General features: G+C 66.3%; 52 protein-coding genes and 1 pseudogene (1 of these 53 cut by a window edge). 27 read left to right on the forward strand and 26 right to left on the reverse strand.

The window, feature by feature from the left end; genetic code table 11:
• Together DWV11_RS03700 and DWV11_RS03705 are read left to right on the forward strand one after the other, a co-directional pair.
• A protein-coding gene (locus DWV11_RS03700) for an HNH endonuclease signature motif containing protein (protein ID WP_115787543.1) crosses the window boundary here: on the forward strand, window positions 1–1,179 show its 3' portion. Its footprint begins 258 nt before the window's first position; the window shows 1,179 of its 1,437 coding nt (coding positions 259–1,437); its start codon lies off the left edge, out of view; the stop codon is at window positions 1,177–1,179.
• Window positions 1,180–1,576: 397 nt separating this feature from the next.
• On the forward strand, window positions 1,577–2,134 hold the full coding sequence (locus DWV11_RS03705; protein ID WP_115787544.1) for a hypothetical protein: 558 nt from the start codon (window positions 1,577–1,579) through the stop codon (window positions 2,132–2,134).
• Between the two features lie 102 nt (window positions 2,135–2,236).
• Here the strand turns inward: DWV11_RS03705 and DWV11_RS03710 are convergent.
• A pseudogene (locus DWV11_RS03710) lies at window positions 2,237–2,449 on the reverse strand (enoyl-CoA hydratase/isomerase family protein); the annotation flags it as partial.
• A gap of 68 nt (window positions 2,450–2,517) precedes the next feature.
• Between DWV11_RS03710 and DWV11_RS03715 the strand changes: the two are divergent.
• Window positions 2,518–3,126, forward strand: coding sequence for a hypothetical protein (locus tag DWV11_RS03715; RefSeq protein ID WP_136017875.1), 609 nt, complete (start codon window positions 2,518–2,520; stop codon window positions 3,124–3,126).
• Here DWV11_RS03715 and DWV11_RS03720 read toward each other — a convergent pair.
• Genes DWV11_RS03720 through paaA form a run of 6 tightly spaced genes read right to left on the reverse strand, consistent with a single transcriptional unit; the run spans window position 3,116 to window position 8,007 of the window.
• Window positions 3,116–3,895, reverse strand: a complete 780-nt coding sequence (locus DWV11_RS03720) for an enoyl-CoA hydratase/isomerase family protein (RefSeq protein ID WP_115787546.1) — start codon at window positions 3,893–3,895, stop codon at window positions 3,116–3,118. The genes DWV11_RS03715 and DWV11_RS03720 overlap by 11 nt on opposite strands.
• A gap of 27 nt (window positions 3,896–3,922) precedes the next feature.
• Window positions 3,923–5,140 carry a 1,2-phenylacetyl-CoA epoxidase subunit PaaE gene (gene paaE, locus DWV11_RS03725; RefSeq protein WP_115787547.1) on the reverse strand — a complete coding sequence of 406 codons (1,218 nt, stop codon included), beginning with the start codon at window positions 5,138–5,140 and terminating at the stop codon, window positions 3,923–3,925.
• A gap of 17 nt (window positions 5,141–5,157) precedes the next feature.
• A complete protein-coding gene (gene paaD, locus DWV11_RS03730; RefSeq protein WP_210725658.1) occupies window positions 5,158–5,754 on the reverse strand; it encodes a 1,2-phenylacetyl-CoA epoxidase subunit PaaD in 597 nt (198 codons plus the stop codon).
• Window positions 5,755–5,759: 5 nt separating this feature from the next.
• On the reverse strand, window positions 5,760–6,707 hold the full coding sequence (gene paaC, locus DWV11_RS03735) for a 1,2-phenylacetyl-CoA epoxidase subunit PaaC (RefSeq protein WP_115787549.1): 948 nt from the start codon (window positions 6,705–6,707) through the stop codon (window positions 5,760–5,762).
• Window positions 6,704–7,075, reverse strand: coding sequence for a 1,2-phenylacetyl-CoA epoxidase subunit PaaB (paaB, locus tag DWV11_RS03740; protein ID WP_425452041.1), 372 nt, complete (start codon window positions 7,073–7,075; stop codon window positions 6,704–6,706). The genes paaC and paaB overlap by 4 nt, the downstream gene beginning before the upstream one ends.
• On the reverse strand, window positions 7,012–8,007 hold the full coding sequence (gene paaA / locus DWV11_RS03745; protein ID WP_115787551.1) for a 1,2-phenylacetyl-CoA epoxidase subunit PaaA: 996 nt from the start codon (window positions 8,005–8,007) through the stop codon (window positions 7,012–7,014). The genes paaB and paaA overlap by 64 nt, the downstream gene beginning before the upstream one ends.
• Window positions 8,008–8,177: 170 nt before the next feature.
• Here paaA and DWV11_RS03750 point away from each other — a divergent pair, with 170 nt between their 5' ends.
• From DWV11_RS03750 to DWV11_RS03760, 3 genes are all read left to right on the forward strand, one after another.
• On the forward strand, window positions 8,178–9,866 hold the full coding sequence (locus DWV11_RS03750; RefSeq protein WP_115787552.1) for an alkaline phosphatase D family protein: 1,689 nt from the start codon (window positions 8,178–8,180) through the stop codon (window positions 9,864–9,866).
• A gap of 175 nt (window positions 9,867–10,041) precedes the next feature.
• Window positions 10,042–11,106 carry an LCP family protein gene (locus tag DWV11_RS03755; RefSeq protein WP_115787553.1) on the forward strand — a complete coding sequence of 355 codons (1,065 nt, stop codon included), beginning with the start codon at window positions 10,042–10,044 and terminating at the stop codon, window positions 11,104–11,106.
• Window positions 11,107–11,183: 77 nt separating this feature from the next.
• Window positions 11,184–13,403: a S9 family peptidase gene (locus DWV11_RS03760; protein ID WP_115787554.1), complete on the forward strand. Its 2,220-nt coding sequence runs from the start codon at window positions 11,184–11,186 to the stop codon at window positions 13,401–13,403.
• A 78-nt stretch (window positions 13,404–13,481) separates the two neighbouring features.
• Here the strand turns inward: DWV11_RS03760 and DWV11_RS03765 are convergent, their stop codons facing one another.
• Window positions 13,482–14,033 (reverse strand): GNAT family N-acetyltransferase, encoded by a 552-nt coding sequence (locus DWV11_RS03765; RefSeq protein WP_115787555.1) that lies wholly within the window; start codon window positions 14,031–14,033, stop codon window positions 13,482–13,484.
• A gap of 109 nt (window positions 14,034–14,142) precedes the next feature.
• Here DWV11_RS03765 and DWV11_RS03770 point away from each other — a divergent pair, with 109 nt between their 5' ends.
• The 4 genes from DWV11_RS03770 to DWV11_RS03785 all read left to right on the forward strand — a co-directional run bounded on the left by DWV11_RS03770 (window position 14,143) and on the right by DWV11_RS03785 (window position 18,107).
• Entirely contained in the window at window positions 14,143–14,649 is a 507-nt protein-coding gene (locus DWV11_RS03770) for a hotdog fold thioesterase (RefSeq protein WP_115787556.1), read from the forward strand.
• Between the two features lie 6 nt (window positions 14,650–14,655).
• Window positions 14,656–16,005, forward strand: coding sequence for a phenylacetate--CoA ligase PaaK (paaK, locus tag DWV11_RS03775; protein ID WP_115787557.1), 1,350 nt, complete (start codon window positions 14,656–14,658; stop codon window positions 16,003–16,005).
• A 90-nt stretch (window positions 16,006–16,095) separates the two neighbouring features.
• Complete coding sequence (locus DWV11_RS03780; RefSeq protein WP_115787558.1) at window positions 16,096–16,725, forward strand: TetR/AcrR family transcriptional regulator; 630 nt, start codon at window positions 16,096–16,098, stop codon at window positions 16,723–16,725.
• An 89-nt stretch (window positions 16,726–16,814) separates the two neighbouring features.
• Window positions 16,815–18,107: a haloacid dehalogenase-like hydrolase gene (locus DWV11_RS03785; RefSeq protein WP_210725659.1), complete on the forward strand. Its 1,293-nt coding sequence runs from the start codon at window positions 16,815–16,817 to the stop codon at window positions 18,105–18,107.
• 69 nt (window positions 18,108–18,176) lie between these two features.
• Here the strand turns inward: DWV11_RS03785 and DWV11_RS03790 are convergent, their stop codons facing one another.
• Window positions 18,177–18,605 (reverse strand): VOC family protein, encoded by a 429-nt coding sequence (locus tag DWV11_RS03790; protein ID WP_115787559.1) that lies wholly within the window; start codon window positions 18,603–18,605, stop codon window positions 18,177–18,179.
• A 53-nt stretch (window positions 18,606–18,658) separates the two neighbouring features.
• Here DWV11_RS03790 and DWV11_RS19910 point away from each other — a divergent pair, with 53 nt between their 5' ends.
• Window positions 18,659–18,916, forward strand: a complete 258-nt coding sequence (locus DWV11_RS19910; RefSeq protein WP_136017876.1) for a hypothetical protein — start codon at window positions 18,659–18,661, stop codon at window positions 18,914–18,916.
• A gap of 53 nt (window positions 18,917–18,969) precedes the next feature.
• Here DWV11_RS19910 and paaZ read toward each other — a convergent pair whose 3' ends face one another.
• Window positions 18,970–21,069 (reverse strand): phenylacetic acid degradation bifunctional protein PaaZ, encoded by a 2,100-nt coding sequence (gene paaZ, locus DWV11_RS03795; RefSeq protein WP_115787560.1) that lies wholly within the window; start codon window positions 21,067–21,069, stop codon window positions 18,970–18,972.
• A gap of 121 nt (window positions 21,070–21,190) precedes the next feature.
• Window positions 21,191–21,970, reverse strand: coding sequence for a tyrosine-protein phosphatase (locus DWV11_RS03800; RefSeq protein ID WP_115787561.1), 780 nt, complete (start codon window positions 21,968–21,970; stop codon window positions 21,191–21,193).
• A gap of 183 nt (window positions 21,971–22,153) precedes the next feature.
• Between DWV11_RS03800 and DWV11_RS03805 the strand changes: the two genes are divergently transcribed.
• The 6 genes from DWV11_RS03805 to DWV11_RS03830 all read left to right on the forward strand — a co-directional run bounded on the left by DWV11_RS03805 (window position 22,154) and on the right by DWV11_RS03830 (window position 28,306).
• On the forward strand, window positions 22,154–23,176 hold the full coding sequence (locus DWV11_RS03805; RefSeq protein WP_115787562.1) for a LacI family DNA-binding transcriptional regulator: 1,023 nt from the start codon (window positions 22,154–22,156) through the stop codon (window positions 23,174–23,176).
• A gap of 113 nt (window positions 23,177–23,289) precedes the next feature.
• Window positions 23,290–24,525 (forward strand): sugar ABC transporter substrate-binding protein, encoded by a 1,236-nt coding sequence (locus DWV11_RS03810; RefSeq protein ID WP_115787563.1) that lies wholly within the window; start codon window positions 23,290–23,292, stop codon window positions 24,523–24,525.
• 10 nt (window positions 24,526–24,535) lie between these two features.
• Window positions 24,536–25,534 (forward strand): carbohydrate ABC transporter permease, encoded by a 999-nt coding sequence (locus DWV11_RS03815; RefSeq protein WP_115787564.1) that lies wholly within the window; start codon window positions 24,536–24,538, stop codon window positions 25,532–25,534.
• 7 nt (window positions 25,535–25,541) lie between these two features.
• On the forward strand, window positions 25,542–26,378 hold the full coding sequence (locus DWV11_RS03820; protein WP_115787565.1) for a carbohydrate ABC transporter permease: 837 nt from the start codon (window positions 25,542–25,544) through the stop codon (window positions 26,376–26,378).
• Window positions 26,379–26,408: 30 nt separating this feature from the next.
• Window positions 26,409–27,182: a ThuA domain-containing protein gene (locus DWV11_RS03825; protein WP_115787566.1), complete on the forward strand. Its 774-nt coding sequence runs from the start codon at window positions 26,409–26,411 to the stop codon at window positions 27,180–27,182.
• Complete coding sequence (locus DWV11_RS03830) at window positions 27,179–28,306, forward strand: Gfo/Idh/MocA family protein (RefSeq protein ID WP_115787567.1); 1,128 nt, start codon at window positions 27,179–27,181, stop codon at window positions 28,304–28,306. The genes DWV11_RS03825 and DWV11_RS03830 overlap by 4 nt, the downstream gene beginning before the upstream one ends.
• Window positions 28,307–28,455: 149 nt before the next feature.
• Here the strand turns inward: DWV11_RS03830 and DWV11_RS03835 are convergent, their stop codons facing one another.
• From DWV11_RS03835 to DWV11_RS03860, 6 genes are all read right to left on the reverse strand, one after another.
• Entirely contained in the window at window positions 28,456–29,319 is an 864-nt protein-coding gene (locus DWV11_RS03835; RefSeq protein ID WP_115787568.1) for a 3-hydroxyacyl-CoA dehydrogenase family protein, read from the reverse strand.
• Entirely contained in the window at window positions 29,316–30,161 is an 846-nt protein-coding gene (locus DWV11_RS03840; RefSeq protein ID WP_115787569.1) for an enoyl-CoA hydratase/isomerase family protein, read from the reverse strand. Before DWV11_RS03840 ends, DWV11_RS03835 begins: the two co-directional genes overlap by 4 nt.
• Window positions 30,161–31,384: a thiolase family protein gene (locus DWV11_RS03845; protein WP_115787570.1), complete on the reverse strand. Its 1,224-nt coding sequence runs from the start codon at window positions 31,382–31,384 to the stop codon at window positions 30,161–30,163. Before DWV11_RS03845 ends, DWV11_RS03840 begins: the two co-directional genes overlap by 1 nt.
• A gap of 96 nt (window positions 31,385–31,480) precedes the next feature.
• On the reverse strand, window positions 31,481–32,137 hold the full coding sequence (locus tag DWV11_RS03850; RefSeq protein WP_115787571.1) for a pentapeptide repeat-containing protein: 657 nt from the start codon (window positions 32,135–32,137) through the stop codon (window positions 31,481–31,483).
• Complete coding sequence (locus DWV11_RS03855; protein WP_115787572.1) at window positions 32,137–32,595, reverse strand: SRPBCC family protein; 459 nt, start codon at window positions 32,593–32,595, stop codon at window positions 32,137–32,139. The genes DWV11_RS03850 and DWV11_RS03855 overlap by 1 nt, the downstream gene beginning before the upstream one ends.
• Window positions 32,596–32,712: 117 nt before the next feature.
• Entirely contained in the window at window positions 32,713–34,176 is a 1,464-nt protein-coding gene (locus tag DWV11_RS03860; protein ID WP_115787573.1) for an amino acid permease, read from the reverse strand.
• Window positions 34,177–34,581: 405 nt separating this feature from the next.
• Between DWV11_RS03860 and DWV11_RS03865 the strand changes: the two genes are divergently transcribed.
• Both DWV11_RS03865 and DWV11_RS03870 read left to right on the forward strand, forming a co-directional pair.
• A complete protein-coding gene (locus DWV11_RS03865) occupies window positions 34,582–34,968 on the forward strand; it encodes a hypothetical protein (protein ID WP_115787574.1) in 387 nt (128 codons plus the stop codon).
• A 32-nt stretch (window positions 34,969–35,000) separates the two neighbouring features.
• Window positions 35,001–36,746 carry a hypothetical protein gene (locus DWV11_RS03870; protein ID WP_136017877.1) on the forward strand — a complete coding sequence of 582 codons (1,746 nt, stop codon included), beginning with the start codon at window positions 35,001–35,003 and terminating at the stop codon, window positions 36,744–36,746.
• Between the two features lie 30 nt (window positions 36,747–36,776).
• On the opposite strand, the gene DWV11_RS03875 is transcribed toward DWV11_RS03870, so the two are convergent.
• Genes DWV11_RS03875 through DWV11_RS03885 form a run of 3 tightly spaced genes read right to left on the reverse strand, consistent with a single transcriptional unit; the run spans window position 36,777 to window position 39,331 of the window.
• Entirely contained in the window at window positions 36,777–37,652 is an 876-nt protein-coding gene (locus DWV11_RS03875) for a metal ABC transporter permease (protein ID WP_115787576.1), read from the reverse strand.
• A 3-nt stretch (window positions 37,653–37,655) separates the two neighbouring features.
• Window positions 37,656–38,390 carry a metal ABC transporter ATP-binding protein gene (locus DWV11_RS03880; protein ID WP_115787577.1) on the reverse strand — a complete coding sequence of 245 codons (735 nt, stop codon included), beginning with the start codon at window positions 38,388–38,390 and terminating at the stop codon, window positions 37,656–37,658.
• Window positions 38,387–39,331 carry a metal ABC transporter substrate-binding protein gene (locus DWV11_RS03885; RefSeq protein ID WP_115787578.1) on the reverse strand — a complete coding sequence of 315 codons (945 nt, stop codon included), beginning with the start codon at window positions 39,329–39,331 and terminating at the stop codon, window positions 38,387–38,389. The genes DWV11_RS03880 and DWV11_RS03885 overlap by 4 nt, the downstream gene beginning before the upstream one ends.
• A gap of 174 nt (window positions 39,332–39,505) precedes the next feature.
• Between DWV11_RS03885 and DWV11_RS03890 the strand changes: the two genes are divergently transcribed.
• From DWV11_RS03890 to DWV11_RS03910, 5 genes are all read left to right on the forward strand, one after another.
• Window positions 39,506–40,234: a CPBP family intramembrane glutamic endopeptidase gene (locus DWV11_RS03890; RefSeq protein WP_115787579.1), complete on the forward strand. Its 729-nt coding sequence runs from the start codon at window positions 39,506–39,508 to the stop codon at window positions 40,232–40,234.
• A gap of 67 nt (window positions 40,235–40,301) precedes the next feature.
• Window positions 40,302–40,739 carry a VOC family protein gene (locus DWV11_RS03895; RefSeq protein ID WP_115787580.1) on the forward strand — a complete coding sequence of 146 codons (438 nt, stop codon included), beginning with the start codon at window positions 40,302–40,304 and terminating at the stop codon, window positions 40,737–40,739.
• 22 nt (window positions 40,740–40,761) lie between these two features.
• Window positions 40,762–41,715, forward strand: coding sequence for a 1,4-dihydroxy-2-naphthoyl-CoA synthase (locus DWV11_RS03900; RefSeq protein ID WP_115787581.1), 954 nt, complete (start codon window positions 40,762–40,764; stop codon window positions 41,713–41,715).
• A gap of 10 nt (window positions 41,716–41,725) precedes the next feature.
• The gene (locus tag DWV11_RS03905; protein ID WP_115787582.1) at window positions 41,726–42,847 is read left to right on the forward strand and encodes an AMP-binding protein; all 1,122 of its coding nucleotides are present in this window, start codon (window positions 41,726–41,728) and stop codon (window positions 42,845–42,847) included.
• A 66-nt stretch (window positions 42,848–42,913) separates the two neighbouring features.
• Window positions 42,914–43,792: a 1,4-dihydroxy-2-naphthoate polyprenyltransferase gene (locus DWV11_RS03910; RefSeq protein WP_115787583.1), complete on the forward strand. Its 879-nt coding sequence runs from the start codon at window positions 42,914–42,916 to the stop codon at window positions 43,790–43,792.
• An 85-nt stretch (window positions 43,793–43,877) separates the two neighbouring features.
• Here the strand turns inward: DWV11_RS03910 and DWV11_RS03915 are convergent, their stop codons facing one another.
• Window positions 43,878–44,186 carry a DUF4229 domain-containing protein gene (locus DWV11_RS03915; protein WP_115787584.1) on the reverse strand — a complete coding sequence of 103 codons (309 nt, stop codon included), beginning with the start codon at window positions 44,184–44,186 and terminating at the stop codon, window positions 43,878–43,880.
• Window positions 44,187–44,266: 80 nt separating this feature from the next.
• On the opposite strand from DWV11_RS03915, the gene DWV11_RS03920 reads away from it, so the two are divergent.
• A complete protein-coding gene (locus tag DWV11_RS03920) occupies window positions 44,267–44,647 on the forward strand; it encodes a PLD nuclease N-terminal domain-containing protein (protein ID WP_115787585.1) in 381 nt (126 codons plus the stop codon).
• A 185-nt stretch (window positions 44,648–44,832) separates the two neighbouring features.
• Here DWV11_RS03920 and ccsB read toward each other — a convergent pair whose 3' ends face one another.
• Genes ccsB through DWV11_RS03945 form a run of 5 tightly spaced genes read right to left on the reverse strand, consistent with a single transcriptional unit; the run spans window position 44,833 to window position 49,613 of the window.
• On the reverse strand, window positions 44,833–45,885 hold the full coding sequence (ccsB, locus tag DWV11_RS03925) for a c-type cytochrome biogenesis protein CcsB (RefSeq protein ID WP_210725660.1): 1,053 nt from the start codon (window positions 45,883–45,885) through the stop codon (window positions 44,833–44,835).
• Entirely contained in the window at window positions 45,885–47,561 is a 1,677-nt protein-coding gene (gene resB, locus DWV11_RS03930; RefSeq protein WP_115787586.1) for a cytochrome c biogenesis protein ResB, read from the reverse strand. Before resB ends, ccsB begins: the two co-directional genes overlap by 1 nt.
• On the reverse strand, window positions 47,561–48,316 hold the full coding sequence (locus DWV11_RS03935; protein ID WP_115787587.1) for a cytochrome c biogenesis CcdA family protein: 756 nt from the start codon (window positions 48,314–48,316) through the stop codon (window positions 47,561–47,563). The genes resB and DWV11_RS03935 overlap by 1 nt, the downstream gene beginning before the upstream one ends.
• A gap of 14 nt (window positions 48,317–48,330) precedes the next feature.
• Entirely contained in the window at window positions 48,331–48,951 is a 621-nt protein-coding gene (locus DWV11_RS03940; RefSeq protein ID WP_115787588.1) for a TlpA family protein disulfide reductase, read from the reverse strand.
• Window positions 48,948–49,613 carry a histidine phosphatase family protein gene (locus tag DWV11_RS03945; RefSeq protein ID WP_115787597.1) on the reverse strand — a complete coding sequence of 222 codons (666 nt, stop codon included), beginning with the start codon at window positions 49,611–49,613 and terminating at the stop codon, window positions 48,948–48,950. Before DWV11_RS03945 ends, DWV11_RS03940 begins: the two co-directional genes overlap by 4 nt.
• 199 nt (window positions 49,614–49,812) lie before the next feature.
• Here DWV11_RS03945 and DWV11_RS03950 point away from each other — a divergent pair, with 199 nt between their 5' ends.
• Window positions 49,813–50,361, forward strand: coding sequence for a YceI family protein (locus DWV11_RS03950; protein ID WP_115787589.1), 549 nt, complete (start codon window positions 49,813–49,815; stop codon window positions 50,359–50,361).
• A 203-nt stretch (window positions 50,362–50,564) separates the two neighbouring features.
• Window positions 50,565–51,233, forward strand: a complete 669-nt coding sequence (locus DWV11_RS03955) for a hypothetical protein (protein WP_136017878.1) — start codon at window positions 50,565–50,567, stop codon at window positions 51,231–51,233.
• Window positions 51,234–51,292 lie beyond the last annotated feature (59 nt).

Here is a 51,292-nt window from a genome sequence, read left to right on the forward strand (position 1 = left end):
GCCCAACGGGCGGTGGCGGCCGAGGTTGCCACCGCCACCCGGGCCAACGACCGCAGCATCCAGCGGCAGATGGGCCAGGCCGTTGAGCTGTTGGATCGCTTCCCGGCCGCATTCAATGCTCTTGCGCAAGGACGGATCAGCCTGGCCCATGCCCGGGTGATCCAGGATGCCGGGGCGCCGCTGGATGATCCAGCCGCCTTGGCGCGGTACGAGTCCGTGGTGGTGCCCTGTGCCGAGAAGCAGGCGCCCGGCCGCGTGCGCCGCCTGGCTGTCCGGGAAGCAGAGCAGGCCCAACCCGATCCCCTCGCCGACCGCCATGAACGGGCCGTTGCGGAGCGGCATGTTCGGGTGACATCCCAGCCCGACGGCATGGCAGAACTCACCGCCGTCCTGCCCGCAGCTGTTGCGTACGGCATTCACGACCGGCTCACCCAGATGGCCCGGGCACACGCTGAAGCATGCGCCCAGACCGGGCCGCCGGTCGGCTCGGCGGCGCCGGGTCGGAGCCACGACGAGAACCGGAACACCGATCAGCTGCGCGCCGACCTTTTGGCGGAGCTTCTGCTGCGCGGCGCCCCCACCGCGCACGACACCCCGGACGGGCTCCTCGCAGCCATCACCGCACGCGTGGACGTCACCGTCCCGGTGCTGACCCTGATTGATGGCGGACCTGCCAGCGCCGCAGGCAGCGCGGCCACGAGCAACCCCGCTGCCCGCCGCCCGGAACAGGTCCCGGCCGAGCTGGACGGCCGCCACCCCATCGACCCCGTCACCGCCAGAGTCCTTGCCGGTCAGGCCACCGCGTGGAACAGGGTCCTGACTGACCCGTTCACGGGTGCTGTACTGGCCGTGGAGCGTTACCGGCCCGGCGAAGACCTCAAACGGCTGCTTGCTGCACGGGACACCAGATGCCGTTTCCCCGGATGCGGAATCAGGGCCAGCGACCTGGATCTGGACCACACGCAGGACGCAGCCCTTGGCGGGGCAACGGAAGCCTCAAACCTCGCCGGCCTCTGCCGGCGCCACCACATGCTCAAACATCACTCCCTCTGGAAGGTCCGGCAAACCGGAGCCGGGGTCCTCGAATGGACCAGCCCCACCGGCCGACGCACCACGGACCACCCGCCCAGACCCGCGACAACCACAGTCGGTACCGGCAACAAGCCGCCGCCATTTTAGGACTGAACCGCCGTCAGCCGTTCGGGTACGCCGCAGTGATCGCCTTCTGCTGCAGGACCGCAAACCCAAACAAAGCCACTACTTCCGCTGCTGAGACACGTCCCCGGATCTCAGGCCCGAACGGGTTTGGAACGGCGGCGCAACGGCGATTTTTCGCACGCTGAGGCGTCTTCCGGGACCTCCATCTCGGCGTAGCCTTGAACCGGCACCGGACGCTCCTGTCGCGTCGGAGCCGACGATGCCGCCCCGTGGAGGGCGCGGAGTTTTCGAATTCCGCCCCCGTTTTGCCCATGTTTCTGGGGGGCAGTGGACTGAGGTCGGACAACGGCGCCGCAGTCGCTGTCTGACATGGAGTGCCACGTTCGCGTGGCGGAACAATGACTCCAAAGGTCAAATCATGAACAAGATCCTCAAGCAATTCCTCATGCTGTGCGCAGCGTTCCTGCTCGCGTTCACAGCTGGTGTGTCTGCGGCCCAGGCGAGCAGCCCGCACTTCAAAAAGGGCGGCGACCCCGTCTGTACCGTGAGCATCAGCGGATCAACAGCCACCACCACCTGTCGGGCGGTCCTAACCGGACTCGGAAACGACGACCTTCTCGCCACCGTGAGCGTTTCCGGCTTCGCCGTCTATCAATGCAAGAACCAGGGCGGAAACGTCGCACCCGGGCAGAACAAAGTCCTGATCGGCCCCGCCGTCGCGCCCACGCTGATTGACAGCTCGGCAATCAAGAACGGCAACCTCACCCTCAACACCAATCCAGCTGTACTGTCGGCCCCGGGCACGGTGACAGCCGCGCAGGCCGGATGCCCGAACAGCAACTGGACGGGCGTGAACCCGGTCCTGACGGTGACGTCGATTTCCCTGGCGATTGAACAACCCGTTGGAACGGTCATCTTCAGCTGCTCGAAGTCCGACCCGAACGGTCTGACAAGCCCCGTGGCGCTCAGCTGCTGAGTCAATGCTGCGGGAAGTATTTCCCTCCGCACACAGCAAAGGCTCCGGGCAATTCCGCACAGGAATCCCGGAGCCTTCTCCATCGCTGGCCCTTCGCCAGGCCTAACCCTTGAAGACCGGTGCCCGCTTCTCCTGGAACGCGCGGAAGCCCTCGGCATAGTCGTCACTCTTGCACAACCGGGCCTGCTCGGTGTTTTCCTCAGCCATCGAGGCCCCAAGTCCCAGGCGCTGGTCGCGGATGTGCGCCACGAGTTCCTTGCTGGCGTTGAACGCAACGGTTGCTCCGACCGCCACCCGCTCCACGATGGCCACAGTTTCGGACGGCGTGGCGCAGTGAGAGTGGCCTACACTGACCTCAACTGACAGTCCCTGGGGAGAGACACATGTCAAGACGACGTTCTTGCGGGGCATTGGTGTTGTTCTTCGGAATAGCCTTGGCGGGATGCTCCGGATTCGTGCAGCCACGGGGAACCAGCACGAACCCACAAACGTTCAGCCCGGCCCGCGTAACCGTCGAACCTGACATCTTCGACAAGCAGGGAGAGAAGTGGGATGAATCCTTGGGCGAAGGGTGGGAGATGTCCCCCGCATTCCTTGTCGTGTCAGACGATCAGGACAAGGCGGCTGCGGCGCTCTTTGCAGCGGCAAGACGCATTTTCACGGTGGATCAGAACGGAAACGAACTGACCCCCGCCGAAATGACGGGCGAATACCCTCAGTACACGCCAAACTACGTATCCGACGTCTACCTCACCGATCTGGGACCAATGATTTGGACTGACACCAAGGGGGATGTCACGAAAGCCATGGCCGAAGAAATGCTGCACATCCTTGTCGCCGAACTCCGTTCCCAAGAGATCGCAGCCCGCATCATCGCGCCACCGGCCGACCTCGTTCTCGACGACGAGCGCGTCTGGAAACCTTCGGGCCAGAACCTAGCCTCGAAAACGGTCAGCGAGAAGCCGGCCCCGCGCATCGGCTTCAGCCCTTGAAGACCGGGGCCCGTTTCTCCTGGAAGGCGCGGAAGCCCTCGGCGTAGTCCTCGCTCTTGCACAACCGGGCCTGCTCGGTGTTTTCCTCGGCCATCGAGGCCCAGAGTCCCAGGCGCTGGTCGCGGATGTGCGCCACGAGTTCCTTGCTGGCGGTGAACGCACCGGTTGCCCCGGCCGCCACGCGTTCCACGATGGCGCGGGTCACGGATAGCAGCGAGTCGTCCGGCATCGCCCGGCTGAACAGGCCCTCCGCCACGGCCTCGCTGCCGCTGATGAGGTCAGCGGTGTAGATCAGGTCCAGGGTGCGGTGCATGCCCAGGCGCTCGGTGAAATACCAATGCCCACCCGAGTCCAGCGTGGCGCCCAGCTTGGCGAACGGCGAGCCGAATTTGGCGTTCTCCGCCACGTACACCACGTCCGTAGCCAGCAGCAGCCCAAGCCCGACGCCGAGGCAGGCCCCGTGCGCCGCCGCGAAGGTGGGTGCCGGGAAGGCCGCCATCTTCTTGAGCAGCGGTTCCACCAGGCCGCCAAGATAGGCTTCGGCGTCGTCGTCCTCCGGGGTCACCCCGGCGATGTCCCGTCCGGCACAGAAGGCGCGGCCCTCTCCCCGAAGGAGCAGCGCCCGCACCTCCCCCCGGCCGGCGGCGGCAGCGGCGTCGTCGTACGCCTTGTCCAGTTCTGCGAGCGCCTCCTCGTTGAGGGAGTTCAGCTTCTGGGGTGCATTCAGGACGATTTCGGCGATCCCGCCGGCGATGGACAACTCGATCATGCGTGCTCCTTGGGAAGACGGGCGGTCTTAGACGTCGAAGTCGACGGTGACGTTTTCGCTGGTCGGGTGGGCCTGGCAGGTGAGCACGTAGCCCTTGTCCAGTTCATCCTGCTCCAGCGCGTAGTTTTCGTCCATGGTGACCGTGCCGCTGACCAGTTTGGCGCGGCAGGTGCCGCAGACCCCGCCGGCGCAGGCAAAGGGCACGTCCGGGCGTACCCGCAGCGCGGCGTTGAGGATGGATTCGCGGGCGTGGGTGGGGCTGGAGACATCGCCGGTAAGGCCGTCCAGCTTGAAGGTGATCTTGTAGGTGTCCTCGGACTCGTCTGCGATAACGGGCCGGCCGGCGTTGCCCTCGGGACGGTCCGGGCGGCCGGTGGTGAACAGTTCGAAGCGCACATTCTCCGGCTTCACGCCGCGGGCGGCGAGGGTGTCGCGGCACAGCTGGACCAGCTCGAAGGGCCCGCACAGGAACCATTCGTCAATGTCCTCGGCGTGGATGGCCGAGGACAGCAGGGCCTCCAGCTTCTCGGAGTCGATCCGGCCGGTCATGAGCGGCGCGATCCGCTGCTCGCGGGAGAGCACATGATGCAGAGCCAGCCGGGACGGGTACTTGTCCTTCAGGTCCGCCAGTTCCTCCAGGAACATGACATCCATGGCGGCCTTGTTGGCGTAGATCAGGTCGAAGCGGGTGTCCGGGTTGGCGGCCAGGAGGGTACGCGCGATCGCGATGACCGGAGTGATGCCGGATCCGGCGGCGATGGCCACGAAGGAGCCTGCGTCTCCGGCGAGCTCGCCTGCCATCTCCTGCGGATTGTTCATGGAGTTCATGACGTTGTGCTGCACGGTGGAGCCGTCCCTGCCGTGCTTGGAGATGAACGCGCCCTGCGGGCTCATCACGTCCAGGGTGTCCCCGGCAGCGAGCTCGGCATTGGCCCAGGTGGAGAAGATGCCGCCAAGGTCCTTCTTGATGGCCACCCGGATCTCGCTGCTGCCGTCCGCGAAGCTGCGCGGCTCTGCGCAGATCGAGTAGCTGCGCCGGACCTCGTGGGGCTCGCCGGACTCGTCAGGGAGCGTGGTCCGCAGGGCCACATACTGGCCGGGCAGGTAGTCGTACTGTCCTGCCAGCTCCGCCGGGACGGCGAAGGTGACTTCGATGGCGTCCTCGGTCAGGCGCCGCACCTCGGAGACCGCGAGGCTGTGGAAGGACGCGCGACGGCGGCTGGCCGTGGGGGTTTCGGTGGTCATCTGGCTACCTTTTTCCTTTACAGCACTTTGAAGTAGTCGAACGGTTCCTTGCAGTCCTGGCAGACGTACAGGGCCTTGCAGGAGGTGGAGCCGAATCGGGTCAGTTCCTTGGTGTTCAGCGACGAGCATTGCGGACACTTGACCGCGAGGTTCAGCCGGACGGGGCCGGTGTGGCCGCCCGCCCGGGAATTGCCCGACGGCGGCGCGATGCCGTACTGCTGCAGCTTCGCCTTGCCGGATTCCGTCATCCAGTCCGTGGTCCAGGCCGGTGCCAGCACCAGGTTGACGCGGACGTCCCTGTAGCCTGCCGTGGCAAACGCTGACTTCAGGTCGTCCCTGATGGCGTCCATCGCCGGGCAGCCCGAGTAGGTGGGTGTGATGGTGAGTTCGACGGCGGGCCGGCGGGCGCCGCCGTCGGACACACCGCCGTCGGGGGCGTCTTCAGCCACAGCGTCGCCTTCAGGCACGGCGTCGTCCAGCACGCGCACGGCGCGGAGGATGCCCAGGTCCTCGATGGTGAGGACCGGGATTTCCGGGTCGCAGACAGTGGCGGCGAGCTCCCAGGCTTCCTGCTCGGCGGCCCTGCGCTGTTCGGAGGTCAGGACGGTTTCCATGCTGGTCACCAGCTTGCCCCGGGATGTTCGCGGGCGAGGACCTGCATTTCGGCGAGCACGAAGCCGAGGTGTTCGGAGTGCTTGCCGCGCCGGCCGCCCCCGAGCGACTGCGGGATGCGGTCCAGGCCCAGGCCGCCCTCGGCGTATTCTCCGGCGAGTCCGGCCTCGGCGAGCACCTCGCCGGTGAGGCGGTCGAAGTCTTCCCGCAGCGTGGAAGGCTGGACGCCGGTGCCGGCTTCGGCGAGGCGTGCGGTCAGTTCGTCGTCTTCGAAGATTTCGTCGACGTACGGCCAGAGCAGCCGGAAGCCCCGGATGATCCGGCGCCGGGATTCCTCGGTGCCGCCGGCCAGACGCAGCACCCACTGGGCGCTGTGGTCGCGGTGGTAGTCCACTTCCTTGAGGGCCTTCGCGGCAATCGCGGCAATGGTGGCGTCGGCGGAGCCCGTGAGTCGTTCATAGAGCTCGAACTGGTAGTAGCTCACGATGAACTGCCGCGCGATGGTCACGGCGAAGTCCCCGTTGGGCTGTTCGAAGAGGTGTGCCGAGCGGAACTCCGGCTCGCGGCGGAAGTATGCGAGCTCGTCCTCGCTCTTGTCCCAGTGGGCCCCCGCGTAGGTGAGGAACGATCGGGCGTGGCCCAACTGGTCCAAGGCGATGTTGCCCAAGGCGATGTCTTCTTCGAGCTCAGGTGCCCGGGAAATCCAGTGCCCCAGGCGCTGGGCCAGGATCAGTGCGTCGTCACCAAGGCGCAGGGCGTACTCGGCCACGTCTTCTCCGGGCCTGACGGTGCCGCGGCGCACTTCGAGGGCGATGTCCTCCGGACGCAGGGCGTTACCGGGGGTGATGCGGGTGGCGCTTGCCGAGCCGTCGCCGGAGGCGCCGGCACCGCTGACGCCTACGGAAATGTCGCCGTGGCCTTCGATCGCGAAATCGGTGCTGTGTTCGCTTGTCACAGGTGCTTCACGCCTTCGCTCTTGGTGTAGTAGGTGGCGTGGCGGTAGTCCTTGCCCTGCGGGGATTCGAAGAAGGACCCCTTCGAATCCGGGTCGCTGGAGGAAATCGCGTCGGCCGGGACCACCCAGATGGACACGCCTTCGTTGCGGCGGGTGTAGAGGTCGCGGGCGTTGCGCAGGGCCATGACGGCATCCGGCGCATGCAGCGAACCGGCGTGCACGTGGGAGAGGCCGCGGCTGGAGCGCACGAAGACTTCCCAGAGTGGCCAGGGGGTTTCCTTGGAGTGGGTCTCGTTTGGGTTTGTCATGCTGCGTGTTCCTTCTGTGCTTGCTTGGCGGCGTAGGCTGCGGCGGCTTCGCGGACCCAGGCACCGTCTTCGTGTGCCTGGCGGCGGCGCTCCATGCGCTGCGCGTTGCAGGGGCCTTTGCCGGCCAGGACGTCCTTGAATTCGTTCCAATCCAGCGGGCCGTGTTCCCACTTCTTCGTTTCTTCGTTGAAGCGGATGTCCGGGTCCGGCAGGCTCAGGCCCAGGACCTTGACCTGCTCCACCATCATGCCGACGAAGCGGCTGCGGAGTTCGTCGTTGCTGAAGCGCTTGATGTTCCACGCCATGGACTGCTTCGAGTTGGGTGAATCGTCGTCCGGCGGTCCGAACATCATGAGGGCCGGGGCGTACCAGCGGTTCACGGCGTCCTGGGCCATCTGCTTCTGGGCGGGCGTGCCGTTGGACAGTTCCAGCAGGATCTCGAAGCCCTGGCGCTGGTGGAAGGACTCTTCCTTGCAGATGCGCACCATCGCGCGTCCGTAGGGTCCGTAGGAGGCCCGGCACAGGGGCACCTGGTTGCAGATCGCGGCGCCGTCCACGAGCCAGCCGATGGCGCCCATGTCCGCCCAGCTCACCGCCGGGTAGTTGAAGATCGAAGAGTAGCGGGCCTTGCCGTCGATGAGGTCCTGCATCATCTTGTCGCGGCTCTGCCCCAGCGTTTCCGCGGCCGAGTACAGGTAGAGCCCGTGGCCGGCCTCGTCCTGCACCTTGGCCATGAGAATGGCCTTGCGCTTCAGGCTGGGGGCGCGAGAAATCCAGTTTGCCTCGGGCTGCATGCCGATGATCTCCGAATGCGCGTGCTGGGACACCTGGCGCAGCAGCGTCCTGCGGTACGCCTCCGGCATCCAGTCGCGGGGTTCGATGCGCGAATCTTCCGCGATGATCCGGTCAAAGTACGCCTGGCCCGCGCGTTCCCGTTCCTGCTCTTCGGGGGACAGCTCAGCGGGCACAGACTGCAGGTTCTGCGATGCCATGGTTGCTCCTATATATTTACCGACCGTTCGTTCAGAATATGCGGAAGCGGCGAGCGCCGTCAAGCATCCACACCGAATGAAGGAGGCAGGCCTCAGAGCGTTGCCCGGCCGGTGCGGAACCTTAACCCCGGACTCACCGAGCGTTCACCCGCGGAAGCCACAGTGGCTGCATGACTGATTTCCCGCGCCGTTCCCTCCTCAAAAGCTCCCTGGCCGCCCTCGCCGTTTCCGGCGGCATCACGGCCGCCGGGACCGCGCCCACGCAGGCTGCCCCGGCTGGCATCCCCCTCGTCCGCAAGCGACTCACCCTGCCCAGCGGCATCGCCAGCGGGGACGTCACCTCCTCTTCAGCCGTTCTCTGGTCCCGCGCCTCCGGGCAGGGCCGGATCACCGCCACCCTGCGCGCCGTTGACGACGCCGGCAACATCCTGCGCGGTCCCCTCGCCTTCAACCGGGTGCTGCGCGGGCCCTGGGCAACGGAGGCCAGCGACTTCACTGCCAAGATCCACGCGGACCGCCTCCCGGCCGGCACCCGTTTCGCTTACACCCTCGGTTTCGAGGACGACGGCGGCGCCCTCAGTGAGACGCAGCAGGGCACCTTCCGCACGGCACCGGGCAGCGGTGGAGGTACCTACGGCAGCGGCACCTCCGGCAGCGGTGCGGGGGCGGCGGCAGGCGGCGGCGCGCCGTCGTCGGGCACGCAAAGCTTCGTCTGGACCGGCGACACCGCCGGCCAGGGCTGGGGCATCAACCAGGACATCGGCGGGATGCGTGGCTACCAGGCCATGCACCAGACCCGCCCGGACTTCTTCATCCACTCGGGCGACACCATCTACGCGGACGGCCCCATCGCCGCCACAGTCACCGAAAAGGACGGGCAACTCTGGCGCAACATCGTCACCGAGGAAGTCTCCAAGGTGGCCGAAACCCTCAAGGAATTCCGCGGCCGGCACCGCTACAACTCGATGGACGCGAACATGCGGGCCCTGTTCGCCGACGTCCCGGTCATCGCCCAGTGGGACGACCACGAGACCCACAACAACTGGTACCCGGGCCAGATCATCGACGACGCGCGTTACACCGAGCGGAACGTCAACGTCCTCGCTGCGCGCGGCCGCCAGGCGTGGCAGGAGAACATGCCGATCTCGGACAGCGCCGCGCTCTGGCGTCCGGGAACGTTCGACGGCGGCAGCTACCAGCCCGCCCGCATCTACCGGAAGATCTCCCGCGGACCTCAGCTGGACGTCTTCTGCCTGGACATGCGCACCTTCAAATCCCCCAACACGGACGGCAAAGAACCGTACGCCACCCGTATCCTCGGCCAGGAACAGCTCGACTGGCTGATCCGTGAAGTCCGGAACTCCACGGCCACCTGGAAGGTCATCGCCGCGGACCTGCCGCTGGGCATCATCGTGCCGGACGGGCCGGTGAACCAGGAAAGCCTGTCCAACCGGGAGGACGGCGCGCCGCTGGGCCGGGAACTGGAAATCGCCGGCGTCCTCAGTGCCTTCAAGCGGCATGGGGTGAAGAACACCGTGTGGCTGACGGCGGACGTGCACTACTGCGCCGCGCACCACTACTCCCCGGAGCGGGCCGCGTTCACCGACTTCGATCCGTTCTGGGAGTTCGTGGCCGGGCCCATCAACGCCGGGTCCTTCGGCCCCAACGCGATGGATGGCACCTTCGGCCCCGAGGTGGTCTTCTCCAAGGCCGGCCGCTTCGCCGGCGAATCCCCGCGCGACGGCGAGAACCAGTACTTCGGGCACGTGGAACTTGGAACCGACGACACCTTCAACGTGAGCCTGCGCAACGCCAACGGTGCGGTGCTGTTCCGAAAGACCCTGACGCCGCAGCGCTGAGCCTCCCTTGGCCCAACCAACTGGCCGCAGATGTCGTTATGAGCGCTCAACACGTTTACTGCCAGTCAGTTGGGCGGGACGGGGCGGGCAGCACCCGGCGCCGAAGCGGGCGCCGTTGCCAAATTGCATCCTGCGACACGCTCGTTTTGGCTGCAGCCGGTGATAGTTTCCGGACATGGAGAAATGGCTCAGCGCCGAATTCCTGAAAAGCCTCCTGCACGGTCGCAGGGCAGTCGTCACCGCACTTGCGGCGGTGCTGGTGCTCGGCATGGTGGCCGCGGGCATCCTCGTGAGCGTCAACCGGCCCGCGCCACCCGCCGCAGCACCGTCGAGCCAAGGGTCGGAGCCCGGTATCACCGTGCCGCCCGGATCCCTGCTCAAAGCAGACCGGCCCACGCCGCCGCTGGCATTGCCAGACCTGCCTTCCGGACCAGTCAATGTCCTGGTGATCGGCAGCGACATCCGCGGCAACGCCAAGGAGGCCGCCAAGCAGGCGGCCGCCACCGGCGGGCAGGTGGACCAGCGTTCCGACACCATGATGCTCATGCACATCCCGGGCGATCGGCGGAAGGTCTACGGCATCTCGATCATGCGCGACCTCTGGGTGGACATCCCGGGCTACGGCGGTTCCAAGATCAACGCGAGCCTGCAGTTCGGCGGCCCTGCCTTGGTGGAGAAAACCATCGAGGGCCTGCTGCATACCAAGATCCAGTACACCGTGATGGTGGACTTCAACACCTTCAGGGACATCGTGGACGGCCTGGGCGGCATCGACGTGAACGTCCCCACCGACTTCACCGCCGCGGTGGACACCCAGCACCACTTCACCAAGGGCATCAACCACCTCAACGGCCAGCAGGCGCTGGAATTCGTCCGCGAGCGCCACGCGTTCCCGGACGGCGACTACCAGCGGGTGCGGAACCAGCAGGAGTTCATCCGCGCAGTCATGGCCAAGCTGCGCAACTCCGGAATCCTCAAGGACGCCGGAAAGACCCTCGCGTTCATCACCAAGGTGGCCCCCAAACTGATCCTCGACAACGGACTCGACGTCATGAAACTCGCGGGCCTGGCCTACGCGCTGCGCGGCATCGACCCGCGGACGGCGTCCTTCATGACCCTCCCGACGGCGGGAACCGGCACGTCGGCGGACGGCCAGTCGATCGTCGTGCCCGACTACGACGGCATCGCCCAGGTCGCCGACGCGCTGGCCAAGGACCGGCTTGGCCAGCTCCCCAAATAGCCGTCTCCCCCAGTAGCGAACGCCCGCCGTTTCGCCGCAGCTGCTCTATATATGCAGCTGCTCTATATATTGAGTCCATGACCCAGACTCCGCTCCAGAACACCACGGCCGTACCGCCTGTCGCCAAGAAGGTCCCGTCCACCCGGGAGCACCACGGGGACGTCTTCGTGGACAACTACGAGTGGCTGCGGGAGAAGGAATCCCCCGAGGTCGTGGAGCACCTCAAGGCCGAGAACGCCTACCAGGAAGCCGTGACGGCGCACCAGGAACCGCTGCGCGAGGCCATCTTCCAGGAGATCAAGGGGCGCACCCTGGAAACAGATCTTTCGGTGCCGGGCCGCAAGGACAGCTGGTGGTACTACACGCGCTCGGTGGAGGGCAAGGAGTACGGCATCCAGTGCCGCGTACGGGCGCAGGACTCCGGCGATCCGGTGGCCGACTGGACCCCGCCCGCCGTCGAGCCGGGCATCGACCTCCCGGGTGAGGAAATCCTGCTGGACGGCAACGCCGAAGCCGAGGGCAAACCGTTCTTCTCCGTGGGCGGCACCGCGGTGACCGTCGACGGAAACCTGTACGCCTACGCCGTGGACAACGCCGGCGACGAACGCTTCACGGTCCGCGTCAAGGACCTGCGCAGCGGCGGGCTCCTGCCGGACGTGATCGAGAACGCCTTCTACGGTCTGGCCTTCTCCCCCGACGGCACCCGGCTGTTCTACACCGTGGTGGACGACGCATGGCGGCCCTACCAGGTCAAGTCCCACGTGCTGGGTACGCCCGTGGAGCAGGACGAAGTGCTGTACCAGGAGGACGATCCGGCCATGTGGCTCGGCTTCGAGCTCTCCTCGGACCGCCGCCACTTGGTGCTGAGCATCGGCTGCTCCGAATTCAGCGAAACGCGCCTGCTGCGCTTTGACGCCTACGACGCCGGCCTCTCCACCGTGATTTCCCGCGACGAGCACCTGCTGTACGAGGCCGAGCCGTTCCTCCTGGAGGCCCTCGACGGCAGCAAGGCGGAAACCATTCTGCTCACGCACAACAAGGACGCCATCAACTCAATGGTCTCCGTGGCGGACCCGGCCGAATTCGCCAAGCCGCTCGCCGAACAGCACTGGCGCACCGTCGTCGGGCATTCCGACGACGTCCGCGTCAACGGCGCGGGTGTCACCGCCACGCACCTGCTCGTCTCGGTCCGGCAGGACACCATCGAGCGGGTCCAGGTGATCCCGCTCGCCGGCCTCGGCACCCCGGAGCAGGCCGCCGCAGTGGAGCCGGCCTTCGACGAAGAGCTCTACACCGCAGGGGTTTCCGGCTCGGACTACGAGGCCCCGGTGGTCCGCATGGGCTACACCTCCTATTTCACGCCGTCGCGGGTGTACGACTTCGTGCTCCCCACCGCGGACCAGCCGGAGGGCGAGCTGCTGCTGCGCAAGGAAAGCCCGGTGCTCGGCGGCTATTCCGCAAGCGACTACGTCGCCACCCGCGAATGGGCAACGGCCGACGACGGCACCCGGGTGCCGCTGTCGGTGCTGCGGCACGCCTCGGTCGCGCAGGATTCGACGGCGGCCGGCCTGGTGTACGGGTACGGGTCCTATGAGGTGAGCATGGATCCCGGCTTCGGCGTGGCGCGGCTGTCCCTTTTGGACCGCGGCATCGTGATGGTGATCGCGCATATCCGCGGCGGTGGCGAACTCGGCCGGCACTGGTACGAGGACGGCAAGAAGCTCAACAAGAAGAACACGTTCACGGACTTCGTGGCGGCCACGGACTGGCTGGCGGGATCGGGCTGGGTGGCACCGGGCCGGATCGCCGCGATGGGCGGCTCGGCGGGCGGCCTGCTGATGGGGGCCGTGGCCAACCTCGCCCCCGAAAAGTATGCGGCCGTGGTTGCGCAGGTACCGTTCGTGGACGCACTGACCACCATCCTGGACCCGGAGCTTCCGTTGTCCGCGCTGGAGTGGGAAGAGTGGGGCAACCCCATCACCGACCCCGAGGTGTACGCGTACATGAAGTCCTACAGCCCGTACGAGAACATCCGGGCTGCGGCGTACCCGAAGATTGCCGCGGTGACGTCCTTCAACGACACCCGCGTGCTCTACGTGGAACCGGCCAAGTGGGTGCAGGCGCTGCGCGAAACCACCACCGGCCCCGAACCCGTGGTGATGAAGATCGAGATGGACGGCGGGCACGGCGGGGCCTCCGGCAGGTACGTGCAATGGCGCGAACGGGCCTGGGACTATGCCTTCGTGGCAGATTCGCTGGGCGCCACCGAACTGCTGCCGGGCGCCGGGCTCAAGTAGCCAGTAGTCCCTTCTCTGTCGATTGCTCCGCAACTGCCGTTTGGCTGCCCGGAACGACAGTTGCGGAGCGATCGATGTTCAGCGCCGGCGCCATTCGGAGTCGAGCATCGCGTAGATCAGCTCCGTGGACCACTGGCCCTTGTAATGCCAGTTGTCCACGAGCGTCGCTTCCCGCCGCATGCCAAGCCTTTCGCAGATCCCGGCTGAGCCCGTGTTGAGCGCATCCAACTTGGCGTCGATGCGGTGGAACATCAGGGTCTCGAACCCCAGCCGCAGCACCGCCTCCGCCGCCTCCGTGGCGTAGCCGTGCCCGCGTCCTTCCGGTGCCATGATCCAGCCGATTTCGGCCTGGCCGGTGCCGGGAAGCCATTTGAGCACCACTTCGCCGATGAGCCCGGGGTGGTCCGCACGCTCGATGGCCAGGCAGATCCAGTCGCCTTCCTTCTCGAAGCTGAAGTTGGCGTAGCGGCCCAGGGCTTCCATGGCCTGGGTGAGGCTCAGTTCGGGCCGGAGCAGGAACCTCGCCGTCTCCGGCAAGGACTGGTAGGCGTGGAAACGCTCGAGGTCCCCGGCTTCGAAGCGGCGCAGCAGCAGCCGCTCGGTGCGGAGGGGCAAATCGATGCTTGGCATGCTCCGAGGCTACCCTTCCGGCCCACCCGGCCGTTGTGGCCCTTGACACTTCCGTCGATCTGGGATTACCTAATGAACATTCGGTAAATAAAACTGGAGGCAATGAGGCATGACCGAGACCGCGCTTTCCGCTGTTCAAGGACACGGTGCAGTGCAGCACCATCTGCTCAAGAACGACTATGCCTCCGAATGGATGGGACTCGAGGTCATCCGGCTCGACGACGGCCACGCCACGATCCGGATGACCTTGCGCAAGGAAATGCTCAACGGCTTCGGCATGGCCCACGGCGGAATGATCTTCGCCTTCGGTGACACCGCCTTCGCGCTGGCGTGCAACCCCGCCCGCCCCACGCCGTCGCAAGCCCGCAACATCACGGTGGCTTCCGGCGTCGACATCAACTTCCTGCAGCCCTCGTTCAAGGGCCAGGTGATCACCGCCGTCGCGAACCGCCGGGCGCACACCGGGCGCAGCGGTCTGTACGACGTGCAGATCTTTGCCGCGGACCCCGGCACCCTCGGCTCCCCCTCCGCGGACCCCAGCTCCGATGACCCCGCAGGCTACGGCGAACTCATCGCCGAGTTCCGTGGCCGCAGCCGCACCATCTCCAAGAAGTAGGCAGATATGACCCAGAACAGCCCCACCCTCAACGCCACCCAGCAGGATGCCCCGCTGGACCGCGAGGAGACCATGTCCCGCGACGAGCTCGAGGCCCTCCAGCTCAGCCGCCTGCAGCACACCGTGGCCTACGCCTACGAGCGCGTGCCACTGTACAAGCGCAAGTTCGACGACGCCGGCGTCCACCCCTCGGACCTGCGCGAACTGGGCGACCTGGGCAAGTTCCCTTGCACCACCAAGGAAGACCTGCGCCTCGAGTACCCCTTCGGCATGTTCGCCGTGCCCCAGAACGAGGTGGCCCGCATCCATGCCAGCTCCGGCACCACGGGCCGCCCCACCGTGGTGGGCTACACGAAGAACGACCTCGCCAACTGGGCAAGCCTGGTGGCCCGCTCGCTGCGCGCCTCCGGCGTGCGTCCCGGCATGAAGGTCCACAACGCCTACGGCTATGGCCTCTTCACCGGCGGCCTGGGCGCCCACGCCGGAGCCGAAGCGCTCGGCTGCACCGTCATCCCGATGTCCGGCGGCCAGACCGAGCGCCAGATCCAGCTCATCCAGGACTTCCAGCCCGACGCCATCCTGGCCACGCCCACCTACCTGCTGACCATCGCGGACGCCATGGCCCACATGGGGATCGACCCGGCCTCCACTTCCCTCAAGTACGCCGTGCTGGGCGCCGAGCCGTGGACCGAGGAGATGCGCCACGAACTCGAAACCACCATGAACATCAAGGCCTGCGACATCTACGGCCTTTCGGAAGTCATGGGCCCCGGCGTCGCAGGCGAGGCCGTGGAAACCCAGGACGGTTCGCACATCTGGGAGGACCACTTCCGCCCCGAGATCATCGACCCCTTCGACCCCGGGCGCGGCCCTGCCTCAGTGCTGGGCGACGGCGAACCCGGCGAACTGGTCTTCACCTCGCTCACCAAGGAAGCGCTGCCGATCATCCGCTACCGCACCAAGGACCTCACCCGCCTGCTGCCCGGTACCGCACGCCCGGCGCACCGCCGCATGGGGCGCATCACCGGCCGCAGCGACGACATGATCATCCTGCGCGGGGTGAACCTGTTCCCCTCACAGATCGAGGAAATCGCCCTGCGCATTCCGGAGCTGAGCCCGCACTTCCAGTTGGAAATCACCCGCCCCGAGGGCAAGCGGATGGACACCCTCACCGTGAAGATCGAACGGCGCGAAGGCGTCTCACCCGAGGGCGGCACGACGGCGGGCCACGCCTTGCGCGAGCAGATCAAGATCCATGTGGGTTCTTCGTGCGTGATCGACGTCGTCGAACCGGGCTCGCTGGAACGCTCGAACGGCAAGCTGCGCCGGATCTACGATCTGCGGCCCAAGGGCTGACCACAGCAGGGAACCGGGCACCACAGCGAACTGCGCGCCACCGGGCGCAATCTAAACGGTCAGGGAACCGGACATGGGAAAATAGCGGACATGCCGAAGGAAACAGCAACAGCAAGCAAGCGCGGGCGGCCGGGCTACGACCAGCAGTCGGTGCTGCGCATCGCGGTCGACGTCTTCAACCGCCACGGCTACGATGCCACTTCCATGGGCATCCTGGCCGAGAACCTCGGCATTTCCAAGTCGGCGATCTACCACCACGTGCCGTCGAAGGGCGAGCTGCTCAAGCTCGCCCTCGACCACGCCCTGGGCGGCCTGGAAGCGATCCTGGAACAGCCGGAAGCCACCTCCGGTGCCGCCGATGCCCGGCTGGAGTTCGTGCTGCGGCAGACCATCTCGGTCCTCGTGGAACGGCTTCCTTTCGTCACCCTGCTGCTGCGCCTGCGTGGCAATACGGAGATCGAGCGGAACGCCCTCGAGCGGCGCCGCGCCTTCGACCACAAGGTAGCCGCGCTGATTTCGGACGCCCGCGAGGAAGGCTCGCTGCGCCAGGACATCGATCCGCGCACGGTCACCCGGCTGCTGTTCGGCACCATCAACTCGATCGTGGAGTGGTACAAGCCGGGCGGTTCACTTTCCCCGCAGCGCCTGGCCGACGACGTCATCACCATGGCCTTCGACGGCCTGCACGCCTCGGTCCCGGGAAACCTCCAACCACGTTAATTGCACAATGCGCGCCATGTTGCACTATATACAACTGGCTTTCCCACTGCTACGGTCTGTTTTCATACCGAAACAGAAGGGAATATCGCATGACTCGTGGTACCCGCTTCACTGCAGCCGGCGCGGCACTTGCCGGCATCCTCGCTATGACTTCCTGCGCGGCACCCGCCGCAGGCCCGGCACCGGAGGCCAGCACAACGGCGTCGGCCTCCTGCCGACAACTGGACACCAAACTCGAGTGGCCGCAGGGCGTCCGGGAGAAGCTCCAGGCCGCCATTGACGCGCACAGCAACTGCACCGGAACATTCAAGGGCGGCGAGGCACCGGTGGCCATCTTCGACTGGGACAATACCGTCGTCAAGAACGACATCGGCTACGGCACCAACTTCTGGATGTTGCGGAACAACAAGGTCCTGCAGCCGGAGAACAAGGACTGGAAAACCACCAACCGCTACCTCACCGACACCGCTGCCAAGGCACTGAGCACCGCCTGCGGTACCGCAACACCGGCCGGGAAGCCGCTTGACACCGCAAAGAACACCGCCTGCGCGGACGAAATCCTGGCCATCCTTGACGACAAGACGCGCGCCGGTGAGGAAGCCTTCGAAGGCTTCAATGCCCGCCGCCTCACCGGAGCCTATGCCTGGGGGACGGCGTTGTCCGCGGGCTACAGCGAAGAAGAACTCGGCCAGTTCGCTACGGCGATGAAGCAGGAGAACCTGGCAGCGCCCGTAGGCACCATGCAGAAGGTCGGCACCCAGAAGGTGGACGGCTACATCCGCATCTACCCGCAGATCAAGGACCTCATCGGCACCCTCCAGGCCCACGGCGTGGTGCCGTGGGTGGTGTCCGCCTCGCCGGAACCCGTGGTCAAGGCCTGGTCCGGTGAGGTCGGCGTCGACGCGGCGCACGTCGTCGGCGTCCGCAGTGTGTACCGGAACGGCCTGCAGACCACGCATCTCAAGGGGTGCGGCGGCGTGCCCGATGGTGAAGACTCCGTGATGACGTACAAGGACGGCAAGCGTTGTTGGGCCAACCAGGAGATCTTCGGTGTCGACGGCCCGGCAGCTTTCAAACAGCTTCCCGCAGAGAAGCGGCAGATCCTCGCGGCCGGCGACTCCGGCACCGATGTGACCTTCGTGGGGGACGCGACGGAAGCGCGCCTGGTGGTCAACCGGAACAACACCGAACTGATGTGCCGTGCCTACGACAACGAGGGCGGAAAGTGGCTCATCACGCCGATGTTCATCGACCCCAAGCCGCAGCGCAGTGAAGCCTACCCCTGCTCCACCAAGGGCTTCACCACCCCGGAGAACGGCAAGGAGGCAATCACCCGGCCGGACGGCAGCGTGATCCCCGACCAGGTGGACAGCGTCCACTGAGCCGGACCCCGAACCGCCAGGTTCGCCCGGCTAGCCGTTCGGACCTGGCGTTCAGGACAGGCCCGCCGCCTAGACCTGGTACTCCACGTCGTACACGCCCACCTTTTCCGCGACGCTCAATGGCTCGTGGATGCAGAGGATGTTGTGCTCGGTGTCCATGAACCACGCGCAGCGCTCGTCGTCCGTCGTGCAGATGTGGTGGTCGGTTTTCAGATCCGGCTCATCGTAGTCCTGGAACCGGACGCCTTTGGATTCCATCTCGTCGACGGCACGCTCAATATCGCGGACCTCGAAGCTCAGGGTGGTGTGCTCCGAATGCACACCGTCCTTGACCGGCATCAACTGCAACATGTGACCGCCGTCCAGGCCGAACAGATCGTTTCCATCCCAGGTCATGCCGTGGTGCGGGAGTCCGAGTTTCTCAGCATAGAAGCTGCGGGCGCGGGCTGGATCATCGACGGGCAGGATGGTTGTGGCTGTGTTGAGGGCAAGAATCATGATCGCCACCTCCTACGGGCAAGATTTTACGCCCGGAGGTGTACAAAAGAACTGTGAGCTGGACAGACAAGGTCCCGGACTGGCTGCCGCCCGTCGGCAGGCCCATGCGAAGCCCCCGCCAAGGCAGGGGCCTGATGATCACAGGCCTCCTGTTCCTGGTGGGGTTCTTCGTTTTCGCCATCGTCATGAGCGCGACGGGCGGGCGGCACACCCTGTACAGCCTCATCCCCGTGCTGCTCGGCGTGCCCCTGTTGATCGCCGGATTGATCCGGCGAAACAACGCCCTGGGCCCCAGGGATCCGGACAGGTAGGAGGGGGCCCGGCATGCCCGAGCAGCGGTGGCCGGGCATGCCGGGACCGGCCTTTACTTCGCCACGAGCGTCAGGACGTCATAGGTGGCCACGGTCTCGTCGCGCTGGTTCGTCAGGACCGCGTCCCAGGCCACCTCGCCGTATTCGTCGGTCTCACGCGGCGTGATCTTCTTGGCCGTGAGGACCACCCGGAAGGAGTCCCCTGCGGCCAGTGGCGTGGTGAAGCGCAGGTTTTCCAGGCCATAGTTGGCCAGCACGGGGCCCGGCGCCGGTTCCACGAAAAGCCCGGCGGCCCAGCTGAGCTGCAGGTAGCCATGCGCCACAATGCCCGGGAAGAAGGGGTTGGCCGCGGCGGCTTCCTCGTTGGTGTGGGCGTAGAAGGTGTCTCCGGTGCTGTTGGCGAAGGCGGTGATGTCCTCCAGCGTCACCTGGCGCAGCTCCGAGCGGAAGGCATCGCCGATCCGCAGATCGGCCAGGGACTTGCGGAAGGGGTGTACGCCTTCGCTTTCCAGGGTGAAGTTCCGGTCCGCACCGCTGTGCCAGACGCCGGTGACGGCGGTCAGCATATTGGGCGATCCCTGGATGGCAGTACGCTGCATGTGGTGCAGCACGGAGCGGATGCCGCCCAGTTCCTCGCCGCCGCCGGCACGTCCCGGACCGCCGTGCACCAAGTGCGGCACAGGCGAGCCGTGGCCCGTGGAGGTGCGGGCATCCTCGCGGTTGAGCATGAGGACGCGGCCGTGGTGAGCGGCGATCCCGGTCACCAGGGTCCGGGCGACCTCGGAGTCATTGGTGCAGACCGTGGCCACCAGCGAGCCGCGGCCGAGGGCCGCGAGGCGGACTGCGTCGTCCAGGTCGCGGTACCCGATCACCGAGGACACCGGGCCGAAGGCCTCCCGGGCGTGGACTTCCTGCGCGTCGGCGTCGGTCCAGCTCAGGAGCAGCGGCGACATGAACGCGCCACCGTCCACCACGCCCACGCTGCCGTCCGCGCGGGCGACCGACGGCGAATCGAGCGTGCCGTACGCGAGCTCGCCGCCGGCGTCGAGCATGGATTGCACGGCTGCCCGGACGTCGGCCAGCTGCTCAAGGGAGGCGAGCGCCCCCATGGTGACGCCCTCGGCGCGCGGGTCGCCGAGCACCACGCGCTCGTTGATCCGGGCACCGACCGCGGCCACGACCTCGGACACGAGGTCCTGCGGCACGATGGTGCGGCGGATCGAGGTGCATTTCTGCCCGGCCTTGACGGTCATTTCCGTGACGACGGACTTGATGAAGGCGTCGAATTCGGGCGTCCCGGGAACGGCATCCGGGCCGAGGATGGCCGCGTTCAGCGAGTCGGTCTCGGAGGTGAAGCGCACGCCGCCGGTGACGACGTTGGGGTGCGACTTCAGGGAGTTGGCCGTGGACGCCGAGCCGGTGAAGGCCATGAGGTCGCGGTAGTCGAGTTCATCCAGCAGGGTGCGGGCCGGGCCGGAGACAAGCTGCAGGGAGCCTTCCGGCAGGATGCCGGATTCGACGATGGCGCGCACCACGGCGGCCGCCAGGTAGCCCGAGGGCGTGGCCGGCTTGGCGATGGTGGGCACGCCGGCCAGGAACGCCGGCGCGAACTTTTCGAGCATGCCCCAGACCGGGAAGTTGAAGGCGTTGATCTGCGCGGCAACGCCGGGGATACGGGTGTAGATGTGTTCGCCGGCGAAGGAGCCGTCCTTGGACAGCACCTCCATGGGCCCGTCCACCACCACCTGCGAGTTGGGCAGTTCGCGGCGGCCCTTCGAGCCGAAGGTGAACAGGACGCCGATGCCGCCGTCGATGTCGATCATCGAGTCGATCCGGGTGGCGCCGGTCTTGAAGGAGACCTCATAGAACTCTTCGCGCAGGGCGTTGAGGTGCTGGGCGAGTTCCTTCAGCTTCAGCGCGCGCTGGTGGAAGGTGAGCCTGCCCAGTTCGCGCTGGCCTACCGTGCGGCCATAGTCGACGACGGCGGCCAGGTCCAGGCCTTCGGTACTTACCTTCGCGAGCACCTCGCCGGTGCTCGCGTCCCGGACGGGGACACCCTCCGCTGCGGCGGCGGGCGCCCACCAGACCCCTTGGACGAAACTGGGAACGGTCTGCACTGCCGTTACTTCCGGGGCGACTGCGGTACTGGTCATCGTCGACGGGTCCTTCCAAGGCCTGGGTGTGAACGGAACCGGACGGCGGCAACTACATCAGCAAATTACTGACCGGCCGTTCGGTAATCATGACAAGAATACATGACCGCCCCGGCCGCTGTTAATGGGTCGGCGGGGATTCCTTGGCGGCGGGCCCCGCGCCGGAGGCCGGCTTCCCGCCGGACCCGGGCTTCAACTTGGCGCGGACCGCTTCAACTTCGGCGGCCGTGACCCCATTGGCCAGCAGGAAGCCCGGGACATCCAGGGAGCGGACGAACTCCAGGAGGCTGGCCTCGCGGGCTTCGAGCAGGGCCTCGAAGCTGGCCTCGTCGAGATAGCGTTCATGGACGTGCGGCACGCCGTGGGTACGGTGGCGTTCGTTGATGCCGCGCATTCCCTGCCGGTACCCACGGACGATCTCCTCCTCGCCGGCGCCGGCCAGGAGTTGGAGCATGACGGCGACAATGCCGCTGCGGTCCCGGCCCGCGGAGCAGTGCACCACAACCTTTCCGCGGGCGGCCGCGATCGCCCTGAAGACGGCTGCGAGCCGCCCGGAGAAAAGCCGCAGGTAGTGGCCGTAGTGCGCCGGATCTTTCAGGTACGGGCCGAACAGTTCGCCGAACTCCTCGGCGTCGGGGTCTTCGGTAGGGCACTGCACTACCTCGAAACGCTGCAGCAGTTCCGCAGGCACATCGGGGTCGGTGTCCCTGGGCTGCCGCTCGCGGGGGCTCCGCAGGTCGATCACCGTGCGGACGCCGTCGTCGTACATCTGCTGCCAGCCGTCCGGCGTAAGCCATTCACGCCGGCCCATCCGGTACACATCCCCGGCGATATGCCAGGCATTCACGGCGCCGTCCCACGGGACCCCACCGCGGAGCGATGCCGCAGCCCTCCGATCCATACCTGCCAGCTAAGCACAGGTGGCGGAAAAGCCGAAGGGAGTCTTGTGCCGCCGACGTGACGCGTGTCATACTTTTTCTCGATGCGCATCGACGATACGTATCGACGATTTCAAGGCACGATCCCGCTCAAGACACAATGGCCACGAGGCATCAGCTACCCGGCAAACAGAGGAGGCCCGGCAATGCCCACCAGCAAGGATGTTGCCCAGGCCGCCGGAGTGGCCCAAAGCACCGTGTCCTACGTCCTCAGCGGCAAACGTCCGATTTCGGAGAAGACCCGGAAGAAGGTGGAGGCTGCCATCGAGCAGCTCACCTACCAGCCGAATGCCGGCGCGAGGGCCCTGGCCGGACGGCGGACGCATGTGATCGGCCTGGTGATTCCGTTCATCCCCGAACTGCACATGGCCTCGATCATGGAGTTCGTTTCCGTCATCGCCAACACGGCCCGCCAGTACGATCACGACATCCTGCTGGTCACGGAAGACGAGGGAGCCCCCGGGCTCCGGCGGGTCGTGGGCCAGCAAATCTGCGATGGCCTCATCCTCATGCAGGTGGAGGGCGAGGACGAACGCCTTCCGGTGGCCCGCAGCCTCAACGTGCCTGTGGTGCTGATCGGCATCCCCCGGGATCCTTCAGGCCTCGTCTGCATCGACGCCGACTTCGAGATGGCCGGCGAACAGTGCGTGCGCGACCTTGCAGCCGCCGGGCATTCCGTGGTGTCGGTGATCGACTGGCAACCGGAAGTCGTCAACCGCCACGTGAACTATGTTGACCGTTTCATGCGCGGCACCGACAAGGCCGCGCATGAACTTGGCGTAAAAGTGCTCCACCTTCCGGGTGGAACGGACAGGGACATCATCGCTGACTCCGTGGACAAGGCCTTGGCCGAAACCACTGGCACGCCCGCGTTCATCGCCCCGGACGGCACCGCCCAGGACGTCCTCCGGAGGACTTTGGCCAGCCGTGGCCTGACACCGGGACAGGACGTTTCCGTCATCGGCAGCGCTTCCCCTACGCTTGCCGAACTCCAGCCCATTCCGCTTTCCACCATCGACCTCCGCCCGGCCGAAGTGTCGCGCCGGGCGGTCAAGATCATCTGCGAACTCCTCGAAGCCGGCAACCAGGGACCACACGAATCCCTCGAGCTGGTGCCCACGGTCATCACGCACCGTTCCACCACGCTCCGTCCATCCCACGGCGCCTAAAACCAAACCCACCCTTTCCCGCAAAGGCTTTTCCACCAATACCTATCGATACGCATCGTCGATACGCATCGATAATTCCCTGCCCACCATCCCACCACACGAAGGAACAGACAATGAAGTCAGCACGCAGGACCCCCCGTCCCCTCGCCCTGGCCACCGCCACGCTTCTTGGCCTGCCGTTGTTCATTTCGGCCTGCGGAGCCACACCGGCGGCGTCGTCTTCCGAAAACGTCACCGAAATCTCCGTGATGGACTACTACAACAACGAGCCGGACAAGTCGTTCATCGGCGACGCACTGAGCTCCTGCGGCGCCAAGGCAGGCGTCACCATCAAACGCGAAACCGTTCCGGGCAAATCGCTGATCTCCAAGGTGCTGCAGCAGTCTTCCTCGAAGACCCTGCCCGACGTCCTCATGCTCGACAATCCCGACCTGCAGCAGATCGCCGCCACCGGAGCACTGGCACCACTGTCCGACTTCAAGGTCAGCACCGAAGACTTCGCCGAGGGCGTGCTCAGCGCGGGCACCTACAAGGACAAGGTCTACGGACTGGCCCCCACCGTCAACACCATCGCGCTCTTCTACAACAAGGACATCCTGGCCAAGGCCGGAGTCACCCCGCCCACGACCTGGGACGAGCTCACGGCAGCCGCCGCCAAGCTGACCGCCGGAGACCAGTACGGGCTGGCCTTCAACGCGAACCCCACCTACGAGGGAACGTGGCAGTTCCTTCCAGTCATGTGGTCCAACGGCGGCGACGAGAAGAACATCGATACTGCCGAGACGGCACAGGCCCTCGAGCTCTGGACGGGCCTGGTCAAGGACGGTTCCGTGTCCTCTTCCGCCCTCAACTGGACCCAAGCCGATGTGAAGGACCAGTTCCTTGCCGGGAAAGCGGCCATGATGGTCAACGGACCGTGGCAGATCCCGGCCCTCGACAAGCAGCCATCCCTCCACTACGACGTAGTGAAGATCCCGGTCCGGGAAGCCGGCCAGACGGCAGTAGCGCCCCTGGGCGGCGAAGTCTGGACTGTCCCGCAGACCGGCAACAAGGCCAGCCAGGCGAAAGCCGCGGAGATCGTGGCCTGCCTGAACAGCGACGAGCAGCAGATGTCCATGGCCAAGGCCCGGAACACCATCCCCTCCAAGACCACGCTGGCAGACAAGTTCGCGGCCGAGAATCCCAAGCTCGCCACCTTCACGGAACTCATCAAGACCGCCCGTGCACGCACCGGAGAACTCGGCGAGAAATGGCCGGCCCAGGCAACCAAGATCTACACGGCCATCCAGACTGCGCTGACGGGCAAGGCTTCCCCGGCGGATGCCCTGAAGCAGGCCCAAGGCCAGTAGGCAGGCTGCCATGTCACTGACCACCGACGCATCGCGCACCGCCCCCCGGGCCGGTAAATCCCGGACCGCGAGCGCCACCTCCCCGGCAGGCGGCAGCGAAAAACCCCCACCACGGCGGGGCACCCGCGCACGCCGGGAGCGCATCTTCCAATGGCTGTTCCTGGTTCCGGCCGTGGCCTACATGGCGTTGTTCTTCGGCTATCCCGTGGTGAAGAACCTCGTCATGAGCTTCCAGGACTACACCACCGCCACCTTCTTCACCGGCGAAGCCCCGTGGGTGGGGCTGGCCAACTACGCGGCCGTGCTGTCGTCGTCGTTGTTCTCGACCTCGCTGCTGAACACGGCACTGTTCACGCTGGGATCCATCCTGGGCCAGTTCGGCATCGGCCTGGCCCTGGCCGTGTTCTTCCAGCGGAAGTTCCCGCTCAATGGCATCCTCCGATCGCTGCTCCTGCTCCCGTGGCTGCTGCCCCTGATCGTCTCCAGTGCCGTGTGGCGCTGGATCCTGGACAAGGACAGCGGCGCCCTCAACCGCTTCCTGGGCGACCTGGGCATCATCCACACCGGGGTTCCGTGGCTCACCAGCACCTCCTTGGCGCTGATCGCGGTGGTGGGCGTGAACATCTGGATCGGCATCCCGTTCAACCTGACCATCCTGTACGGCGGCCTCCAGGAAATCCCGGACGAGCTTTACGAGGCAGGTTCGCTGGACGGAGCCACGGGCTGGACGGCGTTCCGGCACATCACCTGGCCCATGCTCCGTCCCGTCGTCAGCGTGGTGCTGGTGCTCGGCGTCGTCTACACCCTGAAGGTGCTGGACATCATCCTTGGCCTGACCAACGGCGGGCCCGCCAACTCAACCCAGACCATCGCCACCCAGTCCTACGACCTGTCCTTCCACGAGTTCAAGTTCGGCGAAGGCGCAGCCCTTGGCAACGCGCTGGTGGTTATTTCCCTGGTGTTCGCGGTCCTGTACCTGCGGGCCAGCCGACGCGCCGTGGACGAGTGAGGAAACCATGACGACAACCCAACTCAAGGCGGCCACCCCGACCCGCGGCAACTGGGGCTACACCGCGCTGGCCGTCCTCATCCTGGCCGTCATGCTGTTCCCGGTCTACTGGATGGTCAACGCCTCCCTGCAACCCAACGGCACCACCCTGGAAACCTCCTGGATCCCGCTCCAACCCGATTTCACCGGCTACGCCACGGCCATCAGCGAGCAGGCCGGCAACCTGGGCACGAGCCTCATCATCGCTCTCGGCAGCGTGGTGCTGAGCCTGGCCATCGCGGCCCCGGCGGCCTACGCCCTGGCCTACTTCAAGGTCCGCGGTGCCGGCGTGGCGCTCTTCGCCATCCTCATCAGCCAGATGATCCCGGGCATCGTCGTCGCCAACGCCCTCTACACGGCGTACAACGACCTCGGCCTGCTCAACTCCATCCCGGGGCTGATCCTGGCCGACTCCGCCCACGGCATTCCGTTCGCGATCCTCATCATCCGGGCCTTCATGAACGGCATGCCGGCTTCGGTCATCGAGGCGGCGCGCGTGGACGGGGCGGGACATATCCGGGCGTTCTGCTCGATCGTGATTCCGCTGAGCCGGAACTCCCTGATCACCGCCGGGCTGTTCACGTTCCTGTTCGCCTGGAGCGACTTCCTGTTCGCCCTCACCCTGACCACCACCGAGGCCGTGCGGCCCGTGACACTGGGCATCTTCCAGTACATCGGCGCCTACGTGAACGACTGGAGTTCGGTCATGGCGACGGCGGTGCTGGCCTCCATCCCGGCCATCGTCCTCTTGGTCGCGGCCCAGAAATACATCGCTGCCGGCACCACCGGCGGCGCGGTCAAGTAGACCGCCCTTACCCCTGCAAGGAGAACAACCATGCCTGAAAACAAACCCATCAACGTCACCGTGTGGAGCGAAAACCGGCACGAAAAGCGGGACGAACTGGTGGCCCGGCTCTACCCCGAAGGAATGCACGGCGCCGTCAAGGCGGGCATCGAGGAGAACCTGGGCATCGCCGTCGTGGTCCGCACCGCCACGCTGGACGAACCGGACCACGGCCTCAGCGAGGAAGCCCTCGCCGCTACCGACGTCCTCACCTGGTGGGGGCACATGTCCCACGCCGACGTCGACGACGAGATCGTGGAGCGCGTCCACCGCCACGTCCTGTCCGGCATGGGCCTGATCGTGCTGCACTCCGGGCACTGGTCCAAGATCTTCACCAGGCTCATGGGCACCACCTGCACGCTGCGCTGGCGCTCCGAACAGGACCGCGAACTGGTGTGGACCGTGGACCCGACGCACCCGATCGCCAAGGGCGTCCCGCACCCCATCGTCATCGAGCAGCAGGAAATGTACGGCGAGTTCTTCGACATTCCCACACCCGAGGAACTCGTGTTTATCAGCTCCTTCAGCGGCGGCGAAGTCTTCCGTTCGGGCTGCACCTTCCGCCGCGGCCACGGCAAGATCTTCTTCTTCAGCCCCGGCGACCAGGACTACCCGGTGTACCACCACAAGGACGTCCGCCGGGTCATCTCCAACGCCGTCGAATGGGCCGTCACCGACCGCCCGGAACGCGCCCTCCCGGAACTGCTGCGCTACGGGACCGACGACTTCTTCAACGGCAAGAGCTACCAGGGAGCCAACGCGTGAGCGCGCCGTTCGCCACCATTCCCGACGACGGCGCTCCCCTGCGCGTCGTCGTCGTCGGTGCGGGCGGCATGGGCCGCGCCTGGCTGCGGACCGTCGAAGAGTCGCCGCTGGTGGAACTCGCGGGCATCGTCGACCTTGACCTGTCCACGGCTGCCGAGGCGGCGGCCTCCTTGGGCCGGCCCGGCCTCCCTGTCGGTGCCGGGACCGCGGCCCTGGCGTCCGACGTCGGAGCCCAGGCGGTCATCAATGTCACCGTTCCTGCCGCGCACCATCCGGTGACGGCGGAGGCGCTGGCGGCCGGGCTGCCGGTCCTCGGCGAAAAGCCCGTGGCGTCCACCGTGGCGCAGGGGCTCTCACTGGCCGCCGCCGCGGAACTCCATGGCCAGCTCTTCATGGTCAGCCAGTCCCGCCGCTACAACCGGCATCTCTTCGCCGCCAAGCACCTGGCATCGTCCCTGGGTTCGCTCGGCATCCTGTCCGCCGAGTTCTACAAGGCACCGCATTTCGGCGGGTTCCGGGACGCCATGGACCACCCGCTGCTGCTGGACATGGCCATCCACCAGTTCGACATGGCCCGGTTCCTGCTGGATTCCGATCCCGTGTCCGTGACCTGCGAGGAGTACAACCCGTCCTGGAGCTGGTACCGCGGGGATGCGGGCGCTACGGCGGTTTTCGAGATGACCGGCGGAGAACGCTTCGTGTTCAACGGCAGCTGGTGCAGCCCCGGCCAGGAAACCTCGTGGAACGCCTCGTGGCGGATCAGCGGTGAGCGCGGCACGGTCCTCTGGGACGGGGACGGCGAACCTGTCTCCACGCTTCCGGGGCCCGCGGATTCCTTCGCCGATCCGGGCCAGGAAATCGCCGGATCGCTGCGCGACTTCGTTTCGGCCGTGCGCACGGGAAGCACACCGATGGGACAGGTGCACCGGAACATCATGAGCCTGGCCATGGTGGAAGCCGCGATCGGGAGCGCAGCCACCGGCTCCCGGGTTTCGGTGGATGCGTTGCTCGAAGACTCCTACCGGCAGGCCATGCTCGACGAACGGGACCCGGCGGTGCTGGAGGTCCTGAAGGCATGGAGCTCGGTGCGGGCCGCCCTCGCCGGCGCAGGGGTCGCGCCGTGACGGGGCGCCTGCGGGCGGGAATGGCCGGCTACTCCTTCATGGGGAAACTGATGGCCCACCGGACACGGCCCTGGCTGGCGGACCGCAGCTGGCAGGAAGTATGCACCAGAGCTTCCGGAGTTCGCCATCCTTGACGGGTCCCTTCGCGTTCAGTCTTTCCAGTCGAAGAAGCCTTTGCCGCTCTTGCGTCCCAGTTCGCCCCGGGCCACTTTGTCGCGCAGGATCTGCGGCGGGGCGAAGCGCTCCCCCAAGGTGGAGTGCAGGTATTCGGCGATCCCAAGGCGCACGTCCAGGCCAACGATGTCGGTGGTTTTCAGCGGCCCGGTGGGGTGCTTGTAGCCCAGAACCATGGCGGCGTCGATGTCTTCGGCCGAGGCCACGCCTTCCTCCACCATGCGCATCGCTTCCAGCGCGATCGCGACGCCCAGCCGGGATGACGCGAAGCCGGGTGCGTCATTGACGACGACGGCGGTCTTGCCAAGCGCCTCGACCCAGGCTTTCGCCGCGGCGGCAAGGTCCGGGGAGGTTTGCCTGGCCAGGACCACTTCGATCAGGGTGGACGCCGGCACCGGGTTGAAGAAGTGCAGGCCCAGGAAGTTGGCGGGGCGGTGCAGTTCCGAAGCCAGGTCCGATACGGACAGGGACGAGGTGTTCGAGGCCAGGAAGGCGTCCGCCGAGAGGTGCGCTTCCACGGCCTTCAGGGCCGCCACCTTGAGCTCGAAGTCTTCAGGCACCGCTTCCACCACCAGCCCGCAGTGAATGAACGATTCGTAGTCCGTTGACGTGCTGAAGCGGGCCAGCGCCTCCTCGGAAGTTTCACCGAGGGTGCCGCGCGCTGCGGACTTGGCAACGGCGTCGGACACCCGGGCGTGCGCGCCGGCGGCAGCTTCGGCGTCGCGCTCCACGACGATCACGGTGGCGCCCTTGACCAGGAAGGCGTGCGCGATGCCCGCGCCCATCCGGCCGCCGCCCAGGACTCCTACGACGTGCGGGATAGCGGCAACGATGCTCATGTGGTGGTCCTGTCCTGGGTTTCGAGGGTGCTGTCAGCGTCCGTGCCGGCGGGGAAGCCTTCCTGGGGAGGCCTGGCCGCGCGGCGTTCGGCCATCTTCTTGTCCAGGAAGTCCTGCATGCGGTCGAACTTGGCGCGCGACTCGAACAGGATGCCCTGGGCGAGGGTGTCGATCACCGGGTGCGCACCCTCGGGGGCATGGAAGACGGACTTGGTGATCCGCACGGCCAAGGGATCCTGGCGGGCGATGCGGTCGGCGAGCTTGTGCGCGGCCTCCATCAGCACGGGGGCTTCGTAGATGCCTGTGATGAGGTTGATGCGCAGCGCCTCCTCGGCGCGCAGCACGGCCCCGGCCAGCAGGATTTCCTTGGCGAGGGGCTCCCCCACGAGTTCCTTCAGCCGCCAGGTGGCGCCGGCGGCGGCCATGATGCCGAGCCCGGTCTCCGGGTTGCCGATCCGGACGGCGGGCGTGCCGATCCGGAAGTCGGCGGCGTAGGCAAGCTCTGCTCCGCCGCCCAGGCAGTAGCCGTCGATCGCGGCGATGACGGGCATGGGCAAGCGGGCGATGCGGGCGAAAATCGTGGAGTTGATCCCGCGAAGGGCGTCATCACGACGGCGGTCCCGCAGCTGGCCGATGTCCGCGCCGGAGGCGAAGACACCTTCGCCTCCGGTGATGATCAGGATCTTCGGCTCGCGCTCGAGGTGATCGCAGACTTTGTGCAGCTCGTCGACCATCTGCTGGTCGATGGCGTTGCGGACGTCCGGCCTGTTGAGCAGGACGGTTAGCCGGTCCTGCTGCTCTTCGACCAGCAGGGTGCTGAAAACTTCCGGGTTCAGAGCCATTACACGCCTTCCAGGAGAAGCGCCGAGCCTTGCCCGACACCGATGCACATCGTTGCGAGGCCGATCCTACGGCCCGCCCCGGACAATTCGCGTTCCATCCGGCCGAGCAGCGTGATCGCTATCCGCGAGCCGCTGGAACCGAGCGGGTGTCCCAGGGCGATGGCGCCGCCGTCGTTGTTCACGATTCCGGCATCCAGCCCCAGTCGGCGCATGCTGGCGAGGGACTGGGTGGCGAAGGCCTCATTGAGTTCCACGGCGCCAATATCGGCGACGCCGAGGCCACTGCGGTCAAGGATCTTCCGGGTGGCGGGGACAGGTCCGATGCCCATGATTTCCGGTTCGCAGCCGGCGGCCCCGCCGTCGATGATGCGGGCGCGCGGGGTGAGCCCGTACTTCCGGATAGCAGCCTCGGAGGCGACGATGATCGCGGAGGCGCCGTCGTTGAGGCTGGAGGAGTTGCCTGCGGTGACGATGGAACCGCCCGGAACGACGGGCCGCAGCCCGGCCAGGACCTCCATGGTGGTTCCCTCACGGGGCCCTTCGTCGGTGTCGACGACGGTCTCGCCCTTCCTGGTCTTCACCGTCACAGGGACGATTTCCTCCTTGAAGCGGCCCGCGGCGATCGCGGCCAGGGCGCGTTCGTGGGAAGCGGCTGCAAAGGCGTCGGCGTCCTCGCGGGAGATGCCGTCCACGCGTCCGACTTCCTCGGCGGTTTCGGGCATCGAGTAGGTCATCTTCCCGTCCCGGGAGAGCTCACCCTTGGTGAAGCGGGGGTTGGCGAAGCGCCAGCCGATGGAGGTGTCGAAGATCTGGCCGGGCTTGGCGAAGGCGGTGGCCGGCTTCTCCTGGACCCAGGGTGCCCGGCTCATGGATTCGACGCCGCCGGCCACCACGATGTCCGCTGCGCCGGCCTTGATCATATGGCTGGCCATGATGATGGCACTCATCCCGGAGGCGCAGAGGCGGTTGACGGTGATGCCGGGGATGTGGAGCGGAAGGCCCGCCAGGAGGGTGGCCATGCGCGCGACGTTGCGGTTTTCCTCACCGGCACCGTTGGCGTTGCCGAGGATCACCTCGTCGATCGAATCGGGGTCGACGCCGGCCCTCGCCACTGCCTCGCCCACCACCAGCCCCGCGAGGTCGTCGGGACGGACTGCGGAAAGCGAGCCGCCGTAGCGGCCGACGGGCGTACGGACGCCGCCAACAAGAAAAGCCTCGACCATGAGCACATCCTTCACGGAGCAGGGTCGGCGAATAATTTACCGACCGTTCGTTCTATAAAGATTACACTGTGCCCGTCCCGGGTCAACAGGGAAGCGTCACAGGACGCGGATGCCGAGGTGCCCGGCCAGAAGCGGAGCCAGCAGGCTGAGCTGGTAGTCATCGATCACGACCCCGGAGATCCCGCCGAGGCCGTTGACCGCACGGAATTCGCTGCCGCGCAGGTCCACGTCCTTGAGCTTGGCACCCGTGACGTCGAGCGTGCCGATGGTGCAGTCCTTGAACGCCACCCGGTTCGCAGTGCTGGAGCCCAGGTCCAGTTCGTTGATGATGCAGCCGGTCACCTGAACGTCCTGGAGCTTGGAGCCGCGCAGGTTCAGGAAGTCCAGCTTGCCGCCATCGATCCGCACCGACTGCCAACTGCCCTCGTACAGTTCCGCAGATCCCCAGCGCGGGTTGCTGATTTCGACGTCGCGCCAGGAACTGCGCGCAGCGGTGAGCACCGGGGCGTAGGGCTCGGTGAGGATGCAATCCCGGAACGTCGCTCCGCGCAGTTGTGTTTCGTTGAAGGAGGGGCGGTCAAACTCGCACTCGAGGAAATCGGCGCCGCCTAGCTCCTGGCCGTCGGCCCGCACCTGGCTGAACCGGACGCCGTCGTACCTTTCGCCGCGGCGGAAGTCCGGGGCCTCGACGTCGCGCAGGTCCGCCAGCCGCACTGGCGAGACTCTTGGGGCGGCAAGCTTTGGGGCAGCCATCAGAGGGACTCCGCTTTCGCCGCGATCTCGGCAAGGTCCTTGCTCAGGGCCCCTCGGGTAATGCCCATGCCGATCTTCCCGAAGAGGGCCATGGTGACCTTGCTCAGGAGCGTGGGCTTGAGGATCTCGGCGCCGAACGTCAAGGTGAGGTCCGTGCCGCCATCGCGTTCGGTCAGGGCAAACCTGGTGGTGTACTCGGCACCGCCTTGGCGCGCCTTGACCGTAGTGCTGCGGGGCGGTTCGGTTTCAGCCACCCACATTTCGACGGTCTCCTGCCTGCCCATCATGGTGCGGGTTTCCTTCCAGCGCGTGCCTTCGCCGTAGGGACCCTCGCTGATCATCTGCACGGAGTCGATGCCCGAGAGGATGGCGGCCGAGCCGGGGATGTCTGAAATGACAGCCCAGACCTTCTCCGGGCCGGCGCTGATGTGCTGCGTCAGGGTGGTGGCGTGCTCCATGGATCGAGCCTAGCCCCGGGTACTGACAGGCCCAACCGCCGGCGGGATCCGGGCCGGCATGAACGCGAACGGCGGGCGCCCCCGCAAAGGGAGGCACCCGCCGCCGGGCGTGTGGAGTTAGCTGAACAGTTCGCTCTTGGGCTCGTTGTTCTTGACCTTCTGCCAGCCGAGCCAGAGCACGACGGCGAAGAACGGGACGGTACCCAGGGTCCAGGCACCGAGGTAGAAGACCTCACCTGTGGCTTTGTCCGTCATCGTGTCCATGCCGATCAGCACGGTGATGGCCAGCAGCGCCACGAGGCCGGCCCAACTGGTCCACGGCGAACCGGGCATGGGGAGGCTGGAGACCTGGCCTTTCTTCTTCCGCAGCATGATCTGGCTGGCGAAGATGGAGCCCCACGTGAAGATCACGCCAATGGAGGCGGTGTTCAGTGCCAGGTCGAAGGCGTGGGAACCGCCCAGCCAGATGTTCAGCAGGATGCCCACGAGGTAGACGGCGCCGATCGCCAGGATGGCTGCGTACGGGACGTGGCGGGTGGACATCCTGGTGAGCCACTGCGGGGCGTGGCCGTTGTTGGCCATGGTGCGGAAGATGCGGCCGATCGAGTACAGGCCGGAGTTGCACGAGGACAAGGCGGCGGTGATGACGATCATGTTCATGACGTCGCCCATCCAGCCCAGGCCCATCTGGCCGAAGACGGTGACGAACGGGGAGGTGCCGGCCTTGTACTGGTCAGACGGCAGCAGCATGGCGAGCAGGGTCACCGAACCGACGTAGAAGATGACGATGCGGACCACGACGGCGCGGATCGCCTTGGGCACTTCGCGGGCCGGGTTTTCCATTTCACCCGCGGTGATGCCCACCAGCTCGATGGCGTTGTAAGCGAAGATCACGGCGTTCAGGACCAGGATCATCACCAGCCCGCCCTTGGGGAACATGCCGCCGTCGGCGTGGAAGAGGTTGCCCACCGAGGCGTGCCCTGCGCCCACTTGGGCGTTGGTGACCACCATGAAGGTGCCCACGGCCAGGAAAATCACGATCGCGGCGACCTTCAGGCAGGACGCCCAGAATTCGAACTCGCCGAAAGCCTTCACGCTGAACAGGTTCACGGCCACCAGCAGCACCAGCGCGGCGATGGCAGACAGTTCCACGGGAACGTTCGGGAAGAAGAACTGGAAGTACAGGCCGATCGCGATCAGTTCGGCGATGCCCGTCATGGCCCAGTTGATGAAGTACATCCAGCCGGACAGGTAGGCGCCCTTCTTGCCGAAGAGTTCGCCGGCGTAGCTGACGAAGGACCCGGAGGTCTGGCGGTACATGATGAGTTCGCCGAGGGCCCGCATGAGCAGGTAGGCGATGACGCCGGCGATGGCGTAGGAGAAGATCAGGGCCGGGCCGGTGGAGGCCAGGCGCCCGCCGGCACCCATGAAGAGGCCGACGCCGATGGCGCCGCCCATCGCGATCATGGTGACGTGGCGGCGGCTCAGGGTCTTGCTGTAGCCCTCGGCGCTGAGGGACGGATCGACGGCGGTTGCCTGGCCGGTGGGGTTCTTAAGGTCTGTGGGGGTACTTTGCGTCACAGTTGTTCCTTGTGGGTTGGGGAGGTACCAGCGCCCTTTACTGCACGTGATTCGGCTCATGGGCCGGAATCCTGTTCACTTCTGCGGGTTACAGAGCGAATCATCGAAGGGCGAATCCAGCAACCCCATCTTACAGTGTGAAACGCACCACTCGTGACCCGGCCTACACCCGGCCTCCGGTACCGCCCCCGGAACTCCTTCCTGCCCGGGTCTTTTGGGGCTAGCCTGTGTCTAGCTCGACAGACAAACCCTGCAGGTGGACGGTCGACGTCGCACCTGGCCTTCGCATTGGATCTGGGGGGAAACTTGCGAAACAGAAGGCTGCTGCTGCCCGCCGCATTCCTGCTTGCCCTTGCCGGATGTTCCAGCGGGGGCGCACCGCCCGGTAGTCAAAGCACAAGCCCGGTGCCGTCGTCGGGATCCGTTGCGGGAACCTCCGGCACGCCAAACCCTGCCGCAACGGACCAGACCGCCGCACCGCCGCCGTCGTCAGCCCCCGGTGACGTCTCCACCTCTTTCAACGCGATCGATGCGCTGCGGAACCACAGCTGCACGGCGGCAAGCGACGGGTCCTGGACCTTCAAGGGAACCCTCGTCAACACCACGGGATCCGCGAAAACCTACACCGTGGCAATTGCCGTGACCATCGGCGCAGCCATCCAAGGCCACGCCTTGATCACGGAAACAGTCCAGCCGGGAAAGTCAGCCGATGTCTCGGCCAAGGATTTCGCGCACACCACCGGCCGGGCCGGCATCTGTGAACCGGTTGTCTCGGCCGAAGATGCGCAGTGAAACAGGGCACCACAGTGAAACGGGGGAACACAGTGAAGACCGGACTCCACGCGAAGTTCTCGCTCATGACAGCCACCCTCCTACTGGGCCTTGCAGCGGTTCCCTTGGCGGCAACTCCGGCTGCCGCCGAGGAGACCCCCGGCCCGGGCCCTGGGCCGTCACCCAGCAGCGAAGTGCTTCCCAGCGGCGAGCCCAGCCCAAGCGCGCCGGGAACCGGCTCGGAAGCGCCGGAGCCCGGTCCTTCCACCACCATCGATCCGCCCGCGACGGTCGGGGACCCGCCGTCGTCGGAGCCAGCGGAACCGTCCACCCTGTCGGAGCCGGCCGAACCGGGCTTCACAGCGAGCGGAGCGATCGGCGAAAAATGGCTCGGACTGGGCGGAGCCGAAGGCGTCCTTGGCGCCCCGAGCTCCAAGGAATACTGCGCCGACGGCCTCTGCCAGCAGAAGTTTGAAGGCGGCTTGATCTATTGGACCAGCGCGGACGGTGCGCACGCGGTCCTTTCGAAGGCGGGCCACACCGGGCCGGCGTTCTTCTCGGGCGGCGGCCTGGCCGGATTCGGCTACCCGGTGGGCGACGAAACCACGGTGGCCGGAGGCAGCATCCAGAAGTTCTCGGGTGGAATCGTCCTGGCGTGGAACGGCAGCACGGTCTTCCGCATCTGGTCCCGCGGGGCAATCGGCGGCTTCTGGTCCGCCCTGGGATCGAGCGCGGGTCTCGGCATGCCCCTTTCGAACGAAAGCTGTGGTCTCCGGAACGGCGGATGCCTCCAGGCTTTCGCAAGGGGAACCATCTACTGGTCCCCCGCCACCGGAGCCCGCTTTGTCCGCGGCGCCATCCAGACCAGATGGAAGTCGGTGGGCGCACAGGACAGCGTGATGGGCTACCCCGTGACCAGCGAAATCTGCGGCCAGCCAGCCAGCGGCTGCCTCCAGCGCTTCCAAGGCGGGAACATCTATTGGTCGCCGGGCAGCGGGGTCTGGGTGGTCCGGGGTGCCATCGGCGGCCAGTACGCTGCAACCGGCGCCAACCGCGGCCCCCTCCTCTACCCGCTCTCGAACGAGAAATGCGCCGGAGGCAAGTGCATCCAGAACTTCCAGGGCGGTTTCATCGGCTGGGAGGGGCACGCGGGGACCCGGATCTATTCCAAGGGAACCGAATGCCAGAAACTGAACAACGGGAAGTCCAAATACCCCACCTACGGCGCCAACCGCGTGCTCTTGACCGTCGCCCGCGATTACAAGGTGTCCCGGTCGACGAGCATCTACTGCAAGAGCCTGGCCGGAACCTACGTCCCTGACTGGAAGACGGACAGTTACGTGGGCGCTTCGGGATTCAAGCCCCCGGGAGTCCCGTCCGGGCCCACGCGTTACCTCTTCTCGCCGACAGGCTCCTTCAGCGTCACCGAGGCGTTCGGCCTGGGAAACCCGGGAACCAAGCTGGCCTACCGGACGCTGAACCCGCGTTCGCGCTGGGGCGGCAATCCCTGGACCCCCACGTACAACAAGTACTTTGAGTCCTCATCGTGGGTGGGCTGGGACGAGAACATGTGGTACCTCGCCACGCGTTCCACCCATGACTACCGGCAGGGCGTGGTCATCAACTACAACCGCCCGAACATCGTCCAGGACGCCGGCTTCGCGATTTTCCTGCACATGAACAAAGTGCCCACGGCCGGCTGCATCTCCCTGGACGACTGGGCGGTGCTGGACTACATGCGGAAGTCCGTCCCGGGCGACCGCATCATCATGGGCACTTACTGGGACCTGTTCCGCTGACCGTGGCTCTGCAGTGATCCGCTGGCGGGTTCAGCGCGCCAGCGCCACCGCCCGCTTCCTGCGCGCCTTCGCCAGCCGTGTACCGATCAGTCCCTGCCGCGGGCTGAAGAGGTAGACGACGGCAAACACGGTGCCCTGGGCGAGCACCACCATGGCCCCGGAGGCCGTGTCCAGGTAGTAGCTGATGTAGATCCCGGCCACCGAGCAGGCTGCGGAGATGACCGGGGCGATCACCAGCATCCGGGAGAAGCGGTCGGTCAGCAGGTAGGCCGTGGCCCCCGGGATGATGAGCATGGCCACCACCAGCACCACGCCCACCGTTTGCAGCGCCACCACCGAAGTCAGCGCAAGCAGGCCCAGGAGCAAGGCACCCAGGCGCCGCGGAGACAGCCCGATCGCATGGGCATGGGTCGGGTCGAAAGCGTACAGGGTCAGGTCCCGCCGTTTGAGCACCAGGATGGCGAAGGCCACCACTCCGAGGATCACCACCTGCACCAGGTCCGCGGCGCTGACCCCCAGCAGGTTGCCGAAGATGATGTGGTTCAGGTCCGTCTGGCTGGGCGTCACGGAAATCAGCACCAGGCCAAGGGCGAAGAGCGACGTGAAGACGATCCCGATCGCGGCGTCCTCCTTGACGCGGCTGGTGTTGCGCACCACGCCGATCAGCGTCACGGCCAACAGCGCGAACACCAGCGCACCGAGCGCGAACGGCGCCCCGACGATATAGGCGAGCACGACGCCGGGCAGCACCGCGTGCGACACGGCGTCACCCATGAGCGACCAGCCAATCAGCACCAGCCAGCAACTCAGGACGGCGCAGACGACGGCGGCAATCGCCGTCGTGAGCAGCGCGCGGACCATGAAGTCGTAGCTGAGCGGTTCCAGCAGGATAGTGAGCAGGTCCATCGCCTAGCCCCTGTTCATGACGTCGAGGCCGAAGGCCATGGCGAGGTTTTCCGGCTGCAGCACCACGTCCGGGGAACCGTGCATAAGCACCTTCCGCATGAGCAGCGCGGCCTCGTCGCAGAGCTGCGGCAGTGCGTGCAGGTCGTGTGTGGAAACCAGGATGGTCGCGCCGTCAGCGGCGAGTTCCCGCAGGAGCCGGGTGATGGTCGCTTCGGAGCGCTTATCCACGCCGGCGAAGGGCTCGTCGAGCAGCATCATCGTGGCGCCTTGGGCGATGCCGCGCGCAACGAACGCCCGCTTCTTCTGGCCGCCGGAAAGCTGGCCGATCTGCCGGTCGGCGTAGTCGCTCAGTTCCACCCGCTCCAGCGCGTGATCGACGGCGTCGCGGTCCGCCTTCCGTGGCCGGCGGGTGAAGCCGAGGTGCCCGTACCGGCCCATCATCACCACGTCGCGCACGGACAGCGGGAACGCCCAGTCCACGTCCTCGCTTTGCGGGACGTAACCGATGCCGGCTTCCTTGCGCATCTTCACGGGGGGCTGGCCGTTGACGAGGACCTGGCCTGAGTCCGGCTTGACCATGCCCATGATGGCTTTGAAAAGGGTGGATTTGCCGGAACCGTTCATCCCCACGAGCCCGCAGATCCTGGCCGGTTCCAGGCTCAGCGAGGCGCTGTCCAAGGCGAGCACGTCGCCGTAATGCACCGTGACCTTGTCCACGAGGATTGCCGGGGTGCTCATGGCGTCTTCCCCGTCAGGCCGCCGGCGATGGTCCGGGCGTCATGCCGGATCAGGTCCAGATACGTCGGCACGGGGCCGTCCGCTTCGGAAAGGGAGTCCACGTAGAGCACGCCGCCGAACTTCGCCCCGCTCGCCTCGACCACCTGCATCATGGGCGCCTTGGAAACCGTGGACTCGCAGAAGACGGCGGGAACCTTGTGCTCCTTGACGTATTCGATGGCTCGGGCGATCTGCTGCGGCGTGGCCTGCTGCTCGGCGTTGACAGCCCAGATGTAGACCTCCTTGAGTCCGACGTCGCGCGTCAGGTAGGAGAATGCCCCTTCGCAGCTGACCAGGGCGCGCTGCTGGGCGGGCAGTGACTTCAGTTCCGTGGCCAGGTAGTCCTTGACCGCCTGGAGCTTGGCCTTGTAGCTGCTGGCGTTGGCCTCGAAGGCGGCGGCGTTGGACGGGTCGAGTTTCGCGAATGCCTTGGCCATGTTGTCGGCATAGATCTGAACGTTCGACGGCGACATCCACGCGTGCGGGTTCGGCTTGCCTTTGTAGCTGTCCTCGGCGATCGGCATCGGCTGCACGCCTTCGCTCACCACTGCGTGCGGCACGTCCAGCCCTTCGACGAACTGCTGGAACCAGACTTCGAGGTTCAGCCCGTTGTCCAGGATCAGGTCGGCCTGGGCCGCCTTGCGGACGTCTCCCGGGGTGGGCTCGTAACCGTGGATTTCGGCGCCCACCTTCGTAATGGATTCGACGCGCAGTTTGTCGCCGGCCACGTTCTTGGCAACATCGGCCAGGACGGTGAAGGTGGTCAGGACAACGGGCCGGTCCTCGTTTCCGACGCTGGCCGACCCCCCGCAGGCAGTCAGGCCGAGCGCGAGGGCGGCGGTGAGTACAAGGGACACATTCCGGACAGCAGCTTTGGTGTACCGAAACAGAGATTTAGGCATACCGAAAATCATACCGGGGGCCAGCACGCGCCGCCAGTTGGCACCTTGTCTGCCAGGGTCCCCTGGCCGCAGCGCAGCGGAGGCTAGGGAGGCAGCGGGTGGGCCCACGCTGCCAGGGTCCCCTGGCCGCAGCGCAGCGGAGGCTAGGGAGGCGGCGGGGACTACGCTGGTCGTATGGGCAAGATTCCACCGCCGGGAAGGCTGTACGCCTTCAACGGCCTCGACGCTGTGGCGGCCGGACTCTATCTCGGACTGATGCTTTTCGCCGCCTTTGCCGGCGCCCTGCTGGCCCCCTTGCTGCAGAGCCTCCTGGCCACGCAGGCGGCAGCTTCCTATGCGGTCAACCTCGCTTTCTATGCCTCGGTGGGCATATTTGCGCTCCTCGCCGCCCATGGGGTGGTCGCCCGCGACCTGCGGATCCTCGCCACCCGGCCCTGGTTCACGATGGCCATGGTGCCCTTGTCCGTTGTCGCCATGCTGGTCGTCACGGCCATTGTGGTCACGGCAACGGGACAGGCACGCGCTTCGGAGAACCAGCTGGGTATCCAGTCACTTATCCAAGGGGTCCCGGCCTGGCTGATCGTGCCGTTGCTGGTGCTCGTGGGGCCCTTCGTGGAGGAGTACATCTTCCGGCACCTGCTGATCGGCAAGCTGTCCGGCCGGGTCAACATCTGGATCTGCTGCGCCCTCTCCGCGGTGCTGTTCGCGGGCATCCACGTCATCGGCGAGGAAGGCCTTTCGGTCCAGGCCATGGTTCCTTATCTGGGAATGGGTGCCGTCCTGGTCGCGGTGTACGTCTGGACGGGGAAGAACCTCATGTTCTCCTTCCTCGTCCATGCCGGCAAGAACCTCCTGGCGGTGCTGCTGATCTACGCGCTCCCGCCACAGTTCTTCGGTGCCTGAGGCAACCCGGACGGAAACTGTCCGCGTGGCACTATCCCGGTGCCCGCCGTCGTCGTAGTTTCATGGCATGGCACTGAACTTCCAGGTCGTAGTCGACTGCAAGGATCCCCATATGCTCGCCGACTGGTGGGCCGAGACGCTCGACTGGGTTGTCGAGTCCCAGGATGAGGCGTTCATCCGCTCGATGGTCGGGCAAGGGTTCGCCACGGAGGATGAGACCTCCATCCTTAAAGGCAAGCTCGTATGGAAAACGGGTGCAGCCATTATTCCGTCGGAAGACCAGGACAAAGCCATGGGCAAACGGTTCCTGTTCCAGGCCGTCCCGGAGGAAAAGACAGTCAAGAACCGGGTGCACTGGGACGTCCGCCTGGACGGCCGCGACAAGGACGAAGTCCGGGCCGAGTTGGAGGCGCGCGGGGCACGGCACCTGTGGACAGCCACCCAGGGTCCGCACGAATGGCACACCATGGCGGACCCGGAGGGCAACGAGTTCTGCATCAGCTGAGCCGGTAACTAAACTCGTCAGGGTGAGCAACGACTTCCCTGCCAAGGTATCCGACGTCTTCGACCCCGCGCGCTGGCGCACGGTTTCCGGATTCGACGACTTCCAGGACATGACCTACCACCGGCAGGTGGAACGCGACGAAGCCGGCACCGTCATCCGGGACCTGCCCACCGTCCGTATTGCCTTCAACCGCCCGGAAGTGCGCAACGCCTTCCGGCCCGGCACGGTGGACGAGCTCTACCGTGCCATGGACCACGCCCGGATGACCCCGGATGTGGCCACCGTGCTGCTCACGGGCAACGGCCCCTCCGCCAAGGACGGCGGGCACTCCTTCTGCTCCGGTGGCGACCAGCGGATCCGCGGCCGTGAAGGCTACAAGTACGCCTCCGGCGAGACAGCTGAAACCATCGACCCCGCCCGGGCCGGGCGGCTGCACATCCTGGAAGTCCAGCGGCTCATGCGCACCATGCCCAAGGTGGTCATCGCCGTCGTCAACGGCTGGGCGGCAGGCGGCGGGCACTCGCTGCACGTCGTCAGCGACCTCACCATCGCCTCCCGCGAGCACGGCAAGTTCAAGCAGACGGACGCCACCGTGGGCAGCTTCGACGCAGGCTACGGCTCCGCCCTGCTGGCCCGCCAGATCGGCCAGAAGGCAGCCCGCGAAATCTTCTTCCTGGCCCGCGAATATTCCGCCGAGGACATGGTCCGCATGGGTGCCGTCAACGAAGCGGTGGACCACGTGCGCCTCGAAGAGGTGGCCCTGGAGTATGCCGCAGACATCGCCCGTCAGTCGCCGCAGGCCATCCGCATGCTCAAGTTCGCCTTCAACCTGGCCGACGACGGCCTGGCCGGCCAGCAGGTCTTCGCCGGCGAAGCCACCCGGCTGGCCTACATGACGGACGAGGCCGTGGAGGGCAAGGAAGCGTTCCTGCAGAAACGGGATCCGGACTGGTCTGCCTTCCCCTACTACTTCTAGGAGCCCGGCTGTGGATGACATCCTGAAAGCCCTCGCTGCTGCCCTGCAGGGCGAGGGACCCCCCGTCGAGATCATCACGGATCCCGACGGGACCGCCCGGGCCATCGCCGTGGAGACCCCAGGTTTCGAGGACGCGGCCGTCGTGGTGCGCACCTCGGGATCCACCGGCACCCCGAAGGCCACCGTGCTCACAGTCGACGCCCTCGCTGCGTCCTCCATGGCTACCGCCATTGCCCTTCGCGGTGAAGGCCAGTGGCTGCTGGCCCTGCCTTTGCAGTATGTGGCGGGCATCCAGGTGCTGGTCCGTTCCTTGTTCGCCGGCACCCGGCCCTGGGCGATGGACCTCAGCGACGGGTTCACGCCGGAGGCCTTCACCGCCGCCGCCTTGGAACTGACGGACACCATCCGCTTCACCTCCCTCGTCCCCACCCAACTTCAGCGGCTCCTCGATGACCCGTCCGCCGACACCCTCGCCGTGCTCCGGCGCTTCAACGCGATCCTGCTCGGCGGCGCACCGGCTCCCGATGGCCTGCTGGAGGCGGCGCGCGACGCCGGCCTCCACGTGGTGACCACGTACGGCTCTGCCGAGACGTGCGGCGGCTGCGTGTACGACGGCGAGCCGCTGGACGGCGTCGACATCCGGATCGACGGTGACGGCCGGATCCTGCTGGGCGGCAGCACCCTCGCGGCCGGTTACCTGGACTCCCCCGACGCGGGCGATTTCTTCGCGGAAGACGGCAGCCGCTGGTACCGCACCGGGGACCTCGGCGAGCTTTCCCCCGACGGCAGACTCACCGTCCTGGGCCGGGCCGACGACGTTATCATCACCGGGGGCGTGAAGGTCTCCGCCGCACACGTGCAGGCTGAGCTCGAAAGGCTCGACGGCGTCAACGCGGCCTTCGTTGCCGGCGTTCCGTCCGTGGAATGGGGCCAGGCCGTGGCCGCCTATCTTGCGGTGGGTGAGCCGGCGGCAGCCGGCCCGGATGAACTGCTCGCCGCCGGGCGTTCGGCCCTTGGGTCACTGGCGCCGAAGACCGTCATCACCGCACCCGCGCTGCTGATGCTGCCTAACGGGAAACCGGACCGGCTCGCCATGGGCGCACTGCTCAGCAAACTGCATCAGGCAGAATAGACAAGTTCACCGCATCCGACGCCGGTCCCGGCCGGCCCCACCGCGAAACAACACGAGGTACAACACGTGGCAACAGCTGCACAATGGATCCAAGGCGCCCGGCCGCGCACCCTGCCGGCAGCGATCGCACCGGTGCTGATCGGCACCGCGGCCGCCTACGAACTGCAGTCGTTCCGCCCGTTCAACGCGATCCTGGCGGCGTTGGTTGCCCTGCTGCTGCAGATCGGCGTCAACTATGCCAACGACTATTCGGACGGCATCCGCGGAACCGACGAAGACCGCGTAGGTCCCCTGCGCCTGGTGGGATCGGGGGCTGCCCGTGCCCGGGACGTGAAGTGGGCCGCCTTCGGTGCGTTCGGCCTCGCCATGCTGGTGGGCCTGATCCTGGTGGTCATCACCCAGGCCTGGTGGCTGATCCTGGTGGGCCTGGGCTGCGTGCTTTCCGCCTGGGGCTACACCGGCGGAAAGAACCCCTATGGCTACATGGGCCTCGGCGACCTGTTCGTGTTCGTCTTCTTCGGCCTCGTGGCCACCCTCGGCACCACCTACACCCAGGCCGGTCAGATCAGCCTTCCCGCCGTTATCGGCGCCATCGGCACCGGACTGATCGCCTGCGCCCTCCTCATGGCCAACAACGTCCGGGACATCCCCACGGACACCATTGCCGGCAAGAAGACCCTGGCGGTACGGCTGGGCGACCGGCACGCACGGGAAAGCTATGTGCTCATGCTGGCCCTGGCGCTTCTCCTGGTGGTGGTCCTCGCGCCCACCAAGCCTTGGATGCTGATTGTGCTGCTCCTGGTCCCTGCCTGCCTGACGCCCGCCTGGCTCATGGTCAACGGCAAGCGCAAGAACCTCATCCCGGTGCTCAAACAGACCGGCCTGATCAACCTCGGCTACAGTTTGCTGTTCTCGCTCGGCCTGGTGCTGAGCACGGGCTTCTAGGGCACGAAAAAATCCCCGGCCAACGGACTCCTCGCCGCCGCGTTCCGCGGAGCCAGGCTGTTGGCCGGGGATCTTTTGCCTAAGTTCAGAGTTCCTTGGGACGCCGGTCGTTCTCGACCCGTATTTCCGGGTGCTCGTCCACCAGGCGGTCCTCGGCGTCGGCGTCGGCGACTTCGCCGGCCGAACGCAACGGCTTGGCCCGCCCGGAGAAGCGTTCACGCATGGCGGCCGTAGCGGCGTCGCGCTGTTTCTGGAAGAAGAGGTAGCTGATCGCGAAGGCGATCAGGCCGGCGAAAACCACTGCCAGGACGGCGCCGGTCTGCAGGAGAAGGAACAGCACGAACAACGGCACGAACAGCGCCAGACGGATCAGGGAGTACTTGAGGAAAGCCACGGACCAAGTTTACCGTTTGGATGCCCACCGGCCGTCGCCGGCGACAGTACGGGCCCTTGCACGGTAGCTAGACTGAATGTATGCCCCGCGTTATTGCAGTCATCCTCGTCCTGTTGGTCTTCGTGTACGGACTCGTGGATGTGATTCGCACGGACGGACGGTACGTCCGGGGTATTTCCAAGCCGGCGTGGATCGTGGTGATGGTGGTGCTCCCGGTCCTGGGGGCCATCCTTTGGTTCATCTTCGGACGCCCCTACGGCGGCCGGGCCGCCCAGCAGGCCTTCCCTGCCCACCCGACAGCCCCCGACGACGACCCCGAGTTCCTGCGCAACCTGGAAATCCGGCGACGCAACCAAAGCGAAGCAGAGCGGCTGAAGCAGCTCCGGAAGGAACTCGAGGAGCGGGAACGCAAGCTCGGGGGCGAATCGACGTCAGACGGCAACGACGGCAACAATGCCTGACGGCAGCCGAGGCCCTTGCCGCAGCCCCACAGCGGAAAGGGTGTCAGGGGCTCGCCAAGGAGCGCATCGCCGACCATAGCGGAATAAGGCCGCCCGCGGCCGAAAGAAGCGGCGGGAGGTGTCTAAGCGACGGGCGGGCGCTTGCGCCCGACCCAAGCCGCGCCGTCGGCAAAGGCGAAAAAGCCCTAGCTCAGGCCCGAATACGAGTGCAGGCCGTTGAAGAACTGGTTCACGATCGTGAAGTTGAAGATCACGCACAGGTAACCCACGATCGACAGCCAGGCGGCACGGGTCCCGGTCCAGCCGCGGGTGGCACGGGCGTGCAGGTAGCCTGCGTAGACCACCCAGATCACGAACGTCCAGACTTCCTTGGTGTCCCAGCCCCAGAAGCGGCCCCAGGCCTTCTCGGCCCAGATGGCGCCGAACATCAGGGTGAAGGTCCAGCCCACGAAGGCCACAGTGTTGATCCGATAGGACAGGTTTTCCAGGCTCAGGGCGTCCGGAACCAGGCGCATGAAGCCGAGCTTGTCGGTGCCGCCGGCCGCGAGGGTCTTCTGCCGGTGCGACTGGACCAGCTGCAGCGCGGACATGGCGAAGGTCAACGTGAAGAGCGCCGAGGACAGCACCGCGATGGATACGTGGATCACCAGCCAGTAGCTCTGCAGCGCGGGCACCAGGTGGCCCACGGGAGTCCAGTAAGCCACGGACGCCGCCACCAGCATGATCACGGCCAGGCCGATCACGAAGGTTCCCAGGAAGCGCAGGTCGCGTCGGATCAGGGCCAGCAGGAAGACGGCCACGGCAACGAAGGCGCCGGTGGTGAGGAACTCGTACATGTTGCCCCAGGGCACGCGGCCTGCGCCGAGGGCACGGGTGACCACGCCGGCGGCATGGATCAGGACGCCGAGGATGGACAGGGCCACCGCGACGCGGGCGGGTGCCCGGCGCTCGGCGGCGTAGCGCATGTCGCCGGCGGCGGTGCCGCCCGCAAAGGTGGGGCCCGACGTCGGGCGTTCAGCATGTCCGGCCGGTCCGCCGACTTCGGACGCGCCCACCCGGCCCGCGGAGACCGGCACCTTGGCGGCGGCCGCCGCCTTCAGGTCGACGGCGCGCAGCGTCTTGCTGCTCTTGGCCAGGTCCCAGGCGAAGGCGACAAACGCCACCGTGTACGTGCCTGCGGCCAGCAGCATGAAGAGCTCGCTGTATTGGCCCATGGTCTCGTTGATGGAGAACAACATTACTGGTCCTTAGTGTTTGTCGAGGCGACGGTGTCGGAGGTTTCGGGGGCGCTCGGCGCCAGCTGCCATTCGCGCTGGAACAGTTCACGGATCGCGGCGGATTCGCCGGCCAGGCGGTGGTCTTCGCCGCGAGCCAGCAGGCCGTACTCCACCATGGTGCGTCCGTCGTCGTGGGTTCCCGTGCGGACCCACACGCGGCGGCGGTTCAGGTAGAGGGAGACCACCAGGCCGGCGACGGCGAGCAGCGCGAAGAACAGCGCACTCACCTGGCCCGGGTTGTGGTGGATGTCCACGCCCACGTACTTCTTCACGCCATCGAAGCTGATGCTGCCCTTGCCGTCCGGCAGGGTGTACGTCTTGCCGGGCACCAGGGTGATGCCCTTGGCGGGGAGGTCGCGGCCGTTGAGCTGGGTGAGGTTCTTGACGTCGAGCTCGAACACGTTCTGCGGGGTGCCCTTGTCCAGGCCGAGGTCGCCGTAGTACGAGTTCAGGCTGAGCTGGGGGTTGATGAGTTCAGGGTCGCCGCTGAATGAGACGCCTTGTTCGGTGACGAACGCGGTGGGCAGGAAGAAGCCGGCAAAGCCCAGCTGTTCGGGCTTGGCGTCGGGAACCTTGATGACCACCGAGGAGTAGTAGTTGTCGCCCTGCAGCTTCGCCACAACGGGCCCCTGCAGCGCGACGTTGCCTTTGCCGTCGCGGACCGTGATGACCGGTGCGTAGCCGTTGCCGGTGAGGTAGATGCTGGTGCCACCGAGGGTGACGGGGTCGTTGACCTTCAGGACCTTCTTTTCGGCCGGTGCGCCCGGATTTTCCTTGGTGGTCACCTGTGCGGTGAAGTCGATGGGCTGGCCGAAATGGGCCGGCGATTCACGGTCGAACTTCACGTCGAACTTGTCCAGTTGGATCGAGTAGGGCTGCAGCCAGCTGCTCTGGAAGTTGGTGCCGGGGCTGAACTGGTCGTAGCCCACCAGGGTGTTCACGAAGGTGTCGCCTTCCACCAGGATGCGCTGGCCGCTGTAGCCGAACAGCCCGCCGATCGCCACGGAGACCAGCACGCCGATCAGCGAGGTGTGGAAGACGAGGTTGCCCACTTCCTTGAGGAAGCCCCGTTCGGCACCGAGGGACGGCCGTTCGCCGTCGGCGTCCCTGACTTCCACCCGGTAGCCGCGTTTCCTGAGCAGCGCGGCGGCATCGGTGATGGCGCGCGACGCCGGGATCCCGGCGTCGGCGGGAACCACCAGGGTGCCGTACTCGGGGAGGCGGGACAGCCTTTTGGGGGTCCGTGGCGGCTGGGAGCGCATTGCTTTGTAGTGCGCGATGGCGCGCGGCGTCACGCAGCCGATCAAGGAGATGAACAGCAGGAGGTAGATGGCCGAGAACCAGGCCGAGGAGTAGACGTCGTAGAGCTGGACGGCGTCCAGGATCTTGCCGTAATCCGGGTGGTCCTTGATGTACTGCGTCACGACGGCGGGGTTGGCGGGGCGCTGTGGGAACAACGAACCCGGGACGGCGGCCACCGCCAGCAGGAGCAGCAGGAACAGCGCGGTGCGCATGCTGGTCAGCTGGGTCCAGGCCCAGCGGAGCATGCCTTTGAGGCCGAGCGCGGGCAATGCTGCCCCGGCCTTGGCGTCCTCGATGGTCTTGGTCTTGTTCTTCGCTTCCACGGGCTCGCTCATCAGATTGGCAACTTCACATCGGTCTGGAACCAGTACTGCAGCCCGGTGACCCAGGCACCCCACACTCCGCTGGCCATCAGGATCCCCAGGAGGATCAGGATGGCCCCGCCGGCCCGCTGGATCGCCAGGCGGTGCTTGCGGAAGAAGGACATGACGCCGGCACCCTTGCGCACGGCGAGGGCGATCAGCAGGAACGGGACGCCCAGGCCCAGGCTGTAGACGAAAGCGAGCAGGGCGCCCTTGGCGGCGGAGGAGCCGCCGGACAGGCTCAGCAACTGCACGGCCGAATAGGTCGGTCCGATGCAGGGCGCCCAGCCGAGGCCGAAGGTGATGCCCAGCAGCGGCGCACCCCACAGGCCGGCCGGGGGCTTTGCGTGGATCTTCGCGTCCCGCTGCAGCCAGCTGAAGCCGCCCATGAAGATCACGCCCATGACGATCACGAGGACGCCCAGCAACTGGGTGATCCAGGCGTTCTGGGGGCCGGAAAGCAGTGTCCCAAGCTGGCCGAAGGCACCGCCGAGCAGAACGAAGATCAAGGAGAAACCGAGTACGAACAGCCCGATTCCGGCCAGCATGCGGCCACGCCGCTGCTTCTGGAGGTCGACGCCGGTCAGCCCGGTGACGTAGCCCAGGTACCCGGGCACAAGGGGCAGCACGCACGGCGAAAGGAAGGAGACGAGCCCCGCAAGCAGGGCCACGGGGATGGCCAGCAGGAGGGAACCGTTGAGGATGGTCTCCGCGAAGGGGCTGTTCACGTTTGTCCGGCCGCCTACTCCGCTGCCGCGGCGCTGATGAGGGCTTTCAGGGTGCCCTTCTCGATTTCACCCAGGACGCGGGAAGCAACCCGGCCTTCCTTGTCCAGGACGAGCGTGGTGGGCACTGCGTTCGGCGGAACGAGGCCGGAAACGGAAAGCAGCACGGCGCCGTTCTTGTCGTTGAAGCTCGGGTACGTCAGGTTGAAGGTCTTCTCGAAGGCCTCTGCCGTGGCCTTCTCATCGCGCAGGTTCACGCCGAAGAACTGAACGCCCTTGGCCTTGAAGTCCTGGTGCAGGCCTTCGAGGATCGGCGCCTCGACCCTGCACGGGGCGCAGGCCGCGAACCAGAAGTTCAGCACCGTCACCTTGCCGTGGAGGTCTGCGGCCTTCACCGCTGTTCCGTCGAACAAGGTCCCGTCAATCTGCACCGGCGCCGAGCGCTCGGCCTTGGCGAACTCGGTGACGGAGCCGTCGCCGGCGATGTAGTTCTTGTTGTCGCCGACGTTCGCCTGCTTGGCGAGGTTGTCTTCCTGCGGGGCGCAGGCGGACAGGCCCACGGCCAGTGCCGCAAGGGCCGCTCCCCCGGTGGCGAGGAAGCGTCGGCGGGAAGTGTTGCTGTGCTTTTCCAATGTCATGCTCCGGGAGTGCTCGCGGCACCGGGCAGCAAAGCTGCCGCAGGCTCGCCGTAGTCGACCCGAACGAGGGCGCCGTCGGCGTCGAACACCAAGGACGTCAGGGACGTCAAAGTGCATTCGCGTTTGCGCGGGTCGTGCCACAGCCGGCGCCCTTCGGCGCTGCGGCGGGTGGCGTAGATGGGCAACTGGTGGCTCACTAGGATCGCTTCGGCACCGTCGCCCCCGAGTTCGACGGCGCGCTGCCGGGCGTCCTCGATCGCGGCACGCATGCGCGCGACCTGCTCGGTGTACGGTTCGCCCCACGATGGGCGCAGCGGGTTCCGGAAATGGAACCAATGCTTCGGCTTCAGGAACTCCGAGAGCCGCGCGTGCAGCCCTTCGAAATGGTTCTCCGCCTCAATGATCCGGGGATCCGTATGGATTCGGAGGCCCAGGGCCTCCGCGCTCGGCTGGGCGGTTTCCTGGGCCCGGGTGAGCGGCGAGGCCACCAGGTGGACGATCTTTGCCCCGGCCGCGGCGCGCGCTTCGAAGTGCTCGGCGAGCACGCGCGCCATCGCCTGTCCACGCTCGGACAGGTGGAATTCGGGCAGTCTGCCATACAGGACGCCGTCGGGGTTATGTACCTCGCCATGGCGGAGCAGATGGACAGTTGCGTGGGGCATGTCTACCAGTTTCTCAAAGAGGATGGGCAATCCGAAATCTTCTACGCCACGTAGAACTGGCGTTCCGGAAAAAATGTTCCCCGGAGATGGAATAAAAGATGCATTTGCATGTTTATACTGGATGCAAGATCGGTTGATGGTTCAAGTAACTGTCCTCCGACCGGAGATTTCCGCCCACACCTATCCCAAGGAGCACGCCATGACCCTCCCCGCCAACGTCACCACCGGAACCTGGACCCTCGACAACTCGCACAGCGAAATCGGCTTCACCGTCCGCCACGCAGGAATCAGCAAGGTCCGCGGCCAGTTCACCGAAGCTGCAGCGACCCTGGAACTGGCGGACCACCTGGCCGACTCCAAGGTCAACGCCACCATCCAGACCGCCAGCTTCGACTCCGGCGATGTCAACCGTGACGGCCACGTCAAGGGTGAGGACTTCTTCGACGTCGAGAAGTTCCCCGAGATCAATTTCGTCTCCCGCCACATCAAGGCCAATGGCGACAGCTTCGACCTGGTGGGCGACCTCACCATCAAGGGCGTCACCAAGGAGGTCGCCATCGAGACCGAATTCAACGGCGTCGCAGTGGACCCCTTCGGCAACACCCGCGCCGGCCTGTCGGGCGAGACCACCATCAGCCGCAAGGACTTCGGCCTGACCTGGAATGCCGTGCTGGAAGCCGGCGGCGTGCTGGTCAGCGACAAGGTTGTCATCAACCTCGAACTGGCTTTCATCGCCCCTGCCGCCTAACGCGGAAGTCCCAAGCGGCGCTTCCCGGAATGTGTGCGGATCTCCGCTACCGCCGGGCAGCGCCGCTTTTTGTTGCCGCCCTCCTGGCAGGCATCCATGCCGTGGATCCACCTGCTGGAGTATCCAGCACAAGGCCGCGCGGAGGCAGGGAATTCGCCGAAAATTTCCTAGGAAACCCTCAACCTCAGGTCTACAGTGATGCCATGAGTAACCCAAACGAAGTTCCTCAGCAACCAGGCTCACAGCCCCCGTCCTCCGGCGATATTCCGCCCGCCGGCTACCAGCCCCCGCAGGGCACACCGCAACCACCCAGCTACCAGGCACCGGCCCCCGGATATCAAGCGCCGGGTTACCAGGCACCCGGATATCAGGCACCGCCTCCGGGATACGGCGCGCCCGCCGCGGGACCGAACAACGCTCCGCCCGCCGGATTGGGCTACGCGGCTCCAGCCCGAAACACCTTCGGCCTCGACTTCAACAACATCGCCCAACGCTTCCGCGACACCACCGGCGTTCCGCAGCAGCTGACTTTGTCCTACTGGCTCTGGATCGGAGCAGCCGCCCTCGGCGTTGTCGCAAGCCTGATCAACATCTTCACCGTCCGCGGTTACTTGGGTGAGCTGCTCGTTGGCGCCGGCATTGTGGGCTTCATCTTCAGCCTCATCTTCGCCGCCCTCTACATTTTCATCGCGATCCGGCTCAAGGAAGGCGCACGCTGGGCCCGCCTGGTACTGAGCATCCTCGCCGGGCTTGCAGTGATTTCACTGTTGGTTCAGCTCGTCACGCTGAATCTGGGCTTCATCGGCTCCGCCGTCGCGGTGGCAGCCGGCGTACTGATGTGGCTCCCGGAGTCGCAAAAGCATTTCGTATAGCCCACTGCCGGATAGGCACAGTGCCTGCCCGAAGGCCGCGGCGTCCGCCGGACGCCGCG

The organism is Arthrobacter silvisoli (genome assembly GCF_003369445.1).
Classification (GTDB): domain Bacteria; phylum Actinomycetota; class Actinomycetes; order Actinomycetales; family Micrococcaceae; genus Arthrobacter; species Arthrobacter silvisoli.

Excerpts from the sequence above, each read along its gene's own strand:
- DWV11_RS03820 (WP_115787565.1), top strand. The coding sequence starts at position 25,542 with ATGACGACAACCCAACTCAAGGCGGCCACCCCGACCCGCGGCAACTGG.
- paaK (WP_115787557.1), top strand. The coding sequence starts at position 14,656 with ATGACCCAGAACAGCCCCACCCTCAACGCCACCCAGCAGGATGCCCCG.
- DWV11_RS03760 (WP_115787554.1), top strand. The coding sequence starts at position 11,184 with ATGACCCAGACTCCGCTCCAGAACACCACGGCCGTACCGCCTGTCGCC.
- DWV11_RS03945 (WP_115787597.1), bottom strand. The coding sequence starts at position 49,613 with ATGCCCCACGCAACTGTCCATCTGCTCCGCCATGGCGAGGTACATAAC.
- DWV11_RS03840 (WP_115787569.1), bottom strand. The coding sequence starts at position 30,161 with ATGGCTCTGAACCCGGAAGTTTTCAGCACCCTGCTGGTCGAAGAGCAG.
- DWV11_RS03920 (WP_115787585.1), top strand. The coding sequence starts at position 44,267 with ATGCCCCGCGTTATTGCAGTCATCCTCGTCCTGTTGGTCTTCGTGTAC.
- DWV11_RS03835 (WP_115787568.1), bottom strand. The coding sequence starts at position 29,319 with ATGAGCATCGTTGCCGCTATCCCGCACGTCGTAGGAGTCCTGGGCGGC.
- DWV11_RS03770 (WP_115787556.1), top strand. The coding sequence starts at position 14,143 with ATGACCGAGACCGCGCTTTCCGCTGTTCAAGGACACGGTGCAGTGCAG.
- paaZ (WP_115787560.1), bottom strand. The coding sequence starts at position 21,069 with ATGACCAGTACCGCAGTCGCCCCGGAAGTAACGGCAGTGCAGACCGTT.
- DWV11_RS03825 (WP_115787566.1), top strand. The coding sequence starts at position 26,409 with ATGCCTGAAAACAAACCCATCAACGTCACCGTGTGGAGCGAAAACCGG.
- DWV11_RS03790 (WP_115787559.1), bottom strand. The coding sequence starts at position 18,605 with ATGATTCTTGCCCTCAACACAGCCACAACCATCCTGCCCGTCGATGAT.
- DWV11_RS03705 (WP_115787544.1), top strand. The coding sequence starts at position 1,577 with ATGAACAAGATCCTCAAGCAATTCCTCATGCTGTGCGCAGCGTTCCTG.
- DWV11_RS03780 (WP_115787558.1), top strand. The coding sequence starts at position 16,096 with ATGCCGAAGGAAACAGCAACAGCAAGCAAGCGCGGGCGGCCGGGCTAC.
- DWV11_RS03950 (WP_115787589.1), top strand. The coding sequence starts at position 49,813 with ATGACCCTCCCCGCCAACGTCACCACCGGAACCTGGACCCTCGACAAC.
- DWV11_RS03890 (WP_115787579.1), top strand. The coding sequence starts at position 39,506 with ATGGGCAAGATTCCACCGCCGGGAAGGCTGTACGCCTTCAACGGCCTC.
- DWV11_RS03785 (WP_210725659.1), top strand. The coding sequence starts at position 16,815 with ATGACTCGTGGTACCCGCTTCACTGCAGCCGGCGCGGCACTTGCCGGC.
- DWV11_RS03755 (WP_115787553.1), top strand. The coding sequence starts at position 10,042 with ATGGAGAAATGGCTCAGCGCCGAATTCCTGAAAAGCCTCCTGCACGGT.
- resB (WP_115787586.1), bottom strand. The coding sequence starts at position 47,561 with ATGAGCGAGCCCGTGGAAGCGAAGAACAAGACCAAGACCATCGAGGAC.
- paaE (WP_115787547.1), bottom strand. The coding sequence starts at position 5,140 with ATGACCACCGAAACCCCCACGGCCAGCCGCCGTCGCGCGTCCTTCCAC.
- DWV11_RS03940 (WP_115787588.1), bottom strand. The coding sequence starts at position 48,951 with ATGACATTGGAAAAGCACAGCAACACTTCCCGCCGACGCTTCCTCGCC.
- DWV11_RS03810 (WP_115787563.1), top strand. The coding sequence starts at position 23,290 with ATGAAGTCAGCACGCAGGACCCCCCGTCCCCTCGCCCTGGCCACCGCC.
- DWV11_RS03800 (WP_115787561.1), bottom strand. The coding sequence starts at position 21,970 with ATGGATCGGAGGGCTGCGGCATCGCTCCGCGGTGGGGTCCCGTGGGAC.
- DWV11_RS03850 (WP_115787571.1), bottom strand. The coding sequence starts at position 32,137 with ATGGCTGCCCCAAAGCTTGCCGCCCCAAGAGTCTCGCCAGTGCGGCTG.
- DWV11_RS03715 (WP_136017875.1), top strand. The coding sequence starts at position 2,518 with ATGTCAAGACGACGTTCTTGCGGGGCATTGGTGTTGTTCTTCGGAATA.
- DWV11_RS03875 (WP_115787576.1), bottom strand. The coding sequence starts at position 37,652 with ATGGACCTGCTCACTATCCTGCTGGAACCGCTCAGCTACGACTTCATG.
- DWV11_RS03845 (WP_115787570.1), bottom strand. The coding sequence starts at position 31,384 with ATGGTCGAGGCTTTTCTTGTTGGCGGCGTCCGTACGCCCGTCGGCCGC.
- paaD (WP_210725658.1), bottom strand. The coding sequence starts at position 5,754 with ATGGAAACCGTCCTGACCTCCGAACAGCGCAGGGCCGCCGAGCAGGAA.
- DWV11_RS03815 (WP_115787564.1), top strand. The coding sequence starts at position 24,536 with ATGTCACTGACCACCGACGCATCGCGCACCGCCCCCCGGGCCGGTAAA.
- DWV11_RS03855 (WP_115787572.1), bottom strand. The coding sequence starts at position 32,595 with ATGGAGCACGCCACCACCCTGACGCAGCACATCAGCGCCGGCCCGGAG.
- DWV11_RS03720 (WP_115787546.1), bottom strand. The coding sequence starts at position 3,895 with ATGATCGAGTTGTCCATCGCCGGCGGGATCGCCGAAATCGTCCTGAAT.
- paaA (WP_115787551.1), bottom strand. The coding sequence starts at position 8,007 with ATGGCATCGCAGAACCTGCAGTCTGTGCCCGCTGAGCTGTCCCCCGAA.
- DWV11_RS03765 (WP_115787555.1), bottom strand. The coding sequence starts at position 14,033 with ATGCCAAGCATCGATTTGCCCCTCCGCACCGAGCGGCTGCTGCTGCGC.
- DWV11_RS03750 (WP_115787552.1), top strand. The coding sequence starts at position 8,178 with ATGACTGATTTCCCGCGCCGTTCCCTCCTCAAAAGCTCCCTGGCCGCC.
- DWV11_RS03805 (WP_115787562.1), top strand. The coding sequence starts at position 22,154 with ATGCCCACCAGCAAGGATGTTGCCCAGGCCGCCGGAGTGGCCCAAAGC.
- DWV11_RS03885 (WP_115787578.1), bottom strand. The coding sequence starts at position 39,331 with ATGCCTAAATCTCTGTTTCGGTACACCAAAGCTGCTGTCCGGAATGTG.
- DWV11_RS03880 (WP_115787577.1), bottom strand. The coding sequence starts at position 38,390 with ATGAGCACCCCGGCAATCCTCGTGGACAAGGTCACGGTGCATTACGGC.
- DWV11_RS03895 (WP_115787580.1), top strand. The coding sequence starts at position 40,302 with ATGGCACTGAACTTCCAGGTCGTAGTCGACTGCAAGGATCCCCATATG.
- ccsB (WP_210725660.1), bottom strand. The coding sequence starts at position 45,885 with ATGTTGTTCTCCATCAACGAGACCATGGGCCAATACAGCGAGCTCTTC.
- DWV11_RS03955 (WP_136017878.1), top strand. The coding sequence starts at position 50,565 with ATGAGTAACCCAAACGAAGTTCCTCAGCAACCAGGCTCACAGCCCCCG.